The organism is Siphonobacter sp. BAB-5405 (assembly GCF_002872335.1).
Taxonomy (GTDB): domain Bacteria; phylum Bacteroidota; class Bacteroidia; order Cytophagales; family Spirosomataceae; genus Siphonobacter.
The window spans coordinates 57,672-114,719 of the sequence record NZ_NJAG01000013.1 but is presented as its reverse complement, the minus strand read 5'-3'; the positions used below and the strand labels follow the sequence as shown (position 1 = coordinate 114,719).

The window sequence follows — 57,048 nt, the reverse complement described above, 5'->3', positions numbered from 1 at the left end:
TAAAATCGTTGATTGGGGAACGTGCGTAATGGTGGGTGGCGTATTGTCGGTACCAATGCGGAAGGTCCAGAGAGCCCGGCCGGGAGCTTCGGCGGGGCTAGTGAAAACGCGGTTGGAATTATCCTCGGCCGTAATCCAGTAACGGATGATTCGGGGGGTATTCGCCGCCGCCAGCGTATACGTATATTCCGAACCCGACTGGGTCATGTTGACAGTTGTCGCATTCGCCCGGGTCGTATCGTTGATCGTGTAGGAAAGCCGTACGTTCCCTTTCAACGTAGTATCACTAACGACCGTTGCCCGGAAGGTAATGGGTCGTCCGAGTAAATCTTCCGAATCCCGTAGGCGTTCGTGCAGGATAGAGGTAGATTTCCAACCCATATCCGTAAAGATGTTCATGACGATGGGACCCGGATTCTGGTTGACTTCTCCCCGGGCCAGCGAGGGCGTCATCAGAGCATTGGCCGTACCCGTACGGTAGGTCGTTTCATCGAGGTGTGAAATACTTGATCCGACGCTGTAAGTGGTGGGAGCGTATAGTTTCGGTTTCGTACCGCCATTGCGTTGCGTGGCAAGGGGTCCGTTGAAGAACAGGTTGTTACTGGTCAGTTGTCGGTACAACTCGTTGGAAGGATTGCTAAATAGCGTTTGATCGATGAGCTGCTGATTAGTAGCATTCACTACAAAATGGTCGAACGCTTCGGGATAGCCGTAATTCGAATCATTGCCCCAGACGCCGATTGGGTTTTCAGCGTAGAAAGAACTCGTAAAGCCTAAACCGTGGCCCAGCTCATGCGTGACGACGGTGACCAGATCCTGACGACCCCGTGAACCGTTGGCCGCTCCATCCGTACCCAGATACCAGTTTACCTGACTGTTGCTATTAAACTGACAGTAAATATCGGGTTGATCGCCGTTGAGATTCTGACGGGCTAGTTTCTCGGCTAATGCAATGGGATACGCGGTGTTTGCTTTCAGGGCTCCCTGCACGCCAGCTACGTACGCGTACGGGCGGGCCCCACCTAGCACGATGGATCCGTTGGCAGTACCGCCCAGGTTAGTCCAGATGGCTCGAACGCGAATGGGAACGGGGGATACAATCAGGGAAGACCAGATATCGACGGCGTATTGAAAAGCCGTGCGGGCACTATCCGAAAAACCTTCGTATTCGACAATGATCTGGGCTGTCGTCGCGGTGGTACGTCCGCCGCGTCGCCGCAGAAATTCCGGTGGAGGACCAATACGACTATCGGTCTGACCGGTTGAATAACAAACGGTTCCTTTCGCGGGTAAGAAGATCAGGTCAGAGGAAGCAGTCGTACGAATTTTCTTGGCTTGTGGCAACGTTCTCTGACCCCAGGTCAGTCCACTAACCAAGCAAAAACATAAGAGTAAAATTTTTTTCATAGCACGAGTAAGGTAATCTTTCTAACGATACAAATTCTATCTGTGAATTGTTTTTACAATCCTTGCGTAAGAACCCAGAAAGGATTCTCTTTCAATTACGCGATTTTATAGTCAAACGCGGCACAAGCTCGTGTTATTTTTGGACAAAATTTAAGGAGCCTGGAAAACTGGAAAAAGAGGTAGCTTTTGACCATGACGATTGACGAACTATTAAAGCAGGTATGGGGGTACGATGCTTTTCGACCCATGCAACGGGAAATTATTGAATCAGTACTGGCCGGGCATGATGTACTGGCCCTGCTGCCCACGGGAGGAGGAAAATCCGTCTGCTTTCAGGTGCCGGCCCTGGCTCAGCCGGGCTTGTGCCTCGTCATTTCGCCTTTGATTGCCCTGATGAAGGATCAGGTGGAAAACCTGCGAAAACGCGGTATTCACGCCGAAGCCGTGTACTCGGGCATGAGCTACCGACAGATTGATCATACGCTGGATGCCTGTATTTACGGTGATGTGAAATTTCTGTACGTATCACCCGAGCGTTTGCGAACCGAGCTGTTTCGGGTACGGGCCAAGCAAATGAAAATCAACCTGATTGCAGTGGATGAAGCCCACTGCGTATCGGCCTGGGGTTACGATTTCCGACCACCGTACCTGCAAATCGCTGAGTTCCGGGAGCTTTTCCCCAAGCTGCCCTTGCTGGCTCTGACGGCCACGGCTACACGAGAAGTCAAAGCCGACATCGTGCAAAAACTGGCCATGCGGAACGAGCGGATTTTCAGCAAAGCTTTGCCCGGCCTAATCTTTCCTATTCGATTATTACGACGGAAGATAAGGAAGTACGCTTACAGAAAATCCTTACCAATGTCCCCGGTACCTCCGTGGTGTACGCCCGGAGCCGCCGCCGTACGCAGGCCATTGCCAACGAACTCAGCCGCCGGGGTATTCCGGCGACGTTTTATCACGCGGGCTTAAGTGCCTCGGACCGAGCCATGCGGCAGGAAGCCTGGCTTAAGGGGCGTATACGGGTGATGGTGGCGACGAATGCCTTTGGGATGGGGATCGATAAACCCGACGTGCGGACGGTCATTCACCTGGATTTGCCGGATACCCTCGAAGCCTATTTTCAGGAGGCCGGACGCGGCGGTCGGGATGGGGAAAAAGCCTACGCCGTAGCTCTGGTAGCTCCGGGGGATGGAAAAGAGTTGGTTAAACAGGTAGAGCAGCAGTATCCCGAACTGGATTTTGTCCGCCGGGTTTACCAATGTCTGGCGAATTATTTCCGGCTGGCCATTGGAGCGGGTGAGGGGAGTAGTTACGATTTTGATCTGAATGACTTTCAATCGACGTTCGGACTGGCTACGACCGATACCTACTACGCCCTGAAAATTCTGGAAAGTGAGGGATTCATTCAGATGAGTGAATCGTATCACAATCCGTCCAAACTGCATTTTACGGTCAATAGCCGCGAATTATACGAATTTCAGGTACGCAACGAACGCTTTGATGGCTTCACGAAACTGCTGTTACGGATGTACGGCGGAGCCTTATTTACGGAATACCTGATTATTTCGGAATCCGCCATCGCTAAAGCTTTTCTGGTACCAGAAGCCGAAGTACGGACGCTGTTGTATCGGCTCGAAGAACTGAATGTGATTGAATACGATCCGCAAAAAACCAAACCGCAGCTAACCTTCATTACGGCCCGGTACGATGCCGCTGGCCTGCCGCTTTCGGTACGGGCCATTGCGGCCCGCCGCGACCGCGACTTGAGCAAAGTACAGGCCATGATTGCATACGTGGGCAACACGACCCGTTGCCGAACGCAGCTATTACTCGAATATTTTGACGAGTCTACCGATTACGAGTGCGGGATTTGTGATACCTGCGTGGCTCGAAAAAAAGCCCGTCAAACGGCGGGCTCGATGACGCAGGAAAAGCAACGAATCGTAGATGCATTAGCGAGTGGACCCATTACCATTCAGCAATTAGTGGCTCGTTTAGCTCCGAAGAATGAAAACGCTTTTCTGTTACTTGTTCGGGAATTAGTGAGTGAAGAAGTAATGGCGTATGATGCGTTGGGGAATTTGTATTTGCGATAAGGTTTAAATGAAAGAGCCGACTCATCCATAAGTCGGCTCTTTTTATATCTATTTCTTACCAAAAATATACACAAGCCCTGCATTGAATTGCAAATAACGCTCAGTCCTAGCCAAGCCAATGTCTATGTATTTTTTCTTTTGAAGTAGAACATTATATTCGCTTTCAACAAATAACGAAATGTCCTGTTGAATGGGAATTTGTAATCCAAGCTTCGGCGATAAGCCAAAGAATGAATCAGTATCCTTTGCGTAACGAGTGTCTATTTTTCGGAAATGAGCACCGACTTTAAGGCCCACGTAAGGTTTAACTCCCTTTTCTGTTAAAAAATACTCCGCTGTAGCTGTAACTGGGGTGAGAACATATCTGATGTATTCTTCTGGTACCGAAGGGTCAGGTTGACCAGGAATTAATATCTCCTTTCGGGCAAATCGCGTAGCGGTTACACCTACAGCAAATTTAGAATTGACAAAATAGCGAGCCTGTAATCCGAATCCCCACATGGGTTCAAAGGCTGGATCTTTAGGCGTTTTTATCTCATAAGAGCCGTATATGCCGGCCTGAATTTGCCCCTGTACCGGCGAGAAAACGAATGAAAATAAGAGTATACAAAAGCCAGTAATAAAGAATTTCATAGTAGCGTTGGATAAAGTTGAATCGCGACAAAATAAAAACAGCCTTCCCTAAAAACAATCTTTAAATTCTAATTTTTCCTGAAAGCAATAAGTAGGAGCTAGAGTAATGTCCATTTTCTAATCATGTCTATAAAGAGGAATATTATATTTTATCTGAAGAAGATAGATTTAACATAAATTCATACAATGGAATGCAACCTTGCCTTTACTTTTCTCATCTTTCCAACAAATGCCATTAAGCAACGATATTTTCCGTTTAACACATTTTAACTAATCTATTCGTTGTTAAACTAAAAATCTCGTTCATCTTTAGCCCTCTGATTGAACTCCTCCCTATCTAAACCTTCTTTATGCGTTACCTTCTACTGAGTACCTTTCTGCTCTTACTGGCTTTTTGTGCCCATGCCCAAACGCGTGTGGTGGTGAAGGGCCGTATGGTCGATACGACAAATGCAGCCTTACCCTTCACGACTGTCATGTTATTAACGCCCAAGGATTCGGCTCTGGTGAGCTACGCCCGGGCGGACGAAAAAGGAGCGTTTGAATTCAAGAATGTGAAGCGGGGAACGTACTTGCTCAAGACTTCCTACACCGGTTATTTACCTTTTCAGAAAGAGTTTACACCCGGCGAGGCAGCGGTTACGGATTTGGGTGAGCTAACCATGAAGCCCATTTCCAAAGAGCTCTTTGAAGTAGTCGTGAAAACGGCAAAAGCTCCTTTGAACATTCGCGGTGATACCATTGAATACAACGCCAGCTCCTTTAAAGTACCACCGGGATCAACGGTAGAAGATCTGCTGCGGCGATTGCCCGGTTTTCAGATTGAACAGGATGGGAGTATCCGGGCTCAGGGGCAGGAAGTGAAACGCGTAACCGTTGATGGGAAGAACTTCTTTGGCGGCGATCCTAAAACTGCTACCAAGAACCTGGGAGCCGAAACCATTGATAAAATCCAGGTATATAACAGTAAGTCCGAGCAGTCGAAAGCAACGGGTATTGACGACGGCAAGAAAGAAAAAACCGTCAACCTGGCCTTGAAAGAAGAGTATAAAAGAGGAGGGTTTGGAAAGATCAAAGCAGGAGTGGGTACGGACGAACGCATAGATGTTCGGGGGAACTACAACAAATTCGACGATAAGCAGCAGTTTGCTGTCGTTGGGTTCGGCAACAATATCAATCAATCGGGTATGAGCTGGGATGACCGTCAGGATTTCTACGGTAGTTCAGCCTACCGTTGGGATGAAACGGATTTTGGCTTCGGCGGAGGATTGACCGGCAGTGACGGCGGCGGCGATGGGGTCATCATTCAGGGCGGCAACGTCATCATTATGAATGGTGGGGGCGGCGACCGGGGTTTCAACAATTCGTACGCCGGGGGTCTGAACTACAACTACGAAACCAAGAAGAAAAAATTCAGCTCCAACTACTACTATAACCAGCGTCGGAACTGGATCGATCAGGTTTCCAAACGGCAGAGCATTCTGGCAGATAATGAATTCGAGACCAATACGACGTCTAATGAATACACGAAAAATGATAACCACCGCGTACAATTACGGTACGAGGATAATCTCGATTCACTCAATACACTGATTCTGATTGCGAACGGTACGATCAATAACCAGACGTATACCCAGGGTAAACAGGAAGAAAACCTGCGGTCAGGAGGACGTTTGACGAGCCAGACCACGCAGGATAACCGGAACACCAGCCAGACGATCAATTTCTCTGGTTCGGCCCTGTACCGGCATAAATTCAAGCAAAAAGGCAGAAGCTTTGCCGCCAGTGCTACTTTCAATCTGAACAATGGCGATGCAGACGGACTGCAAAAATCGGACAATGAATTCTTTGTGCCGGCTGAAACAGGTGCTTTGCCGCCCCGTCAGCTCAACCTGCTAACGGACAACACCAATCGTCAGAATCAGATCAGGACCAGCTTGTTCTACGTACAGCCCGTGACCAAACGAATTGCCTGGGAAAGTTTTTATAACTTCGGAGTACGGCAGGATAAGGTAGACCGCAACGTGTATGACCAGCAGGAAGGTAATCGGCGAAACGATACGCTGAGTCGCTACTACACCAATCAGGTTATGCACAACCGGCTGGGTACGGGTTTTCGCTACAACTACAAAGGCCTCAACATCGGAGCCGGACTGGCGGGTATTCAAATGAACATTTCGGGACGGTTTGCAACGGATCAGAACGCGAGCCAATTCATGAATGTCGATCGATCCTATACGGTGGTTGTACCCGGTGTTAATATGAACATCGATCTGAAAAACAACCGCTACCTGTACATGGATTACTCCGGCAGCGTGCAGCAGCCTTCGGTTCGTGATCTGCAACCTATCATTGATTATTCCAACCCGCTTTACATTACGCAGGGAAATCCGGACCTGAAACCTACGGTCAGTCATAACGCGTACGCCGGTTTTCAGTATTTTAACCCGTCGTCCTTCACGCGGTTTTTTGGAAACATCAACTACTCGTACAACGTCAATCAGGTCGTCTACAGCCAAACCATCGACTCGTTGCTGATTACCCGCACGAAACCCATTAACCTGACGGGTGGACAGAATTATGGAACGTACCTGAACGTCGGTTTCCCACTGAAGAAAAACAAGGCTAACATTGGGTTAAATACCAGTATTAACTTTGGTCGTAGCTATACGCTTATTAATGAAATCCAGAACCGGACCAACAGTAATCGTTATAACTGGGGACTCAACCTGGACCTGACGCCGAGCGAAAACTTTACGTTCTACGGAAATGCCAACTGGTCGTATAACCTGGTGAAATATTCGATTAATACGGGCCAGAATCAGAACATCTGGAATTCCAGCTACAGCGGGCAGATGAACGTGAAAGGTCCTTGGAGCATGTATTTCAACGCGACTTTTAACTACAACATTTACAAAAATGACCGCTTCGGACTGGATCAAAACATCCCAATTTTGAACATGGCCGTGTATAAGTTATTGGGTAAGAGCAAGAAGTCAGAAATTCGCCTGTCGGCCTACGATGTCTTCCGCCGCAACCTCGGAATCAACCAGGGAGCCTCCGGCAACTTCTTTACCCAGACGCAGGTACAAACCATTACCCGGTATTTCATGCTCAGCTATACGTACAACATGCGGGGCATCAAAGCCAATCTGCGTAATAATGGTGGGTTCTAAGTCAAGCACTGTATTCAACGAATCAATGAAAAAGAAAGTCATACAAACCCTGATCCTGCTCGTAACAACGCTTTCGCTGGTACAGGCTCAGGACATTGAAGGGGTCGTGAATTACGAACGGAAAACGTACTGGACCAAGCTCATCGCCAAACTGCCTTTTTTGAGTCAGGAAGAAAAGGATCGGGCAAAGATGATGTGGGGGAACGACGACGAAGAGAAAACGAAACTAAAACTGGTCTTTACACCCGCTCAAAGTGTGTACACCTATGAAAGCGAACAGGGCGAAACCGACGATGGTCGCTGGTCGTGGCGGCAGGACGACTACCTGGTCCAACGGGATTTTGACAAGGAGATTATTACGGAATGGCATGAAATGGGGGGCAAAACCTACCTGATTCAGGATTCACTCAAAATTCCCAAGTGGAAAATACTGAATCAGTTGAAAGACGTTGCGGGCCACGTGTGCATGAAAGCGGAGATGGAAGACCCGGCCAATCAGCAGAAAATTGTAGCCTGGTTTGCCGATGATTTACCCGTGTCGGCGGGTCCCGAACGGTTGTTTGGCTTGCCGGGAATCATTCTGGAACTAGATTATAATGATGGAGTCACCGTAGTAACGGCTACAAAAATTGACCTGAAGAAAGTAGAGCCGAAGCAATTGGTCTTACCGAAAATGAAAGGAAAGAAGATCAATCTGGCCGAACGCGACCGGATCATTAAAGAACACATCAAAGACAGTATCAAGGCTCAACGTAATCCGTATTGGGGCATTAAACCTTGGAATTAGGAGAATTTAGGGTTTTGTGTTTCGTGTTTTGAGTTAATTATCGGGCCACGTAGCATCGACAGCAATCTAATCGGGTAACCATGTGTGTGCTCTAACATCGTTGTACAAAAATGAGGCACCAGTAATCATGGCCGTTGTAACTCTAAACTCTAAACACAAAACCCTAAACGCTTACTCAATTTCCACCACAACCCCCTCGGTCAGCGGGTGGGCTACGCAGGTGAGTACAAAACCGGCGTCGATTTCCTGCGGGGAAAGGCCATCTTCTTCGTCCATGAGTACCTTGCCCGATTTGCAACGACCCATACAGGCCGTACACATCCCAGCCTGGCAGGAGTAAGGTAGATCAATGTCCATTTCCAGTCCTGCTTCCAGAATCGTCTGGTGAGGCTTTACCTCCACTTTGTATTCAGCCCCTTCGTAGATGATGGTCACGCTACGGGTTTTGAGTTTACTATCGTCTTCATCTTCCACGACTTCCCCGTGTGTATCTTTCGAGGGAGCAAAGCTTTCCTTGTGAACCTGATCTTTAGCTACACCGAGAATGGATAAGGCGTTCTGTACCTCTTCCATCATGCCGTCGGGTCCGCAGATGTAGTATTCCGCCGAACGGGCGTTCACACCGAATTCGTCCAATAAACGAATGGCCGCCTGTTGATTAATCCGACCCGTACGTTCATCCCAGCTTTGGGGCTGGCTCAGTACGTGCACCACTTCCAGGCGATCGCCGTACTGGTCCTGCAACTGCGAAAGCTGATCACGGAAGATGATCCCCGTTTCGATACGACTGCCGTAAAAAAGCGTGACTTTAGACTGGGGTTCGCCGGGCAGGGCCGTTTTGATCATCGACATTAGCGGCGTTACGCCACTACCCGCACCGAAAAACACCAGATGACGGCCTTTGTTGGATTTGAAAAAGCTCAGACCGCCCGTTTTCTGGGCTTGCGGCTCGTACACAAAATGGCCCATCGGCTCCATCACTTCGATGACATCACCCACTTTTACCTGATCGTTGAGGTAATTGGAGACCAAACCATTGGGCAGCCGTTTGACCGTAACCGCGATGGAAGCATCTTTGGTGGGCGAGCTGGACATGGAGTACGCCCGACGTAATTTTTTGCCTTCGACGGTGACGATCAATGTCAGAAACTGACCAGCTTTATACGGAATAGTGGCGTGGGGTGGGTGCCAGAAGTGAATCGTAACGGTATCCTCCGTTTCACGAACGACCTCTTTTACCGTTAAATGAAAATATTTGCTCATTGGGAATAATTAACCGTTGGCAGTCAACACAACTAGAGACGTTGACCATGTATGAAAATCAGAGAACGCATCGGAAGAATTCTCTGCTGAAAAACGAAAAGCAAAGGTACAGTCGAGAATGAAAAAACCTGTCCTTGCGAGACAGGTTAACGATAGAAAGTACGTTTCAATTATTTATAACTGGGACAGCCGCAGCCTTTGTCTTTTTTCCGGAACAAACCCCACATGAAACCTTTCTTTTTGCGATACGACCGTCGCTTCCGAGCGTGGGCCTGTTCGGTTTGTACCGTGGTGCCCGACGAAGGGCTTGGAGCTGAAGCGGAGGCGTACTCAGGCAACACCATAGCTCCAATCAGTAACGTGAATATCAGCTTTTTCATTGGATCATGTCGTTTACAGGATAGTAACGCAAAGTACGGACGGTTTAGTTTTCAGTTTTTAGTTTTCTGTTTTCAGAAACTAGTCTCACGTTGAGCTTATTACTGCGTGAGACTTCGTGCCTTGGTACCTTCGTGGCAAAAATTCTGCAAACAGCAAACCGAAAACTTATAGCAGCTTTTTCTTCAGATATTCCGACGAATGCTGAAAGGCATCTTTCGTAGCGGCTTCGTCGTAGATCGGGTTGCTAGGATTGGCAAAGGCGTGGTCGGCATCGTACATCTTCACTTCGATTTTTTTACCAGCCATTTTCATGTTTTTCTCGAACTGCTCCACTACGGTTGGAGGAATGCCTTTGTCTTTCTTACCGAAGAAACCGATCACGTCTGTTTTCAAGGCTTTCAGTTTATCAATATCCTGCTCCGGACGACCGTAATACATCACGCAACCCACCGCCTGTGAACCTTCCAGCAGGGCGGACTTCAGGGAAAGCATGCCACCAAAGCACCAGCCAATCGACGCAAATTCAGCTTTGGGTCCACCGTAGTTAATGCCCGCTTTCATGATTGATTCCAGACGCTCGGGTTTCGCCTGACTCATGTATTTTCCGGCGTCTTCGCGGGTGGTAGCTACATTGCCGTCGTACATGTCCAGAGCCAGTACGTTTACCTTGCCGTCCAGTTCGTTGTAGTACTTTTCAGCTTCCTGCTTTACGTAATCGTTCAGGCCCCACCATTCCTGATAGACCAGCAGATATTTGTTCGAGGGGCTTTTAGCCTTGATGAAAAAGCCGTTTGCCGCTTTTCCGTCGGGAGCATCCATCTTGATCATTTCGCCACCGGCCTTACTAACGAAGGTGAAAGGTAGAGGTTCTACGTGCATAGCCTGAAACTCTTTGGTAGAAGCCATCAATTGCATGGGATCGGGAGCCAGCCCTTTGGCCTGATCCTTCGTTTCGTGACAGGTTGCAGTAGCTTCTTCACAGCAGCTTTGACCATAAGAAAGCATTCCGTTCATAACCAAACCAAGAGCAAGGAGTATTTTTTTCATAACATTCGGGATTTGAATCGGGTGAACACGGTAGTTAAGGTAAAAACAAGCCTGCGAAAAAGATGTTTCAACCGATAAAAAGTTAAAGCCACGCAGAAAATTTTCTACGTGGCTTTTTGAGATCCTGTTAAGGAGGAATGGAAGATTCAAAGAACGAACAACGAGGAACTCCGTTTTCTATCCTTTCTTCAATTCAAAAATCGTAATCTCCGGGGGCATCCCTACGCGTCCGGGGTAGCCAATATAGCCATAGCCCCGATTTACGTATAATTTCTGATCGCCTTGTTCGTAGAGACCCGCCCACTGTTTGTAGCGGTACTGAACCGGGCTCCAGCGGAAGTACTTGGTTTCGACACCAAACTGCATTCCGTGCGTATGGCCGGCAAACTGTACATCAATATCCGGGAACAGCGGACGAACCTGGGCATCCCAGTGACTCGGATCGTGAGAGAGCAGTAATTTCACCGGAGCTTCTTCCGTTCCGGCGGCCGCCTTTTTCAGATTTCCGTATTGAGCAAAGCCGCCTGTACCCCAGTTCTGAATCCCGATGATGGCCAGTTTTTCACCACCCATTTCCAGAAAACGGTGTTCATCCAGCAACAGATCGTACCCCATTTCGCGGTGTACCCGTTCGAGATCCAGCAGGTTCTGGCGTTTTTCCTGGGGACTATTCCAGGCTGCGTAGTCACCGTAATCGTGGTTACCCAGGGTTGAGAAAACGCCGAGGGGAGCTTTTACTTTATCGAATACATCTTTGTAGTCTTTTACCTCGATGGCCCGATCGTTCACTAAATCACCAGTAAAGAAGACCATATCGGGTTTTTCGCGAAGTAGCATTTCAATACCGCCCTTCACCGCCGTTTTATTAAAGAAACTACCTGAGTGGATATCCGAAATCTGGGCGATCCGTAAGCCATCAAATTGCTTGGGTAGGTTTTTCAGTACCAGCGGTACGCGGCGGATGCGGTAATCGTGGGCTCCGGATACAATGCCATACGTAAAAGCGATGGCCGGAACCGCGGAAGCGACCAGAGCGGATTTTGCCAGAAATTCTGAACGGGAAATCGTATCCGGATCACGCAGTTGGGCCGTTGGAGCTGGTACAGCCACATCGGGAGCGTTCGCCACAATGGGGGTATCGACCGTAGACGAGGAGTTAAAATGGGAAATGACCCAACGGAAGGCCCGACTGAGATCGTCAAGCAACAGAAAGGGTACCATGAAGATCTTGCCCAGGTAACCAATCAGAATGTAACTAAACAAAAACCCACGTACAAATTTAAAACGTCCCCAGAAATCGCTACCCAGCGTAGCGGAGAGGGCAAACATAAGTAAGGCAACCACGGGAAAACTCCAGTACAGTAATCGGGCAAAGCGTTGCCAGCCCGGTGAAGCCTGTTGGGTAGCGGCCTTCACCGCCTGGAAACCGTACCAGTCTACCACCAGGAGGACGGCAAGGGTTATGATTAAAGTGAGACTTCTATTCATGAGGGAAGCGTTAAAACCAAGTTCTGAGGATTGAAACAAGCGTACCACCGGAGATAGTTCAAATCGGGTTAGTTTTGGGATGAATGGTGAATCCTGAGACTGAAGGGTTTGAAGCGAGTGTGCTTCAACCTGCTGTAACAAAAAAGGAGCTAAACCTTACGAAAAAGTTTAGCTCCCTGGTAGGAAGCGTACGCTGATAAACCTAGACTCAGGCCGAAGCGATTTCCATCACCATACGGCCTTCGATCGCTCCTTTTTTCATTTGATCGAACACGTCATTAATGGATTCCAAAGGAGTCGTATGCACGGTCGCCCGTACTTTCCCTTCGACGGCAAACTCGATTGCTTCCTGGAGATCTTTACGCGTACCGACGATAGAACCGCGAACGGTGATACGTTTCAAAACGGTTTCGAAAATGGGTAAATCAAAGCTTCCGGGAGGTAAACCGTTCAACGCAATGGTTCCTTTTCTGCGAAGGGCTGCGATGCCTTGCCGGAAGGCAATGGGTGAAACCGCTGTGACCAGTACACCGTGCATACCTCCTGCTTCCTTTTGCAAGTATTCGCCCGGATTCTGCGTTTTTGCATTGACTACCAAGTCGGCTCCCAGTCGTTTCGCTAACTCTAATTTATCGTCCGCTACATCAATAGCCGCAACGTGCATACCCATGGCTTTCGCATATTGTACGGCTACGTGGCCCAGGCCGCCAATTCCCGAGATGGCCACCCACTCACCGGGTTTGGTTTCAGTTTCTTTCAACCCTTTGTACACGGTTACGCCGGCACAAAGAATGGGAGCCATCTCAATAAAGTTGACGTTCGAGGGGAGCTTTCCTACGTATCGGGCATCGGCAATGACGTACTCGGCGTAGCCACCGTCTACACTATAGCCGCCGTTTTGCTGACTCTCGCAAAGCGTTTCCCAGCCAGTAATACAATGCTCACAGCAACCACAGGTACTATAGAGCCAGGGTACGCCAACGGCATCACCTTCTTTAACGTTGGTCACATCCGGCCCTAAGGCTACGACATACCCGACGCCTTCATGTCCAGGAATGAGCGGTAGCTTGGGTTTCACCGGCCAGTCGCCACCTGCGGCGTGCAAATCAGTATGACAAACGCCACTAGCGATTACTTTAACTAAGATTTCGTTACGACCGGGTCGGCGAACCGGCATTTCTTCAATGGATAGGGGTTTTCCGAATTCACGGACAACCGCCGCTTTCATAGTAAGGGGTAACATAGAAAACGTGTTTAGATAGATGAAAGAATACGGGTAAAGGCAATGACTAATCCTGCTTCAAAGGAAAAGGATAACCTTTACTTGGTACGTCTTCAATCCTATCATAAAAACGAACGATTCTATCAAGGTGAAGCAGGATCCTGTACGATCGTGAAAGGCCTACTTATTGGGCTACGATTTTTAAAAGACACTCGGTAGGCCCTATTCTTTTGAACTAAACTCTTCCCGTACTTTGCAGTTTAATCAGATTCACGCGTGGAAAAGTTAATACCGACCCCTGGAAAAGCGACGCTATCCGACGTGCAGGAAACGTTTCAGAAGTACCTGCAACGAATCGAGCAGCTACGGCAGGACCTTCAGAATTACGAAAGCTGGGAGGCAATGGCCCGCGAACGGGTGAAGCAGGAAATTCTACCGCTGGAAGAAGCCGTAGTAGACGCTCACGTCCGCCGGGTACATCTTTTCAATGATGCCTATCATTCCAAGGCCTTCAAAAAAGCGGAGAAAGGGGCTTTACGGGAATTTATCATCCAGGAATCATCGGTACTGATCCGACGGTTTGGACGGGAAGACCTGCGGGCCATCTACAATGAGCATACGGGCCAGGAAACGAAAGCCGAGAAGGACCGACTTGAGGAACTGAAAGAGCTGTTTTCTCAGCAATACGGCATTAGTTTTGAAGGCGTCCGCCTCAAGAACGAGCAGGAATTAAGAGCGTATGTAGCCGAACAGATGGCGAAACAGCAGGCCCGGCAGGAGGAGAAACGACAGAAACGAGCGGAGAAAAAGGAAAAACGAAAGCAAAAAAAGGCCGTACAGCTACCCGAAGTCGTACCGACTGAACTCATCCCGTTGCGTAAATTATACATGAATCTGGTGAAACGCCTGCACCCGGATCGCGAGCGTGACGAAGTACAACGGGAGCATAAAACCCGACTGATGCAAGAGCTTACGGAAGCCTATCAGCAGGGTAACTGGTTTGCTTTGCTGAAACTGCAGAGTGAACAACCCGAGGCTAGTCAGACGGACGATTTTCAGGAAATGGCCGCGTACAATCAGGCTCTGAAAAAGCAGGCTGATCAGTTACAAAGTCAACTGAACGAAGTACGGAAAAGTGATTTTCAGGCCCGCTTTGTAGCAGAACCCCGGCAGATGGATGCCAAGTTTGCTCAGGAAATTAAACGCCTGAAGGCTACGATTCAGCAATTGCAGGAGGAATTAAAACGCAGCCGAAATCCAGAGCATTTGAAAGATCTGATTCGCAATTACGTATAAGAACGAAAGACGAATCAAGTGATTCCGGCCTTTTCGTTCTTATACATTTATCCGTGTACCTCAATCGGCTCGCCGGACTTATTGTAAAAATGGAATTCGGTAACACCTAGTGAGCTGTCCTGTACCAGGTTTACCCAGATTCGGTACTTCAGCCACCACTTCATTCGGCGAGACGGAAAACCGCTCATAAAGTATGAATAAAGGTAGGGGTGGAGCATGATCCGTAATCCTTTTTCATTCTGCTTACTGAGTATGTAATCCAGATTTTGTTCAACAATGTCTGAGACTGCAATACTCGCCGTAATCTTTCCCGTTCCACCGCAGGTGGACAAACTTCCTGAGTCTGAATGTTGAGTTCGGGCCGTACCCGTTGCCGGGTAATCTGCATAAGACCAAATTTAGTGAGGGGCAGAATGGTGAATTTCGAACGATCGAGCTTCATTTCCTCCCGCATCACGTCATAAATCTGCTTCTTATTCTCGGGCTTTTTCATGTCAATAAAATCGATGACAATGATTCCACCCATATCCCGAAGCCGCAACTGACGGGCAATTTCTTTGGCTGCTTCAATGTTTACATTGACCGCCGTATCTTCCTGGCTTTCTTCCTGATTGGATTTATTACCAGAGTTTACGTCAATGACGTGTAAGGCTTCCGTATGTTCAATGATCAGATAGCCACCGCCCGGTAAACTTACCGAACGTCCGAAAAGCATTTTGAGCTGCTTTTCAATGCCGAAATGTTCGAATACCTTGTTTTTCCCTTGATGGAATTTAACAATATTCTGCTTCTCGGGAGCAATCTGGGTAACATACGATCGAACCTCTTCGTACATTTCCTTATGGTCGAGCGTAATGCTGTCGAAGTTATCATTCAGCATGTCCCGCATAATGGACGTAGCCCGGCTCATCTCACCGATGATTTTATCACGGGGCTTGGCGTCCCGGAGGGCTTTCATCCCCGCATCCCACTTGGCCAGCAGGCTTCGCAGGTCGAGTTCAATTTCCTCCGATTCTTTTCCTTCAGCGACTGTACGGATGATTACTCCAAAGTTGGGCGGCTTAATGCCCTGTACAAGCCGATGAAGGCGTTGACGTTCCTGCTTGCTGGTGATCTTTTTGGAAATATTAATCGAATGTCCAAAAGGAACCAGTACCAGAAAACGGCCTGCAATGGAAATGTCGCAGGAAAGTCGGGGGCCTTTGGTTGAAATAGGCTCCTTTACGACCTGGACTAAAATAGGGGCATTTTTGGTTAAGACTTTGTCAATCTTTCCATGCTTGTCTATTTCAGGCTCCATCTCGAACCCATTCAGCATGCCATCACTCACCCGTTTGGCAATTACATCTTTCGTGTACTTGTTGAGTGAATTGATGTTATGCCCCAGGTCCAGGTAATGAAGAAAGGCATCTTTCTCGTACCCAATATCTATGAAAGCGGCATTGAGCCCGGTGACCAGTTTTTTGACCGTTCCCAGGTAGATATCGCCCACAGAGAAGTGCTCTTCTGACTCTTCAAAGTGATATTCAACGATTCTTTTGTCCTGCAAAAGAGCGATTCTATCACCTTTGGGAGTCGAATTGATAACTAATTCATTGCTCACAGGTGATGCTCAGAGGGTTTAGAGTAAACCCATAAGAAACGCTTCCAGCGACACGAAAGCGATGCTGACTTAACTTTTCTTATTCATTTACTCGGTTCGAACAGAATTGGGTGAATACACAAAAAGGCTGTAACCCAATCGGGCCAGCCCAAGGAGTGAAAAATGAAAAGTCAAAAAGTGAAAAGTGAAAAAACTACACTTTTCACCTTTCACTTTCCACTCGATGTTATTTCTTCTTGTGTCTGTTCTTTCTCAGCCGCTTTTTACGTTTGTGAGTAGCGATTTTGTGGCGTTTACGTTTTTTTCCGCAAGGCATAATTGAAAATGAGTTTAAAGTTGTCAGTTCGCAGGAATCATTTGATCACCCGGAAACCAGCAACCGAGTTAAAAAAATTACTTTAACTGCTCCAGGTATTCCCGGACACCCGCCTGAATGGACGGGTCAGTTTCTTTTTTCCGAACCTCTTCCAGCAGAGGTTTGGCTTTTTCTTTTTGGCCCGTTTCAGCGTAGCAGATGCCCAGATAAAACATCGTGCGGGTGCTGTTGGGGTGAGTCCGCAGGATTCGTTCGAAACGTCCAACCGCTTTCTCGTACTGGTTGGAACGCATGGAAAGAATGCCCAGGTTGAACAGGGCAGGTTCAAAGTCCGGATCCTGTTCCAGAAGCTCACGTAGCATGCCAATCCCCTGCATGGGGTTCGCCGTGGATACGTAAGTCATGGCCAGGTTGGCTTTTGCCTGCAGCAGGTTCGGATTCTGGTCCAGGGCTTTCTGGTACCAATCCCGCGTTTGCTGACCTAGCGTTGCCGCTTTATCTGAATCAAGGGCAAACGTAAAGGCTTCGTAATACCGATCGCCCGCTTTCAAGTAGCGTTCGACCGTCGGTTGTAGTCCAGCGATTTCTCCGGCGAAATAAGCTGCACTGTCAAACCGGCTCACTTGAGTAAAGAGTTCCGCCAATTGCTCGCCGGCCCTAATGCGTTCGCTCGTGGAGTGGTTGGTACTTTCGAAAATCTGACGGGCTCCGTCGATGGCTTTACGTTGTTCAGCCGGGACGGGGGGCAGATGGGTTTCAGCGGCCGGAGCTGAGGGTTTGGACGCTTCTGACTGCGTTGGTACTTTCTTCTCCGTGGCTCGTTTATCATCCTTCACGGCTACTTTCGGCAGACTATACAGCCCGCCAATCGAAGCAACAGCAACAACGATAAGGGTAATAAATGATTTCTTCACGGGAGCAATGATTTTAAAAATTTGAGACTAACGATTAGCGAATACGATTCAGCAGATAGAGAAAGTCACAAATTCAACACTTACCAAAGCAAATCAATTCATTGGGTACTTAAAAAATCTGGACAGGAGGGCAGAAAGAAAGTATAGCAGAACTGTTAGCCTTCTTCCTACCCTGCATATCCGGTGCTACACCAGGGGCTTAAACAGCCTGGCTAGCTTTTTCAGAAGTTTTTACTGATTCCGTAAATTCTTTAGCGGGTTTAAAGCTAGGAATGTAGTGCTCAGGAATTTCCATCGTCGTGTTTTTAGAGATGTTCCGTGCTACTTTCTTCGCCCGCTTCTTATTCACGAAGCTGCCGAAACCGCGAACGTATACCGGTTCGCCATCCACGAGAGCTTCTTTCACCACGCCGAAGAATGTCTCCAGGCTCTGAGCTACATCAGCTTTGTCAATGCCGGTCTTTTCGGCGATTTTTGCGATCACGTCTGCTTTGGTCACTTGGGTAAACTTTAAAAGGTTTATAATGATTTTTAATTGAGAAAGTGCCTAAGGCTCAAAATTTTAGAGGCACAAAAGTACGGGTTTGAATTCATTTGCAAAACAATTATTCAGAAATCTGGTCAATATTTTTTTTGTAATCGACTCGTATTTAGCGAATTATACCTCTTTTCGTGACGAAAACTAAGTACGTAGAGGGCTGTGTTTTTCCTCGTTTTTGTCACTTTTACCTCACTTCTGCCAGTCTGTCGGCCCGTATAAAGTGGCTTGATTCTTTTAGTTTCATCTGCTTTACACCCTGAAATGACCAACGATTTTTTTGCTCCCAAACTACTGGCTTGGTACGAACGTTATGGCCGGGATTTACCCTGGCGACATACCACCAATTCCTATCACATCTGGCTTTCGGAAATCATCCTCCAGCAAACGCGGGTTGTGCAGGGAATGCCTTATTACTACCGCTTCATCGAAACGTTTCCAACCATTACCGGCCTGGCGAATGCCGACGAGCGGGAGGTATTACGGCTTTGGCAGGGACTGGGCTATTACTCCAGAGCCCGAAATCTGCATGGCACGGCTAAAATCGTTGTGGAAGACTACGGCGGCGTTTTCCCCACTACGTACCAGGAGCTACTGAAACTCAAAGGAATTGGCCCCTATACGGCAGCAGCCATTGCCTCCTTCGCCTTCCGCGAAAAAGTGGCGGTACTGGATGGGAACGTCTACCGGGTGCTCTCGCGTATATTCGGGATCGAAACGGACATTGCCAGTCACGCTGCCAAAGCCCAGTTTACCCAACTGGCGAATTCCCTGATTTCAGCTGAGCATCCGGACTTGTTTAATCACGCCATCATGGATTTCGGTGCGACCCAGTGCGTACCCGTATCACCCCAGTGTATGTTCTGTACGTTTAATCAGGTATGCGAAGCGAATCTCACAGGACGACAGAGTCAACTTCCCGTCAAAGCGAAGAAGGCGAAAGTACGCGACCGTTTCTTTCACTACATAGTATTGGAAGACGAACAGGGTCGGCTGGCCATGCGTGAGCGTACTGGAAAAGACGTCTGGACGAATATGTTTGATTTTCTGCTGATCGAAGATGAACAACTGCTGGATTGGGAAACGCTTAGTCAACACGCTAGTCTGAAACCCTTACTACCGGAGTTAGTACTGCTGAATGAGTCGCCCGTCTATACGCACATACTCTCGCATCAACGTATCGAAACGCGTTTTTGGCATTTGAAAATAACCCGACCGCTAGCCTTACCTGAACCGCTGCATTGGTACACGCCGGAGGCAATTGATCAATTACCTAAATCGGTATTAGTACTTAAATTTATTGATCAGTGGATGAGTAAAATAACTGATTGATCGGTAGGGCAGTACCCGAAAATTTCGCTTTGATTTACCCGGGAAATTTCGTAATTTCACATTCAATCCTACTGACTATTTTAACATGGCACGGACGTTCAATAAAGTAATTTTAATCGGTAATCTTGGGCGTGATCCCGAGACGCGGACGCTTCCCAGCGGAGCTAAAGTAACGGAATTTAGTGTGGCTACTACTGAATCATACACAACCCGTACGGGCGAAAAAGTAGAACAGACGACCTGGTTCCGGGCAGAAGCCTGGGAACGCCTGAGCGACATCGCTTCCCAATACTTGAAAAAAGGAGATCAGGTGTATTTGGAGGGCCGTTTACGGATGGAAGAGTTCACCGATAAAGAGGGCAACACCCGTTCAGCTTTACGTTTACGGGTAATGGAACTTAACCTGATGGGTAGCGGTGGACGTACTGAAGAGGGTGGTTTTACGCCAGCTTCGACGAGCAGTATGCCAGCTCCTGCGGCGACAGCGACTCCCGCAGCTCCCCGGCCAACTACGCCGGTGGCTCCTGCTTTCAACAGTGGCAGCGACGAAGACGATTTACCTTTCTAGGCATTAAATCTGCTTGCGATAATTAGTACATATCCGTTAATCCTGATTGTTTTGCAAATCGGTCGGGGTTAACGGATTCAATTTTTTGTTACCTTGGCTTACGTTTCACCAAACGCTTCCTGACTTGGAGCCACATTTGCTCACTGAATCCGCCCTGACCCTGGGCGATATTTTAGACCCATTCCCTATTTGGGCACCTCTCGCCAACGCGGTAGGTGCCGGATTCTACATCAGCAACGGCCTTATGCTGTTGTTATTACTAGCCGCCTCGGCTTTAGCTGCCGGTTCAGAAGTAGGCTTTTTTTCTCTCTCACTCGACGCCCGTAACGAGATTCGGGATAGCGACAACGCCGCCGAACGCCGGATTGCCAAATTGCTCGATCATCCGCAGTTGTTACTGGCAACGCTTCTTATCTTCAAGAACTTACTCGACATTACGCTGGTCACCTTGACCTCCATTGCTACCAAGGAAGCCCTGGGCGAAGGAGTTGCGGCCTGGGTCGGCGTAGTGATTCAAACCGTTGGGGTAACCTTTCTGATTGTATTTTTCGGTGAATTGATACCTAAGGTTTGGGCCAATCAGAATCCGATTCGTTTTCTGAAGATTACAGCTCCGGTGATTGAAGCGGCTCAGTTTCTCTTTCGACCGATCTCGGTACCGTTGATGGGTATTTCCAATATTATCGAAAAACGGGTACAACGGAAAGGCTATACCATTACTGCCGAAGAACTCAGCCACGCCCTGGAAATCACAACGGGAAAGGATACGTCTTTGGAGCAAAAAGAGATTCTTCGGGGAATCGTTAACTTCAGTAGTATTTCGGCCCGACAGATTATGCGGTCCCGGATGGATATTACTGCTTTCGATATAGAGCTGGATTTCCACGAATTGATGGATAAAATCAATAAGTCGGGTTACTCGCGTGTACCGGTCTATCGAACGTCGATCGACAAGATTGAAGGCATTCTGTACATTAAGGATTTGTTACCGCACATTGATAAAGACGAACATTACGAATGGCAGGCCAATGTAAGACCCGTCTATTTTATTCCCGAAAGCAAAAAGATTGACGATTTGCTCCATGATTTCCAGGAGAAACGCGTCCATATGGCCATTGTCGTAAATGAATACGGTGAAACCGAAGGACTCATTACGCTGGAAGATATCATTGAAGAAATTGTAGGTGATATTCGGGATGAGTACGATGAAGAAGAAATTCAGTACACGAAAATTGATGAAAATACGTACGTGTTTGAAGGAAAAACCTCGCTCAACGATGTAACCAAAGTGATGAACATGGGGATCGACGTCTTTGGGAACGTACGCGGCGATAGTGAATCGTTAGGCGGATTGTTATTGGAATTATTTGGACGTCTACCCAAAGTAAATGAAGAGGTAATTCATGATGTATTCACGTTTCGGGTACTCGCTGCTGATCAGAAACGAATCAAGAAAGTTCGCGTTTCCATGCAACGAAGCGAAATCAAGAAACAGGATCGTAATTTAGATTAATAGCTTAATTCAGTCAAATTCTATCATAACCTCAATCCATGGATCGTCGATCATTTGTGAAAAATGCCTCCGTTGTTGCGGCTGCCGGTGCAGTACCCCAGGCCGATGAAAAACTAACCTTTGTTCACCACGTATTTTTCTGGTTGAAAAATCCGAAAAATAAAGCTGAGCACGATCAGTTACTGAATGCCCTGAAGAGTCTGGGCAAGCTGTCCGTGATCAAACACGCTCACATCGGTAAGCCCGTTGTTACGGAATTCGATAAGGCGGTGACGGATGGTACCTACAGTTTCTCGGTTATGCTGGTCTTCGCCTCCGCTAAAGATGAGCAGACCTATCTGGTACACCCCGAGCACAAAGCCTTTATCGACAAAAACAAACATCTCTGGAATAAAGTAGTCGTTTACGATTCACAGTTGATCTAATCCAAACCAGAGTAAAAAGAAGGGATGTCCGTTTGAGGCATCCCTTCTTTTTTGTCTCATGAAAGGAATTAACCATTGTCTGCAAATTCTGGATACAGCATCATACCTCCGTCGATATAGATCGCTTCTCCGGTTATATAATCCGATTCGTCTGAGGAAAGCCATACGGCCAGTTTAGCCACGTCTTCCGGCTTACCGATGCGTTTGTACGGAATCAGATCCATGAGAGCGGGCATCTTCTCGGGGTCACTCCACACTTCTTTATTAATCGGCGTTTTAATGGCTCCCGGACTGATGGCATTCACCCGAATTTTCAAAGGAGCCAGTTCCTGAGCGATAGACTTCATGAACATCAGTACACCGCCTTTCGAAGCAGCGTAGTTGACGTGTCCAGCCCAGGGGATCATATCATGAACCGAACTCATGCAAATGATTTTACCAATAGCGTTTGCCTCTTGGGAAGGATTCGCTTCGGCCTGTTTCACAAACTGACGGGCAGCCAGATTTGAGCAGATAAACTGACTGGTCAAATTGGTCGAGATGACGGCTTCCCACTGGTCAAGAGTCATTTCCAGAAAAGGAGCATCAACCTGACGACCCGAGTTGTTCACAAGAATATCCAGCTTTCCGAAGGCTTCCAGCGTTTTATCAAACATTTGTCTGACATCTTCTTCTACGCTTACATCCGCTTTCACGATAATGCCTTTACCACCAAAGGCTTCAATCTGAGCTAAGGCATCCTCGGCACCTTCGGACGTTTTATGGTAATTGATTACAACCGAGGCACCTTCACGGGCCATTTCAATAGCGATTGCTTTTCCGATGCCAGAACTGGAACCGGTGATCATTGCTACGGAATCTTTGAGTCTTTGATAGGAAGCCATAAGTAGTAAGTAGGATAATAGTAAAGCTAATTATAATAGGTTTCTGACAAACGTCGGGCGGGTACCTGACGCCAGGCCCATCGCCGGGCCAGTTCGCTGGCCATCTTGATAGCTTCGGCTGGACTCCGTCTACCGCCACGCATTAAACGTTTGGCAATCAGTAAGGCACGCTCCCGGGTAGTGGGCGAAAGAGTTCCTAACACTTCTTCAGTTTTCATAGCTGTTTTGGGTTTTTGCGGAGGATGAAAGAAAGTTTTGTGCCGGGTACAGAAGGGGTAAACCAATTCAAGGCGTGGGTAGGCATTTCCCCAAAAACGTTGATTAATTCAGTAGGCACCTGAATTTCTTAGATAAGCATAGGAAAAGTACAACGGCATGAAAATTGTTAGTAAATGACTAACATATTTTCATTTATTAATGGTAATCTACTTAGTTCAGTAGTTGTTTACCCGTCAAAGATGAACGACCCATGAAAAAAATTCTTATTTCTCTATTCTTTGTGAGCTGTACGACGCTGGTACACGCTCAAATTAAAGATTGGGCTCTAGGCCTGAAAATTGGTCAGCCTACGGGTCTTAATATCCGGAAGTATGGTGACCGTAATGCCTTCGATGTAAACATAGGAACCTATGGAGGTTTGTTCGGCGGTACGAGCGATTACCGGAAAGGTCGGCTCAAAGGTGTTGGGTTTGCCATTAACGCCAATTACCTCTGGTATGCTCCAGCATTCAAGGAACGAATGTCGCTTTACGGAGGGGTAGGGGCTCAGTTGACTTCACGGAAGTATTACCCCGATATCAATAGCACTGCAAACGATCGCAGTATTGGGATTGGACCTACGGTGGTAGGTGGGGTTGAATTTCTCTCGAAGCGAAGCCCGTATTCTCTTTTCGTAGAAGGAGGACTATATGCGGAGTTACTGCCGGCCTTTTTCTATCTGAGTCCTCAGTTGAACGCAGGTTTGCGTTATAATTTCTAACATCCAACCAACTACTACACTAGCCTTACCCAAACGACTACCCATCATTGCAGCTAGTGTACTAATTAAAAAATGGCTATGAAACGTCACATCATTTTACTAGGAACTTTAGCTACCGGACTGTTTTTAAGTTCATGTGCAGGACTGGACAATTTTTCGAGTAGCCTCAAACGCGGAGAGTCAAACCGCACCGCTTACCGTGAAAATCGGGATAAACAGGAACGACGCGAAGAGAAAGAAAAAGATCGTCGTCAGGAAGAACGTGAGGAAAGAGAAGCTCGTCGGGATGAGTCAGATATGGACCGGTATCGTGACGAAAAACGCGATGAAAGAAGGGACAGCGACAGAAGATACGAGGAGCGGAGAGATGATGAAAAAAAATACGAAGACCGCCGGGATGATGACCGGAAAGATGAAGATAAAAAATCAGAAGATCGTAAAGACGATGACCGTCGAGACGATCGGGAGCGTCGGGATGAGGACCGCAACTTCTTCCGTAGCGAACGCCGTGACCGTGACGATGTAGATCGTTACCGGGACGAGGATCGCCGCTACGAAGATCGTTCTCGCCGGGATCGTTACAGCGATGACCGGGATCGGGACGATCGGGATCGCCGCCGTTACGATGATCGATACAATGACGATCGAAACAGTCGTCGCTACGATGATCGGGACGACCGTTACCGAGATGAGGACTGGGACTGGAGTTCCCGCCGTTCCAACCGCCAGGATTCATCGGAAGAACGCGAAAAACGTGAACTGGCCGAGCGACTCGACGATCAGATTAATGAGTTAAACAATCGGATCGAATCATTAGACGACAAACAGAAGGGCGAAACTCGCCGGGATCGTCGTCGCCGGGAAGCCATGCGGGATGATCTGCAGGAGAGTCGTGCCGAGCTGTTCGAAAAATACTATAGCATCAATCAGTCTTCCGGTCGCGAATGGAGAAAGGCTAAACGCGATGTTTCGAAATACATGGATGATCTGGATGATAAAATCGAAGACGCCCGGAGAAGTTTAAGACGGGAAAAATAGTCTACAACTTTTGCAATAACGAAAGACCCGCTCAGCGGGTCTTTCGTTTATAACAATCTGATCCGCAAGTACTTGAACTTGCAAAAAGAAAAGGCACAACAATTTTAAATTAGTTAGCAACGCTAAATACTTCAATCAAACCAATATTCCTATGGCTCAGCAACCGATTAATACTCCGCAGAACGAAAATCCGAATATGCGTAAACTGTTCATATTCATTGGTGCCATGGTAGCTATCTGTGTTATCTGGGCCATTGTTGGAGGTCTCTTCACCAATAGCCCCACGGGTACAAAAGGCGTTGGAGCAGTAACCGATAAAGATTCAGCTTTTGTACAGGAAAGTGATACGTTACGTACGCAATAGGCTCATACTGGGACTGCTTGACTTTATAACCTTCCTGGCAACGAATACGGTTTTTCAGAACGACTTTATTCATTCCAACATCCACGGCACTATAGACGAAAAAAGAAGARGGAAGAACAGCACGTTCTTCCCTCTTTTTTTTCGTCTATAAAATTGAACTAAACTAAGCTCGCATTAAATAATGATTGGTCGGCTCTGGTTCCAGTTCAGCCAGTCGATTAGTGAAAGATTTTAGTAATTTCCACTGACTGGTGAGCAGTTGTCGTACACTTTCGGGTAGATCCTCGCGTAATGCATTACGATAGAGCATCAGCAGATTGTCATCCACCTTTTTACGCAAATCTTGTTCATAGTTATCATGATCAAGAACGTCGTTCCACTGTGGGGCAGATACCACATCATAGGACATTCTTCCCCCATAATTCCACAATTGATTGACCAATTGTGTTTTGCAAAGGCTACTGCTGGTCATTCCTCGCATGAGAAAGGGCTTTACCAACAGACAGTTTACGCGGGTAACTAAAGTGTGATATACACGAACGCGTCCTTCGTGAGCGTGTATTAAGGCATTAAGCCAATAGTCTAGGCGGTGATTGTCAGCTCTTTCCATGGTCAGGAATGATAAAATAAACTCTGAAAGTGATTAAACATGGGTCTTAAAAAACAAATCGAAGATCAACGCCTGGTGATGTTGGATACCGCGTTATGCCTAGACTATCACTAATACCATTCCAAAACCATGTATTACGCCTGAGAAATGTTTTTTTCCTCTTTGCGTAACGATTGAATGAGCAATAAATCCTGGGCAATAATCGTTTGTTGACCTTCCAGCAAAACCTGAAGACCGGGCAAAGTCTGGATCTTATCGTGAGCTAACGCTTCCGTATACGTAGCAAGGGCTGTTTCATCGCCCGCTTCACAAGAACTTAAAATGGCATCCCGATCTTTTCCGAGTAATTTTTCTTTAATGTCAATCCAGAATTGATGAAAACGAGCAGCGGTTGTACCCGTTTCAGGCGGAGTCTGTTTGTACTTTTTCAAGACTTCTCCTAAATCTTCTGCGAAGTCTTCACTTTCTTTCCCTAATTTCTCAAACAAGACTTTTAGTTGTGGATCTTCAACATCTCTGGCGGCTACCGTATAGCCATTGGTACGATCAATATTGATTTTAACCAGCAGGTCCAGCTGATCAATAAGATTTTCCATTTCAGTTGCCATACTTCTATCGTGTAATTGAATAATGGATAACTACGTATTTGGTTGAAAGACAGATTTTTATAAGGCTGGATGAAGGCGATTCTGTTGGTCTGCCTCCGAAATTGCCGTAGGTACGGGCATGGCCTCTTCGGAAGAATGAATATTCTCTACTTCTCCGATTTCATCGGGCCGGATAGGAGCCTGCTCGGGAATGTCCGGCATTGGAGGCGTTTCGTCGGGTGCTTCCGGTACGACATCCGGCGTTTCTTCAGGAGCATGCGGTAAATCCGGGAACGTGCCGGGAACATTAGGCAGATCCGGCTGAATTTCGGGTGTCGGCGGTGAAACCGGCGGAATTTCAGGTGCTGAGCCTGGAAAAACGTTCTGTACCGAGCGGTCTTCCTGCTGACGGGTTTCCTTCGGATAAGCCGACTCGTCACCCAATCCTAAAGGACCTTCGTTTTCGTCCATGGACTTTTCAAGTTCTAATTCCTGAGCCGTCTCAGAAGGCGTGTCACGATGAATGTCAGATGATTTTTCTCCGGGAGCCGGGCGAGTGGGTTGGATCGTTTCCATAAGATGAGGTATATTAGTCATACAGATACCTGAAGATGGGCAAAAGTGATGCCACTGACTGTATCGCCTGATCCGTCCCATATTGGGGAAAACCTACGCGTTACGAAGCGAATGGAGTCGGTATCAAATTTTAATAATGCTTACCTACTAAACACAGCTATGTTATGGAAAATCAAGAATCACAAAATCCAGAACCTACCGTAGAGAAGTTTTTAGAGCAGGTAGAAAAAAAGAATTCAGAAAATGAAGTAAGCCAGGAGAAAGAAAATCTTGAGCACAAACGTAATCACGATGAAGAGTTCAAAGAACTCTCCCAGCAGGAAGAAGAGAAAGCCCGTGAGGCCGAAAAATTTGTAGGTAGCTGATCTGCTCAATACCTTACGCAGGAAAGCCCCGTTCTGACTAGAGCGGGGCTTTTGTTTGGTCAATACGTAGAGTAGATCCGGCTAAGAGAAGAAAAAGATGCTTAGAAAAAGATAGAGTCACTTTTTGTTTAGATCCGGGAAAGAAGAAAGGTTAAAACAAATATATTTGTATTTAATCTTCTGAAAATAAGTGTTTTATGATGATTGAGTAATCCGTGAATAGCTTTTGTTAGCATGGAATTTCGCCAAAAGGCAGCAGCGTAATGAACAGTTTGCTTGATAAAATCGGTTAATCATTCTATCTAATTTATAGACATTATCTATTTTTGTCGATCGTATCAAAAAACGAAGGATCGGCGGCGGAAGAACCCGGTGAAGAGTATGAACAACGAAGCATTAATACAGGAGTTAAGACCCCAGCTGGAAATTCTGGAACCCGTTGAGGCTATCGCCTTACTTACCGAACGATTTCCTGGAAAAGTAGTATTTTCAACCTCATTAGGGCAGGAAGATCAGGTCATTACGGACATTATCTTCCGAAACCACTTGCCCGTACGGGTCTTTACCCTGGATACCGGTCGTTTATTTCAGGAGACCTATGATCTGATGGATGCGACACGGGCCAAGTACAACCAGTCCCTGGAGACGTATTTCCCGAACACGCAACGCGTAGAAGCACTCCTGCAGGAAAAAGGATTCAACAGTTTTTATTACTCCGTTGAAAATCGCAAAGAGTGCTGCTTCATTCGTAAAATTGAACCCCTGAAACGGGCCCTGACCGGAGCTGAAATCTGGATTACGGGTTTACGGGCGGAGCAATCCGAAAACCGGGCTGATATGCCCGTTCTGGAATGGGATAACGGAAATCAGGTCCTGAAATACAACCCGCTGATACACTGGACCTACGATCAGGTACTGGCTCATCTGGCGGAATACCGCGTTCCTGATAATCCGCTGCACCGCAAAGGATTTATTAGTATCGGCTGTGCCTGCTGTACCCGGGCTATTGAGCCGGGAGAGCACCCCCGGGCTGGTCGCTGGTGGTGGGAAGAGTCGAAAAAAGAGTGTGGACTACACTCAGCGTAGAAGTGCATCGTGTAAAAAATAGATCATTTCCGGGCGGTCTTTCGAAAATCGGCTACGGAAAACCTTTACAAGTCTGACTATGAGTTCATTCGGAGATAAGTCCTTGATTCCTGCTTCTGCTTTGGAAAACCCTGTTTTCCCCCGTGAGCTGGAAGATGAAGCTATTTACATCATGCGGGAAGTAGCCGCTCAGTTTGAGCGGCCCGCTATTCTGTTTTCGGGAGGAAAGGATTCCATTACCTTGGTACGCCTGGCTCAGAAAGCTTTTTATCCGGGGAAAATTCCTTTTCCGCTGCTGCACGTGGACACCGGGCATAACTTCCCGGAAACCATTGAATACCGCGACTGGCTCGTAAAAGAAGTAGGAGCCGAGTTGATTGTTCGGTACGTACAGGACTCAATTAATCAGGGAAAAGTACAGGAAGAATCCGGTAAGTACGCTTCCCGCAACGCTTTGCAAACGGTAACGCTACTCGACGCCATTGAAGAATTCAAGTTCGATGCCTGTATTGGTGGGGCTCGTCGGGATGAGGAAAAAGCTCGGGCGAAAGAACGAATTTTCAGCGTACGTGACGACTTCGGCCAGTGGGATGCCAAGCGGCAACGTCCCGAATTGTTCGATATGCTGAACGGACGCATTTCCGTAGGTGAAAACGTTCGCGTATTCCCCATCTCCAACTGGACCGAACTCGACGTCTGGAATTATATCAAGGAAGAAGGTATTCCCCTGCCTTCCATTTATTTCTCCCACCATCGACCCGTATTCGAACGGGATGGTATGCTTTGGGCCGATTCCGAGTACATCAATAAAGATACCGATGAGATTCCGTATGAAGCAACGGTTCGGTTCCGTACCGTGGGTGATATGACCTGTACGGCGGCCGTGCTGTCGGAAGCAACGGAGCTGGACGACATTATCGGAGAAATCCTGTCGGCTGAAATTTCAGAACGTGGAGCCCGCATGGACGATAAACGCTCGGAGGCAGCGATGGAAAAACGCAAGCAACAGGGCTATTTCTAAGCGTTAACCGGATGGTTACGACAGCGTAGAGGCTGTCAGAGAAAGCTTACAGTATTAAAAAATCTTCAACGGGGCAAGTCGGAGCTAGGGCTTTACGTAATCCCCTTTTGTATACATGGACATTTTACGCATTGCTACCGCTGGCTCGGTTGACGACGGAAAGAGTACATTGATTGGTCGTCTCTTGTACGAAACGCAATCCATTACCCGTGACAAACTTGAAGCTCTTGACGCGGCCAGTAAACGCAAAGGGCTGGATTTCTTGGATTTATCGCTGTTGACGGACGGCCTCATTGCCGAACGGGAGCAGGGCATTACGATCGATGTAGCTCATATTTATTTCAGTACGCCCCGACGTAAATACATCATTGCCGATACCCCAGGTCACTTTGAGTACACGCGGAATATGGTAACGGGAGCCTCCAACGCCAAAGTTTCCCTGATTCTGGTGGACGCCCGGCATGGCGTAGTTGAACAAACCTTCCGGCACTTCTTCATTTCGGCGATGTTACGCATTCCGAAAGTGATTGTTTGTGTGAACAAAATGGACCTGGTTGGCTACAGTCAGGAACGTTTTCAGGAAATCAAACAGGAATTTGAAGCCATTGCGGCCCAGGTGCAGTTTGAGGGACAAAGCGTAGCGTTTATCCCCATCTCGTCTTTGTACGGCGTAAACGTTACACAGAAATCCGAGGAAATCTCTTGGTACACGGGTCAGTCGCTGCTGGAGACGCTGGAAGCCATGGATGACCAGGTAAAAGTAGATTCATCGCAGGCGGCTCGCTTTCCGGTACAGTACGTGGTTCGTCCCAAAACGGAAAAGTACCACGATTATCGCGGCTACGCGGGTCGGGTGGCCAGCGGTACCTTTTCGGTAGGGGACGAAGTCATCGCATTGCCCACGGGCCAACGTTCGAAAATTGCCACGATCGAACGCTTTGATCAGCAACTGGAACAAGCCCACGCTCGCGAGTCGGTAGTATTGACGCTGGAAAACGATATAGACGTTTCACGGGGTAACATGCTGGTGAAAGCAGGCCAGGAGCCTACTCAGCATCGGGAATTTTCGGCTCACGTCTGCTGGCTGGATTATCAGGCTTTGGCCCCCGGTAAAACGTTGTTATTGCAGCACGGTATCAATGATACGAAAGCGAAGGTACTGGCGTTGGAAGAGCTCATTGACGTACAGTCACTGGAAAAAAGTGCATCGCCCGGCCAACTTAAATTAAACGAAATAGGGTCTATTCGACTCAAAGTAGCCAAACCGGTTTTTGCGGATGCTTACGCTGAAAACCCGGCTAACGGAGCATTCATTTTAGTGGACGAATTCTCGCACGCAACCGTTGGAGTGGGCTTTGTAAATGCGTAAGAACTAAAAAGCCATTTTGACCAAATGAACCAGTGCCCGTCCAGTACAATAGATGTGGCTGGTTTTATTTAAGGTGTTTAGTGGATAGTTGGACAAGCCTGGGACTACTGGTTCCGGGCTTTTTTTAGTTTAGAGCAGGGGCGGCGGCGGCTACGGTTTTGAGTTTTCCGTTTTCCGTTTTCCGTTTTCCGTTTTCCGTTTTCCGTTTTCCGTTTTCCGTTTTCCGTTTTGGTAGGATAAAACCAGTAAAGGTAGCGGGACGGGTTGTCCGTAATATGTACTACGGACGCAAAATGGGTAGGCTGTGCCTACCGGGCGGGACGCATCTATATCCCGCATTGCATACGGGGTTGATCACATGGAATCCCTCCAGGGTTAGAACGTTTGCATTAGAGGAGTTGAGCTGATATGGAACTGGAGAGTTGATTCCTATAAAACAGTACACGACGGTACGGAAACTGCTTCCTTCCCTGATTTCGACAAGCCTTTCCGCGATTCCGCCATTCTTTGGCAGGCTACAATTGATGAGCTTTGTATCATCAAATCAGTCGAATAGTAAACACGAAAGATCATGGAAACCAATGTGATAGGCCTTCACCACGTAACGGCAATTGCCGGTGATGCCAAGAAAAATTATGATTTTTATACCAAAGTACTGGGCATGCGGTTTGTGAAAAAAACAGTCAACTTCGACGATCCGCAGACGTATCACTTCTACTACGGAAACTATCAGGCTGAACCGGGTACCATCTGGACCTTCTTCCCCTGGGGGAATGCCGTACCGCAAGGTCGCAGAGGAACGGGTCAGGCCACGGAAGTCGGTTTTTCCGTACCCGAAGGAAGCCTGGACTTTTGGCTCAAACGACTTGAGCAACACGGCGTCATCTACAATAAACCCGCCACGAAATTCGGCGAAGAATACCTGACCGTACTCGATCCCGACGGATTGAAACTGGAGTTGACGGTGACCTCACAGAAAGATAACCGTTCCGGAAATACCACCGCTGAAATTGGCGATGCTCAGGCCATCAAAGGATTCTCAGGTACAACGCTGACGCTGGCGAACATTCAGCCGACGGCAGAAATCCTGACGGAATTACTGGATTATAAATTAGAAATGGAGCACGTGAATCGGTACCGCTTCGTGAATCCCAATAGCGAAACGGCGAACGTCATTGATTTGGTAGAAGTCGACCCGGTGAGCGTCGCGGTCATGTAGCAGGGGGGAGCGTGCACCACGTTGCCTTCCGGGTGAAAGACGATGCAGCCCAACTGGCTCTGCGGGAAAAAATCGAGAGTCGTGGTCTGAATATTACGCCGCAGATTGACCGGCAGTATTTCCACAGCCTGTACTTCCGCGAACCCGGTGGTGTACTCTTCGAAATTGCTACGGATAACCCCGGTTTTACGGTCGATGAGTCGCTGGAAGAATTAGGTCAAAACCTTAAATTACCCGCACAGTACGAACCCCACCGGTCTACGATCGAATCCGTACTGGTGAAGTTATAAGAGGTTTGACTGGATGTAAGGTTTGGATAAGTTTAAAGTTTGAAAAAGTGTAAGGTTTGAGAAGTCAGTATGATGGGATAAAATCCATTGTACTAACTTCTCAAACTTTAAACCTCAAACCCATTTCAAACTTTACTTCTATCACAAACGCAGCTTCCCAATTATCCGAAACCGTTCAAAAACCCGTTCAGAATGGGGGGCGTCGCCCAGTTCTGCCGTCAGATCCTGCCCGGCCCAATGTTCGTAATGTTTGCCGTTTCGCCATAGCCGAGAAGAGGTTACATCGTAAATCGTTCCCTGAAAAGCCACCCAGATTTCTTCCCGGTCCTGACCGTTTCGTAAGGCGAGCTGGGCCTTGGTATAGGTTTGATACGTTTCCATTAAATCCTGCTTGAAAGACCAATAATCGCCAATTTTTTGCGTTTTCAGTATCGGTTGATGGGAAGTCTCGTATTTCCGCTATTTTAGTGCAAAAATGAAATTCAGATGAAAAGATATTTACTTTCGTATACTCTCCTGGCCCTGACCGTCCTGATGGCTGGTAGTTGTAAGAAACCAAACTCAAAACCTGTTTCCGAAATTATCCGTAAAGTATGGACGGTAAATACGGTAAAGGAGAATAATACGCTGGTCTATACGAAGGGGGGGGCAAGCAATATCAAAACAACGTATTCCAAATTCAAACTCGATCTGAGTAATACCGCCCAGCAAACGGTACGGTGGACTGCCATCGACGATGTAACGTTTGTTGGTAACTGGACGATTTCATCCGACAACAAAAAACTGACGCTGACGAATCTTCAGCCCCAGCCCACGGGAAGTAATGGTACGGTTGAATTTAACATCAATGGTTCACCTACGGAAACCCAACTTAACCTGACGCGTACGACGCCCGATCCCAAAACGGGGAATACGAACAACGAGTACCAACTCGTCAATCCCTAGCACTCTCGCCGAAGGCTTTCACCTTTTCGGCTACTCATATCTAATTTCAAGCTATTTTTGTAAAGCCTCCGTACTACGGGAGGCTTTTTCTTTAGCCGGAAACTAAAGCCTTCTCCGGGAGGTTTCACAAGAATGGAAGAACGTACGGAATTGAATATTTTGGGCGAATTTGGACTTATCCATCGCATCGCCTCTCAAAAACAGTTTTCCCACGCCCGAACCGTTAAGGGCATCGGTGATGATGCGGCGGTAAGTAAAGGAAGTGTTGACTATCAGTTGGTTTCAACGGAATTGATGGTCGAAGGGGTTCACTTTGATTTAAGTTATGTACCGCTCAAGCACCTGGGCTACAAGCTCATCGTAGCAGGTATTTCAGATATTCTGGCTATGAACGGCCTGCCTACGCAGGTAACCGTAAGTCTTGCTCTGAGTAATCGTTTTTCCATAGAAGCGGTCGATGAATTATACGCCGGTATTCTGACGGCTTGTGAGGATTATGAAGTGGAATTAGTAGGTGGCGATACGACTAGCTCGCGTTCAGGATTGGTTCTTTCGGTAACGGCCCTGGGTACTGTAGAAAAAGACCAGATAACGTATCGCAGCGGAGCCTCCGTTAACGATATTATTTGTGTCAGTGGTGACCTGGGTGGGGCTTACCTGGGTTTGCAGATTCTGGAACGGGAAAAACAAGTGTTTCTTGATGCACCCGAAAGTCAGCCTATCTTGGCGGGCCATGAGTACGTCCTGCAACGGCAACTCAAACCCGACGCCCGACTCGATATTATCAAACAATTGCGGGAACTGAATATTGTACCTACCTCCATGATTGATGTATCCGATGGATTAGCTTCCGAATTACGTCACCTAGCGGCGGAATCGGGTTTGGGCGTACGCGTTTTCGAAGAACAAATTCCCATTCATCAGAAATCATACCTGGCGGCTACGGAGTTGAATCTGGGACCTTTTACGGCGGCTTTGAACGGTGGGGAGGATTATGAACTGCTCTTTACGATTCGGCAGGAGGATTATCAGAAAATTCTGGATCATACAACGGATATTAGCTTCATCGGCTTTATTTCCGCCGATCCGCAGGAAGCGTTGTTTATTACCAAGCAAAATGAGGCCATCCCGCTGACGGCTCAGGGCTGGGAAAAACAGGGCGAATAACAGGGAATCTGCGATAAAAAAGGATACGGAAGTCTGACTTCCGTATCCTTTTTTTATGTCTCTTGAGAAGTAGACTACACGAAATGAATTCCCCGTTTGGAGGCGTCGTTAACAAACTCCTTCACTTTCTGCTCCTTGTCCTTGGGGCAGATCAAAAGCACATTGTCAAACTCGGCAACGATGTAATCCGAAAGGCCTTCCACGACCACCAGCCGCTCCTTGGGCGTTTTGATGATCGAGCCCGTGGTGTTGTGGGTGACGATGTGGCCATCAATCACGTTGTCGTTCTCATCTTTCTCACTGACCTCGTAGAGGGACTTCCACGTACCCAGATCCGACCAGCCAATGTCGCTGAGAACCACGTGCACGTTCTGAGCTTTTTCCATCACCCCGTTGTCAATCGAGATGCTTCGGCATTGCGGGTACGCCCGGAGTAACTGCGTAGCTTCATCGTCCGAATAGAAATGGGTAGCCATATCCCGGAACGCTTCATCCATTTCAGGTAGGTGCGTTTCAAAGGCCTTACGAATGGATCGGGCATTCCAGACGAAAATGCCGGCATTCCAGACATAATCGCCACTTTCCAGAAACGCCTGAGCCAGTTCCAGGTGCGGCTTTTCAGTAAAGGTCTTCACCCGCTTGACTTCTTTCTCGGCCAGCCCATCGAACTGAATGTAGCCGTAGCCCGTGTCGGGTCGGGTGGGGGTAATGCCCAGGGTAACCAGAATATCGGATTCAGCCGTAGCGGCCAGAGCAACTTTGACGCGGTCGGTGAACTCCTTTTCTTTCAGGATCAGATGATCGGCAGGCGTGACGATGATGTTAGCCTCGGGATCGCGAGCGGCAATCTTGTAGCAGGCATAACCGATGCAGGGGGCCGTGTTGCGACGGGAGGGTTCCAGGAGGATCTGGTGATCGCTGAGCTGAGGCAGTTGCTGCTTGGTCAGGGCGTAGTACTCCTGGGAGGTAACAATGTAAACGTTTTCAGGCGGACAGATGTCGGCGAGTCGGTCGAAGGTCATCTGGAGCATGGTGCGACCGATGCCAAGGACGTCGTGAAACTGTTTGGGATAGGTTTGGCGGGAGAAGGGCCAGAAGCGGGTACCGACGCCCCCCGGCCATGATGACTACATACGTGTGTTGGAAGTTCATTCGATCATTTAATAAAGATAGGGTTATGATAGCTGTCAAAGCGTTTCACTGCGTCAACTATCTGGCGGAATGAGTTTGGAAGTAATGGTTTACTTGCAAAGCTACATTTTCTCGCATATTTCCATAGAACAGATTAATATCGGCTACGTGCCAGTTCTTGATATTCAGTAAAAAGGCTCCCGGTACGTGCGGCTTGGAAATCCAAAGTAAGCCGTTGTGCGTCTGGGCATCGGTTAATTTAGGGATAAATCTGAAATTTCTGCCGACACCTCCCTGGTGTTGCGACCGGGATGCATAGGCTTCCGATGAATTCCAGAGGAGGGGATTGGTACAGATCACTTCTGGACCTTCCTGAAAGAAACCGGGTTCCGGATGAAAATTCTTTTCAAAAGTACACCAGCTGGCAAAGGTGCCCGACTGTCCGGGCTTTTCAATTGGGGATAAAGATTGAAAGGTTTGCCGGGTTATGGGGCGTCCAATCAGGTACGCCGCTACTAACTGGTCTTGTAAAGCCTTTCCATCAAAAAACTCCTGTAATAGTCGAATGGCATGTATACTTCCCTGACTATGACCAGCGATGACGATGGGTCGGCCCTGGTTGTAATGACTAAGATAATACAAAAATGCCGTTCGGACGTCCGTATAGGCCAGGTCAAGAGCCTGGTGTTGAGCAGAAGTGTCCTTTGTCAGAAAAACGGCGTAATGGGCCTGCCGATAGCGTGGTGCATAAATCTTACAGGAACCATTAAAAACCGTAGCCTGATTCGTAATCGCACTACTGTCGATGCGGGCATTTAAGACCGGGTCATTAACGTCCGCGTTCCAAGACTGCGTTCCCTGCGGCTTCCCTACGTACATCGTCGGATAAACAAAAAACACGTCTACGGATGCCGTGGCCTGCTGATTGGTAAACGAAGAATGCGTAGGTACCAAATCTGCGGCATCTTTCCGGTCGGGCAAGGCTGCCCAGTAATCGGGCCTGGTATAATCCGGGGCGGAAGGTTGCTGATCCATGCGGTACACCGACTCAATCAAGTATTGTTTAGGCCGGGCACAACCGCTGAGGACTAGTAAGATCAGCGGAATAGCCCGAAAAAATGAATTCATAAGGTGAGTAACAAGCTAACTAAAGAAAGTGTTTCGGAATGACTTCTTTGAAAAAATATATTTTATTATTTCCATAATTTATTGAATATTTTTAATGCAAAATATTCATCTTGTTAACAAGTTCTTCGTCGTAGATTCGCTTTTTCATTGCTGTAATTTTCACCCCTTATCCTTATGAATCGTACGTTTATTTTATTTTGGATTGTTCTGCTTGGATTAGGAAGCCTGGCTGGTTTTGGTCAGGCTTCGCTGGCTGGCAAAATTACAGATGCCGCCACCCAACAACCACTGGCAGGAGTAAGTATTTCGGTAGTAGGTACAGTGACGGGTACCATTACCGACTCCAAAGGAAACTTTACCCTCAATACGTCAGCTACACCACCGCTTCAACTCCGTATTTCCAGTGTTGGTTACGCAACGCAGGTACTGGATGTTTCCACTAATCAAACGAATCTGAGTATTGCTCTGAACGAGCAGGCTTATTTGGGTGAAGAGGTAGTGGTATCCGCTTCCCGGGTAGAGGAGAATGTACTTCAATCGCCCGTATCCATTGAGAAAATGGATATACGCAGTATTCAGTCTACTCCAGCTGCCAGCTTCTATGATGCCCTACGGAATTTAAAAGGCGTGGATGTCGCTACCCAGTCACTAACCTTTACTTCGGTGAATACCCGGGGCTTTGCCGGCAATGGCAATACGCGGGTCGTACAAATGGTAGATGGGATGGACAATCAGGCTCCGGGCCTCAATTTTGCCGTAGGAAACATTGTCGGTATTTCCGAACTTGATCTGGAAAGTGTGGAATTACTCCCGGGGGCAGCTTCGGCCCTGTATGGTCCTAATGCCACCAACGGTCTGTTGCTGATGAACAGCAAGAGTCCCTTTCTGTATCAGGCTTGAGTGCCTACGTGAAAGGCGGCGTGATGCACGCCAGCAACCGTTCTGAGGCAACTACGCCGTTTTACGATGCTTCCATTCGCTTTGCCAAGGCATTCAACAACAAATTAGCCTTCAAACTCAACGCCAGCTACCTGGCTGCCAAAGACTGGCAGGCTACTGATACGCGTGACCAAAGCTTTGGTCTGGGGGCCGATAATGCTCTGTATCCGGGCTTTGACCGTACCCCTGCGACCAACCCCAATTACAACGGCGTAAACATGTATGGGGACGAGAATTCATCGAACGTAAGTCTGGCCAGTTTCCGGCCGGTATTTGCCCAGTTTATGCAGTTACCTGCCGCTCAGCTAAATGCCATCGACCCGCGGCTGACGCAGATTGTCAACGGGATCAAAGCTATTTCAGCCGGTACGGGTTTGCCCGCAAGCACCATTATCAACGGTATTCTTCTGCCCGACCAGCTGGTTGCCCGTACGGGATACGCCGAACGTGATCTGGTGGATTATCGTACCAAAAGTCTGAAGTTGAGCGGAGCTCTGCACTATCGACTCAGTGATAAAGTAGAGGCCATTGTACAGGCAAACTGGGGATTGGGTACAACGGTTTATACTTCTTCAGACCGTTATTACATCAAAGACTTCACGCTGGGTCAGTATAAACTCGAACTCAAAGGAGATCATTTTTTTGTACGAGCCTATACAACGCAGGAACGATCGGGGGATGCTTACGCCGCGGGTATTCTGGCCAGTTACATCAATGAAGCATGGAAGCCCAGCGTAAACTCGGCCGCATTAGCCAGCTCCTGGTATCCGCAGTATGCGTTTACTTATGGGGGCGGAGCCTTGCAACTATTCAGTCAGGCTTTGCAGGCTGCTCTGGCTGCCGGACAAACGCCCCAGGCCGCCTACGCCGCCGCTCAAAGTGCCGTCAGTGCTAATGCTGGTCTGTTGAATGGAGTGGCCCGTTCGACTGCTGACGCGGGTCGTTTACAACCTGGTACAGCCGAATTTAATGCCGTTGCTGATCGGGTCAAAGGTAATCCCATTCCGCAGGGAGCCCGTTTCCTGGACCGTACTAATCTCTACCACGCCGAAGGGATGTACAACTTTAAAAAACTCCTCGATCCTAAAATCGCAGAAGTATTGGTGGGCGGAAATTATCGCGTGTATGATCTGAACTCGGGCGGTACGCTTTTCCTGCAAAAACCGGGGGGGAGTGAATACAATATCAGGGAGTGGGGCGGCTACGTACAGGCAGTCCGTTCGTTTGCGGATGTTTTCAAACTGACTGGATCTATTCGGTACGATAAAAATGAAAATTTCAAAGGACAATGGAGCCCACGTCTGTCGGGCGTTTTAACGCTGGCAAAAACCCATAATATTCGAGCCAGTTACCAGACGGGTTTCCGTATTCCCACTACTCAAAATCAGTACATTAGTCTGGCTTCACCCGTATCATTACTGCTGGGTGGCTTGCAGGTCGTTCGTGATGCTTATAATCTGAATTCGTACGCGGACCAGTTGTATGCGTATGATGATACGTATCTGTCAAACACCAGCGATCGTTCAAAATGGAATAAAATCCGACTGACGGAATTCAAGCCCGAACGTGTGCTGACGTATGAAGTAGGCTACAAAGGAATGATTGCCGAAAAGTTGCTGATCGATGCGTACTATTACAACAGCGTTTTCCAGAATTACATCGGAGGACTGGTATTTATTAACCCCGATAACCCTAAAACGCTGGGTGCAGGTGGACCGTTAACGGTGTCTTCGCCTTACAACTACGAAAAAAATATTCGTTACCAGGGTTTTGGTCTGGGACTGGATTACCTGCTGCCCAAGGGCTTTATCATCAGCGGAAACGTGTCGAACACAACCCTGAATGCCGGGGGTGTGGGTCTTTTTGATGGAAAGCGGAACCGGAATGTACTCGATGATGGTTTTAAGGTCGGCTTTAATACGCCCAAGTACCGGTACAATGCGTCGGTAGCCAAGCGAATTTCAGCTCGTTCGAATTGGGGTTTTGCGGTTACGTACCGCTATCAGGATGCTTTTAACTGGATTGAACTGTTACTTCCGGCTCGGGCTCGTACGGCTGATAATAACCCTCAGATTCTAATTCCGGCGTATGGTACACTAGATGCTCAGGTAAGCTTGAAAATTACGTCGGTCAAATCAATTCTGAAACTGGGAGCTAGTAATTTATTGAATAAAGCCTATACGACGGCTTGGGGTAACCCGCAGATTGGCGGTATGTATTACGTAAGCCTGAGTTTTGACGAACTCCTGCATTGATACTGAAGACCGTTCAACTTAAACTCGAGTGAAAGATTGAGCCCGGCGTTTTCTTACGGAAACGCCGGGCTTTTTTAATGTTCAGCCAGTTGAATAAGCTCCTGAATATCGCGGATAAATCGGATATTGTTGGGTACCAGAATAGGACCGTGCGAGTGCTGATTACAGAGAATCAGAATCGTGGCCCGGGGAAAAGCTGCCGAAAACTTGTCCAGATACGCCTGAAACTCCTCATAACCTGGCGGAATGGATTTAAAAATAGTAAGCAGATAATCAGGCGTATGTACATTATACACGAAACCCACCTCCTCAAAAGGCAAACTTTGACCCAGGTAAACGACCTTATGGTGCCGCGACCGGATGATGTAATCAGCAAAAAGCAGAATCAGCTCCTGAAGCTCGCCTTCGGGTAAAAAGAGTAAAAATTTTCGGGCTCCTTCGCGTTGTTTATTGAGCTGACCATCAATGGCCACAATGATTTTCTGACGAATCAGATTAACGATAAAATGCTCATGAGCAGGACCAATGCTGCTCGTCATCCAAAGCGTACTGATCCGGCTAAGGAAAGGATAAATGATGTTGATAATCAAGCTCTCGAAGCCAAACCGCAGAATATTGGTATTGATAATTTTTTCGAACTGGTCTTCGTCCAGGTCGAGCATGGAAAGCGTTAGGGCGTGAATCTGATCGGGATAAGCCAGCTGACGTTCGGAAATATCCATCACTTTCTGATGAATAGCTTCCGTGCTCATTTTCGCAATTTCTGAAATTTTATAACCGTGATCCTTGAGCTGGGCGATGTTGAGTACCAGCTTTAAATCCTGTTCTTCATAAGTCCGAATGTTAGTATCGGTTCGTTTGGGTTGAATAATAGCGTAGCGTTGTTCCCAGATTCGTAGCGTATGGGCCTTGATTCCGGATAACTGCTCAAGGTCTTTAATGGAGTAATTGCTCATGGCCATTTACCTCAGAAAGCTGGAACTTTACAAACAGGGCATAAAACGTAAGTACCGACGATGCCTTCGGAGCGATTAATGCGAGTACGGATTGATTGGTGAACGTAAACTAAATGATATATAAAGCCCTCTCTCAGTGGGTACTGAGCTTGCTAGTTAAAAACTTCAGGGTTCTTGGAATTGTTTTAAAATTTAATAACTAATTGATTATGAAATATTTGTAAAAAATTATTAAAAAGACAGAAGCAACCGGTGCGTAGCGAAGAAGAGGACCTGAAGTAAAAAAAGGTAGGCCGCCAGACGATTAATTTTAGGAAAGCGAACAAGCTGAAACAGGAGACAAAACACCCAGGCAACCAGAGCCCAGGCAAGGAAATTCTGAAGCGGAATCTGTTCATTTTTCCAGTGCCAGAAATCAAACCGAACGGCTACGGGTTCCAGGAGCACATCCAGAAAAACCATACAGGCTGCTGCTAGCGTAGCCCGTACGACTAAAGGCAAAGGCCGACCTTGCCATAACATACCCGCCCCGATGGTCAGAACCAGCCAGTTAAGCCCAATGGTTAAGGGTACTTCAAATACTTTTAAGCCCAGCGTAGCTCCGTACCAGTATTCGCCGAAAATCACGCCCGTATGTACGCCTGCTACTTCCACACCGTATCCCATCAGAAAGATAGCCAGACAGAAAAGCCAGAACGAACGGGTCGGTAATTCCTGAAAAAGCAACAGCAATACGCCCGTAGTGATCAAGTGGAAGGGAACCAGTAACCGGAATAAATCTTCGCTAGCAGAAATGTGAAGACCAACCAAACCTGTGATGTACATCAAAGCCAGGATCAGCCGAATGATGGGTTCATAAGGGCGAAGGAGCGAGAGAAGTGTTTTCATACGAGAAGGCGGTAGCAATAAAAAAACCTGACAAGTTAAACTTATCAGGTTTGACAGGAGGGAGAAAGACGGGGTTCGAACCCGCGACCCCCAGAACCACAATCTGGTGCTCTAACCAGCTGAGCTACATCCTCCGTTTCGAGCTACAAATATAGCATATTCAAAAACTAAAAAGCAAGTACTTGCGGTAGAGGGAAGGAAGAAAAAATTTGGAATTCTTCCTTCTTCCTTCCCTGTATCGACTTATTTCGCTGATTGATAGTTAGTTTCAGCAACATCCCAGCTTACTACATTCCAGAAGGCATCGATGTAATCCGGGCGTTTATTTTGGTACTTCAGGTAATAGGCGTGTTCCCAAACGTCCAAACCGATGATGGCTTTGCCTTTTTTCTCGGCTACGTCCATCAGCGGGTTATCCTGATTAGGCGTTGAAGTCACGGCGAGTTCACCGTCTTCACCCACGATTAACCAGGCCCAGCCCGAGCCAAAACGACCCGTAGCAGCTTTTTTAAATTCTTCTTTCAAGGCATCAAAAGAGCCAAATTTGGCATCAATGGCCTTCGCTAAATCACCCTTGGGGCTACCGCCGCCGCTGGGAGAAAGAATGTTCCAGAAAAATGTATGATTCCAGTGACCACCGCCATTGTTTCGTACGGCGGGGGCTAACTGACCTACGTTCTTGAGAAGATCTTCCAGTGTTTTTCCTTCGAGTTCCGTACCGGCAACGGCATTGTTGAGGTTCGTAACGTACGTCTGGTGGTGACGATCATGGTGAATCGTCATGGTTTGAGCATCGAAGTGGGGCTCTAACGCGTCTGCCGCATAGGGAAGAGGAGCAAGTTCAAAAGCCATAGCTGGTTGAAAATTAGGATTAAAAATAGGAATAAATGTCTATTCGGTTTAAAAAGGCATTCCAAGGGTTAAAGAGTTCCAGGCCTACCGGAATTTTACGGGAGCCGCTAGGATTGACGGAGTTTACGGAAAAACTGGACGAGCTGGGCTTCGGTTTCTTCCCGCAAAATACCGCTGGTGACGCGGGTCTTAGGATGTAGTAAAGAACCGGCTTTCGAATAACCCCTTTTCTCATCAGCTGCTCCGTATACCAGTCTTCCCAGTTGGGCCCAGTACAGGGCTCCGGCACACATCACGCAGGGTTCGAGGGTTACGTAGAGTGTACAGTCGCGGAGAAACTTCGATCCCAGATGTTGCGTAGCGGCAGTTAATGCCAGAATTTCCGCGTGAGCCGTCACATCTTTCAGGCGTTCGGTCTGGTTACTGCCTTTCCCAATAATACGACGGTTAGAAACCACCACAGCCCCCACTGGAATTTCACCGGCGTCGGCCGCCTCCTGAGCCAGCTGCATCGCTACCGCCATGAAATATTCATCACTTAAAGCCACAGAAAAGCGTTTTTATTTGCGGGGATAAAAGTACAAATGAGCCCGAATATTATTCCGATCTTCACTTAGGGTATAGTAGCCGGAGCGGTCGGTAGCAAAAGCGATCGCTTCACCCTGCGGTTCGGGAAAATAGGGCATCACGCGGGCCGATCGCTGCATCGTTTGAGCGATGCTTTCCCCTGAATTTCGTTTCCAGTAATACACTGTGAGGTAATCTTTCATGAGAATTTCCTGGCCATCGGGCGAAATATCAGCAGCAGTAATCATCGTTTGAGAAAGACTGGCAACGTTTTCCGCCGTAATCACTTCCGTCGTAGATTGTGGATAAGGCAGACGATACAGGTGCGTACCCGAAGAAACTTTGGAAATGATGTAAATATCCAGCGTTTGAGGATCCACCATCAGGGCTTCCGCGTCCCACTGGCCATCGGGATAGCGATAGGTAATGCGTTCAACGTTGGATACGGAAGCGTTTCCCGACAACGTTGCTGGATTAGGCTCCGGAAAACGGTAAATGGCGTGGGTGGAATACTGGTTGAGGTTATCGCCCGTATCGCCTACATAGAGCGTGGGTACTCCATCCCGAACGGCAGCGGCCATATCTTCCCAGTCAAGGTTGGTGGCGTTTTCTACCGTGACAGTAGCTTTCCATTGGGCATTAGTCGCATCGAGTAGAAAAATGCGGTTGGGGTCACCGGAATCGTTGTGCGTCCAGATAAAATTGGGCTGGTGTCGACTGACCGCCAAGCCAGAAGCTTCGTATATATCCGCATTATTGAGAACCCCTCGACTCACCGCGGAACCAAAAGAAGTGTTCTCAGATGGCCCCGGAAAGAGCTGATCGCAGGCGGTGAAACCGACGAGTAAGCCTAAAAAAATAATCAATCGATAAGAAGTCATAACCTTGGGGTATTTTTCAAAAACTTTAACCATTATTTACAGTTAATTCGTGTACTTAAGTGTCTATTTTTAACCAGAATAATTCCTAGCTGTTTCTAGTCACCGTCTTATTTTTCAGCCTCAACGTTTCCTAAGTAATCATGTTTTCTACCAAAGATTTAGAGCAAATTGAAGCCAAAGGTATTGAAGTCCAAACGGTTGAAAGCCAGATTCAATACTTTGTCAATGGATTCCCCTGGATGAATCTAACCCGTGCCGCTACTCCTAAAGACGGCATCCTGCAATTATCGGACGAGCAAATCCAGGCCGCTCTGGATACCTACGAAACGTACGTACCTACCTTACGGATTGTTAAATTTGTACCCGCTTCGGGAGCTGCCACACGGATGTTCAAATCCTTATTTGGATTCCTGGAGGGCGGAAAATCGGATAAGTCAGTCGATCAGTTTTTCGAGCGGTTACCAGAGTTTGCTTTCTATGACGACTTGAAAGCAGCTCTAGCCAAAGACGGTCTTGACATCGAAACGGCGGATCAGCAAACCATTGCGGCATACTTCCTCACGGGCAAAGGTCTGGATTATGGTTCATTGCCCAAAGGATTGTTGAAATTTCACCGCTACGCCGAAGAAAATCGTACCCCGGTGGAAGAACACCTGGTCGAAGGAGCAAGCTACGCTCGTTCCAAAGGCGAAGTAGCCATTCATTTCACGGTATCGCCCGAGCACAAGGCTAAATTCAAGGAACTGATTTCGGAACAGGCTCCCGAATACGCCGAGCGACACAATCTGAATTTTGTTATTGATTTTTCGGAACAAAAAGCCTCTACCGATACCATTGCGGTTAATCTGGACAATACGCCTTTCGTCGATAAAAACGGCGGCCTGTTGTTCCGTCCAGCGGGTCACGGTGCCTTGCTGGCTAACCTCAATGACGTAGAAGCGGATCTGGTATTCATCAAGAATATTGATAACGTCGTACCGGATCGTCTTAAAAATACGACCACGATCTACAAACGGGCCATCGCTGGAACGTTACTGCAAACGCGGGAACGCATTTTCGGCTACTTAAACCGTCTCGACAGTGGAGATACGAGTCAGGCGTTAATGGCGGAAATCGATGAGTTCTTACGTCGGGTCTTGTGCGTAGAGCCGGTAGAAGGCTTCTACGAGTGGCCCGTTGAAAAAGTAGTGGAATATTTCCGCACCAAGCTGAACCGACCCATCCGGGTTTGCGGCATGGTACAGAACGTAGGCGAGCCGGGTGGTGGACCGTTCTGGGCGAAAAGCTCCGATGGTACCAGTCAGCTACAGGTAGTAGAATCCGCTCAGGTAGACATGGATGATGAGGAACAGAAGAATAAATTCCTGAAAGCGACGCACTTTAACCCGGTAGATCTGGTCTGCTCCTGGACCGATTACACGGGAAAAGCCTTTGATCTGTTGAAGTACCGCGATCCGCAAACGGGCTTTATTACGCAGAAATCCAAGGATGGTAAAGACCTGAAAGCTCAGGAATTACCCGGACTTTGGAACGGTTCCATGTCCGATTGGAATACGCTGTTCGTCGAAGTACCCCTGATCACCTTTAACCCGGTGAAAACGGTGAATGATCTTTTACGCGACGAACACAAAGCGTAAGACGAACGGTATATAGCATAAAAAAAGGCTGACCTCCGAGTCAGCCTTTTTTTGTAGAAATGTTATTCCACCACTGCCGTAAACTCTATTTCAATCAGATATTCCTGGGCTACCAGTTTCCGAATCTCGTAAATGGCCGTTACGGGTTTGATCTCCCGGAAAAACTCACCGTGAGCCCGCCCAATGTCGTCGAACTTGCTGATATCAGTCGTAAACATGCGGGTACGTACGACGTCGCTCAGACTGGCTCCGGCTTCTTCCAGAACCTTCGCAATACGCTCAATGATATTTTTGGTTTGGGCGTACGCATCGTCGGCCCGTACGGTTTCACCATCGACAATGGCTACTGTACCGGCCACTTCAATGAGATTGCCGATTCGCACGGCCCGGCAGTAACCGACCCGATCTTCCCAGGGTGAGCCGGAGAGAATATTCTGACGTGAAGACATGAGGGAATGAACGTTAGTTTTCTTTTTTGAGTAATTCAATCGCTTCGGATACTTCGCCTACTACTTCATCTTTGGTACCATCGTAAATGCCGCGAATACGTCGCTGCGGATCTATGACGATGAAGGCACCGCTGTGGAGTAATCCACCGGGTTCATCGGAATCTTCTTTGGCCGATACAAAATAGGCATTTTGCCCGATGTCAAAAATCTCCTTGCGGTCGCCCGTCACGAAGTACCATTGTTTCTGTCCGTATACTCCCAGATCCGTCGCGTATTCTCTCAAACGTCCAACGCTGTCCCGTTTGGGATCGATGGAGTGGGAGAGAAACATGACCTGAGGATCATCTTTAAACTTTTGATACAGCTTTCGCATTTCCATCGTCATTTTTGGACAAATGGTGGGGCAGGTGGTAAAGAAGAAATCGGCGATGTAAATCTTACCCGCAAAATTCTTCGCGGTAACCGTATCCCCGTACTGACTGGCAAAAGCAAAATCAGGAATCTGGTGGTAGACCGTATCGGTTACTGTTTTACCCTCGACTACGCGGGTTTGCACGCCATTGCGAGGCCCTAAAATGGGTAGACGCGACGATTCTGACTGACAGGCTAGTACTAAAGTGATGGCCAGCATCAGGCAGGCAACGGAATACATTTTCATAAGAAAAACCTGGGAACCGGTTCTAGGTGAAAAGAACCTACTTTTTCAAAAACGCTTTGGCGGCGGCTACGCTGCTGTTGGTTTGTTCTTCAACGGCCGTGACCTTCTTTTTTTCCGCCTCCAGATAAACCCGGCCCTGATCAGCGGATAAATCCAGTAAGGTATCCCCGTTGTAGTGGGCCATCCAGTCGTTCATGCCTTCTTCAGCTTTTGTCAGGGCCAGAATCAGGCTGTCGCCCTGGGCACGCGTGGTGGTATCCTTGGCCACCTGTTGACGAATGGCTTCGCGAAGGTCTTCAATCTGCATGTACGGACCCATGATTTTATCATGCATGCCTTCTACTTCTTTCTGAAACTTGCTTAAATCTTCGCTGGGGGGATTTTGGCAGGCCGCTAAAGATACGCCCAGGGCCAGGAAAAGATATTTTTTCATACACCTGTAGTTGGGGAAAAATAAAACGGAAAGAGCGAGCTTATCCGCTGGATGCTCGCTCTTTCCCTACAAATCAAGTTTATAATTGGTTCGTTCGGTCATGTTTTGCGACAGCAGCTCACGGGCGTTATCCACGATGGCTTTGGATGGTTTGGCCCCGCCGATCATCTGAGCAATTTCCTGTACGCGTTCTTCCGTACTAAGCTGACGAATCCGCGAAACCGTACGATCCGCCGAGTGATCTTTGTACACAAAATAGTGGGCATTGCCCTTCGCCGCAATCTGGTGCAGGTGGGTAATGGCGATGAGCTGGTGACCATGGGCCATATCCAGCATCATATTTCCGACTTTGATGGCAATTTCACCGGAAATACCGGTATCAATTTCGTCAAAAATAATCGTAGGGAGGGAACGTTTGTTGGCCAGAATGTACTTGACGGCCAGCATTAAACGGCTAAATTCACCGCCCGAAGCCACTTCCCGCAATTGCCGGGGCTGCATGCCTTTGTTGGCCGAAAAGAGGAAACTAACGGTATCGATTCCCTGACTGCCGGGCTTGCCCAATTGATGATCCACAACGAGGCGGCCATTGGGAATGCCCAGATCAGCCAGCAAACCTGTCACCAGATCATCAATTTCACTGAGTACGACTTTGCGGGAATCAGAAAGCTCCCGGGCCGTGTATTCCAGTTGCTCCCAGGCCTGGTGGGCAGCGGTTTGAGCCGCCGCCAGATCCTCGTCCAGATTGAGTACTTTGGCTACTTTCTGTTCCAGGCTGGCCTGAATTTGCAGCAAGTCGGCAATCGTGGTAACATTATGCTTTTTCTGGAGATTATAAAGCAGACTCAGCCGTTCCTGTACCACCGCAATCTTCTCGTCGTCCAGCTCTACAGATTCTCCCTCCGATTCCAGCTCGGCTACCACGTCTTTGAGTTCAATTAAACAACTCTGTACCCGGTCGCGAAGCTGGGCGTACTCGGTTCCGTAGGTACTAATCGCTCCCAGGTTACCGACCACACTCTGCATCCAGCCAAGGATGCTTTGTTCGGGATTATTGAGATAACCGACGGCGGCTACCAGTCGTTGTTTGATTTCTTCGGCGTTTTCCAGCGTCGTCAGTTCGCGTTCCAGCTCGGTTTGTTCGTTGGCCTGAAAGCGACCTTTGCTGAGTTCATCGAGCAGAAAGGAATTGTAGTCAAACTCTTTACGGATTTCCTTAGCCTCCGCCTGCAGGCGGTCATAGGCTTCCTGCTTTTTACGGAATTCCCGAAAATGTTCTTTATACCGATCCAGAATGGCCGTATTCTGGGCGTACGTGTCGACAATCTGAAGCTGGTATTCCTGCGAACCCAGCAGGACGGAATCATGCTGGGAATGCACGTCCATCAGCTCGGAACCAACCCGGCGTAAGGTCTCCAGATTGACGGGCGTATCATTGACAAACGCCCGCGATTTTCCCGAAGGACTAATCTCCCGGCGAATGATACATGTGGTATCGTAATCGATTTCCTCTTCTTCGAAAAGGGTTTGAATAAAGTAGCCCGAAATATCGAATTGCCCCTCAATAATGCACTTTTTGGAAGGGTCCCAGAGTACTTTGGTATCAGCACGGTTGCCACGTAATAAACCAATGGCTCCCAGCAAAATGGATTTACCCGCTCCTGTTTCACCCGTAATGATGTTGAGTCCGCCATTGGGCGAAAGCTCGAGCGATTCAATCAGAGCATAATTCTGTATGAGCAGATTTGAAAGCATGAGTCAAAAGAGGATCACCTTCGAACTTCAAAGGTACAAAAGGATGGTGGGCTGTTAAATACTAAAAGGCGGTAGTCTTATCGTACACAATTTCCTCAATGTCCCGCACGGGGTAGCGGCGTTCGCGTAACAGACCATCTTCCAGAATCAGTTCCTGGTTTTCCTGGCCCAACAGTCGCCCCGCATACGTAATGCCATTGCGTAAGACTACGTTCAGGTGTTTGCCCGTAAGTCCGGGTAGGGTGGGATCGGTGGCTGGTAGTCTGACTAGTCGTTTACCCATGGTAAGTCATTACGTAATGGTTTTTAATTTCTGCGGTACATACCAGCCCGTGTCGTTCATAGAAGCGGCGGGCGGATTCATTAACCTGCAGGACGGTTAGCTGCAAAGGTAAAGCTCGTTGCCGGGCTTCAGCCTTTAATTGTTCCAATAAAACCGAACCAATTCCCTGATTCTGAAAGGTAGGCAATAAATACAGTTCCGACAGAAAAATTTCATCCGTCCGACGCTCTACCCGGAGCGTACCCACGGGCGTTTCGTCCTGACAAATGATCTGCGTAAGCGACTGCTGGTAGGTCTGTTCAAAAAACTCCCATTGAATCCGCTCGTACCAGGCTCCCCAGGTTTCTACCACATACAATCCCAGGGCTTTCTTCTTGACGAAATAAGCCCAATCTCTGTCTTGCGTAGTAGCCTGGCGAAGCGTAATCATAGAGGAGAAGAACGAAGAATCCTTACTTGGTAAGTCTTCGATACGAATCCGTTTTGGTGGGATCGAGTTGGGATAAGACCTGAAACGCCTGCGTTTTTTCGGCCGCCGTACCCTGCGAAAACAACTGAACGATTTCTTCGGACTTGGCGTCAAAAAAACTGTTAATTAAAATAGAAGTAGGTTTCAGCTGGATGACTTGCCGGATGTCGTTCAGGACGCCGAGAATATTCTTCCGGGCCTGATCGGGCTGATCACTGAACGCATCCATGGAAAGTCGGTGGTACGTATACAACCCTTCCCGGAAAGGAATCATTTGCTGATTTTGAAGATTTTCGACCAACCAGTACCGGCTCCGTTGATCGCCCCGCTGATCCCAGCCGGAAAACCCACCATTGGAAGCCAGATTGGCTACGTTATAGGCCCGCTGAATCCAGGCTTCACCGCCGCGTTTGCCGAATGAATCGTAGTCCAGAGCCAGAGCAATGTAGCTGTAATAGGCCAGCATGGATGTAAGATTATCCGAGAAAACGTTATCGTTAAAATTCAGCGGGTTTTCGGGTAGGTATTTAAAGGAAAACGCCCGATCTACGTACCGAAGCAGTACACTTTCGTAGTTGGTGCCAAAAATGGGGCGGTTTACCTGAATAATGGCTTGTCCTTCGTAATCACCCTGAGCAGTAGCCTTCTGAAGATTGATGGAAATATCCAGGTGAATTTTTTCCTCCTGACGAAACTGATCATTCGTCCAGCGGCGGCCGTTCACAAAGTCCGTCATGGCTCGCTGTAATTCGCCGTAAATCTGCTGAGCGTTGTTGGCTTGCTGGTTTACCCGTACCTGGTCCGTCCGTAGCGTAATGTTACAGGCCAGTTCCTGGGCGGAGGCCGTACCCCAAATGGCTAGCGTACATAGAATGGAAAGCAAATATTTCATAAAGAACACGGGGATGGATGCTTACAAATACGCGGCAATGGCCTTTAAAATATCACTGGCCACTTCCGTCTTACTTTTCAATGGATAGTCCGTCAGTTGCTGGTTACGATCAATGACTGTGATTTGATTCGTATCATAACCAAAGCCGGCACCCGAATGATTTAACGAATTTAGGACGATTAAGTCAAAATTCTTACGGATCAATTTTTCCCGGGCATTCGCCACTTCATTCGTCGTTTCGAGAGCAAAGCCGACGAGCAACTGATCCGAACGTTTTTGTTGACCCAGGGTAGCTGCAATATCAACGGTTTTACGCAGTTCAATGGTAAAGCTCGCTTCCGTTTTTTTGATCTTTTGCTCCGCTACCACGGTAGGGGTATAATCAGCTACGGCTGCTGCCAGTATGGTCACTTCCTGTTCGGCAAACACTTCCCGACAGGCTTCGTACATTTCCTGAGCCGAGCGTATCTGACGCAAGGTGACTGACGGATGCGGCGAAGCCAGAGCCGTGGGGCCGCTGACCAGTGTTACCTGGGCTCCCTGAGCGGCCAGCTGCCCGGCCAGTGCGTAACCCATTTTCCCGGATGAATGATTGGAAATAAAGCGTACGGGATCAATGGCTTCCTGCGTTGGGCCTGCCGTAATCAGCACTTTCTTATTTTTCCAGGGCGTTTGAACAAAATAGTTTTCCAGTACAGCTACCAGTTCTTCGGGCTCGGCCATGCGTCCCTCGCCGATCAAACCACTGGCGAGTTCGCCATAGCCTGCCTGAATAATGGTATTGCCAAACTGCTGAAGTCGGTTCAGGTTTTCCCGCGTAGCTGGATGATGGTACATATCCAGATCCATCGCCGGAGCCCAGTACACCGGACAGCGAGCTGACAGGTACACGGCCATCAACAAGTCATCGCAGTGACCCTGAGCTGCTTTGGCCAGCGTATGGGCCGTTGCCGGAGCGATGATCATCAGATCAGCCCAAAGGCCCAGTTCCACATGGTTATTCCAGACACCCGTCGTATCGTTCGCTACCAACTTGGTGTACACCGGTCGTTTGGAAAGCGTACTCAGCGTGAGCGGCGTAATAAAGTCCTGAGCCGCCTGGGTCATCACTACCTGTACTTCCGCTCCCGCTTTAATCAGTAAGCGTACGAAAGAGGCCGTTTTGTAGGCGGCAATGCTACCCGTAACACCCAGTAAAATTCGTTTTCCCGTCAGCATAAGCTAAAAGTCTACTAATAAAAAACCTCCGCACTCGAACAAGTACGGAGGTTTTCCCAAAGCCAAAAGGATTAGTCTTCGCTTGGTAATTCACTCCGGTAACGCCAGTTTACGCGTTCTTCAATGTACTCTTCAATAGCCAGAGAAGCCGGTTTGGGCTGACGCTCGTAATGTTTGGAAATTTCGATCTGTTCGCGGTTCTCGAAAATTTCTTCGAGGTTATCTACCGTAGAAGCAAATTCGGAAAGCTTCTGATTAAGTTCTTCCTTTTGCTTCACTGACAATTGTTTTGCACGAGACGCCATAATGGCTACTGCCTCGTAAATATTGCCGTTGGTTTTAGCGGCCAGTTTGTCCGTGTCGCGAGTAACGATAGAAGGATTCGCGGGCATATCTTTACTAATTTTATGGTTACGTAATGGAATTAATTCGAAGAGCCACCCAAACGTCCCGCATTAGCCGGTTGCGTTGTTTTCTCTTTATCTTTTTGAGCGGCTTTTGCTAAACGTTCCTGTTCAGCAAGATCGGCCGATTTTTTAACGGAATCTTCGTAGAAACGTTCCGCTCTCTTGAGGAACTTGCTTTTGGGGAACGTATCCACAAATTCCTGGTAATACTTCACAACGTCGTCGTAACGTTCCTTTTGCTTGGTATATAAGCTGTTCTGGGCAAAATCATACTGGGATTGTACCTGCAGATAGGACAGTTCTTCATTATAATCTGAATCGGGGAATTCCTTTCTAAAGTTATTCACCGCATACACCGCTGCCCGATAATTCTGAAGGTTCGTTGGACTGGTTTTGTAATACAACTTGGCCCGTTCATAGGCTTTCTTTTCCAGCTTCTTCCGCGATTCTTTAATGATTTTGGAAGCTTCTTCCACAAATTTACTTTGCGGATAGGTGTTGATGAAGCTCTGCATTGCATCCATGGACGTCAGCGTACTGGCCTGATCCAGGTAATACGGCATTGAGGCCCGGTAGGAGGCATACGAGCTCATATAGAGAGCCTCTTCGGCGTGCTCGCTTCGACCAAAGGTTTCATAGAAACGCTTGAATTGAAACGAAGCTACTTCGTACTGCTGAAGATGATAGTTACAGTAGGCTTCGTAGAACGTAGCCATCTCCTGTTGGTCCGAGCCTTTAAGAATGGGCTTGAGTTCTTCAAACAGCAGTACGGCTTTATCATAATCGCCTTTTTTGTAATACGTCAGGGCGGCCTGGTATTTCTGTTCGTCAGTACCCTTTTTACGAAGTTTCTCGAAATTCCCGCAGGAACTAAAAACGAACGTAATGCCCAGAAAAAGAACTAAATACCGAATAGTCTGCATAAGTCCGCAAAGATACGTCTTTCCTGTTAGAGTTAACAAGGCTTCCGTAGGTTTTTAAGAGAGTGGAGAGACTTGGTAACGAAAAAAGGAGACGTTTCGTCACTCCGGCAGACTACTAAATATTATTTTTTTAGAAAATGCTTCCTTAATCGGCTGTAAACGAAGGCCTGGTGGCCCATTGAGCCGAAAAATTAACCATTAGATCACACCCTTTTTCTAATAGCCTTTCTGCGGATCAATGATATTTTCGAGGGGCTCATGGGCTAGAAACTTATGTAGATTGTTCAGGAAAACATCAATCAGATCCCTGAATTCTTCGGCGTATCCGCCACCCGAATGCTGGGAAAGAATCACATTGGGGCAATCCCAAAGCGGATGATCATTGGGTAAGGGTTCCTGCTCCGTTACATCCAGTACGGCTCCCGCAATATCACCGTTGAGCAGTGCCTGTACCAAAGCGGGTTCGTCCACTGTCGAGCCGCGTCCTACGTTAGCGAATACCGCCGATGGATGCATACGGGCAATCATTTCTGCCGAAACAAAACGGGCCGTTTGCTCCGTACCCGGTAGCGTATTGATGACGACTTCAAATTCGCCAATGCCTTCGATAATCTCTTCGGGAGTACGAAAACGGGCTTCCGGATTGCTACGGCCGAAGAACGCAATTTCGCAGTCAAAGCCACTGAGAATTTTACGGCAGGCCTGGGCAATACTACCCGTCCCCAGGATCAGTACTTTTTTCCGCCGAAGCAGGCTCATCTCCATGCGTAGCGATTGACCTACCCATTCATTACGACTGCGAAGAATACCCAGCCAGTCCATTTTCCGGTACAAAGCCAGTACACCACCCACGGCAGTTTCCGCACAGGGTTGGGCGTAAAATCCCTTCATATTCGTGAGTTGAGCTTCGCTTTTCAGGTTCTGATACTTATCAAATCCTACGGAATGAAGCTGTATCCAGCGAAGGTTCTCGGCCGCTTCGAGGAGTTCAGCCGGCGGATTTCCAAAGACAATATCGGCCTTTTTGATGTTTTCCGCCCGTGTTGCCTCAGTAATATCAATCTCAAAAACCGCGTCAATGGATTCAGGCAGTTTTGATAGAAAATACTCCTTTTCTTCGACCCGTACGGGAAGTTGAACGTATAGATTCATGATCGTGTAGCAAATGAAACGTAGATTCCGTTAAAAAACTCACTCCAAGAAACGAAACGACGCGGAGGGTACCTAAAGCGTCATACTTCAGCACCCTCCGCGTCGTAGGAATGAGGCAATCTTATTTACGAACCGAGAAACGGTATTCCGTCGTCGAGGTATACGTCTGACCTGGTTTCAGTACCGTCGAGGGGAAAGTAGCCTGATTAGGCGAATCTGGATAATGTTCTGTCTCCAGGCAAAGGCCAGACCGCTTTTTGTAGTTGACGTTGTTTTTGCCCGTCAGTTTTCCATCCAGGAAATTACCCGAATAGAATTGAACGGCGGGCTCAGTCGTGAGCAGTTCAATGGTGCGGCCCGTAGTCGGCTCGTAGACCATTCCCTGCGATTTCAGGCCCGTACCGGCTTCGTCGAACACCCAGCAATGATCATAGCCACCGCCGTTTTTGATTTGTTCGTCTTTGGTATCGTTAATCCGTTGACCTACGACAGTGGCCGTAGTAAAGTCAAAAGGCGTACCTTTTACGTCCTGGAGTTTACCCGTTGGAATCAGGTCGGCACCTACGGGGACAATCCGGCTGGCTTTGAGTTGTACTTCGTGTCCCAGAATGTCACTCGTACCACCCGTCAGGTTAAAATACGTGTGGTTGGTCAGGTTAACCACGGTTGGCTTGTCCGTCGTTGCCTCATAGTCAAGGCGAAGGGCATTGTTATCGCTAAGCGTATAGGTTACGGTTGCCTTAAGCGTACCGGGATAACCCTGATCCCCGTCGGGACTAACCAGCGTCAACTTTAAGCCTACCGTTGAATCTGTTTTTACTTCTTCAGCCGTCCAGACTTTCTTGTCAAAGCCTTCCGTACCGCCGTGCAGCGAGTTTGGTCCGTTGTTGATGGGCAGTTTGTAGGTTTTTCCTTCCAGATTAAACTGGCCTTTGGCAATACGGTTGCCGTACCGTCCAATCAACGCTCCGAAGTACGGAACGTTCGGTTGCCGATAACCCGCCAGCGAGTCAAAGCCCAGTACGACGTCACCGAGCTTGCCTTCTTTATCGGGCACGTGGATTTCGGTAATGATGCCGCCGTAGTTGGTGATCTTCACCACCATTCCCTGATCGTTGGTCAGGGTGTAGAGATCGACAGGCTGATTGTTAAGCGTGCCAAAGGCAACTTTCGTAATCGAAGCAGACATAGTGGAAGCAGTAGTAGAATCTTGGGTAGTGGTAGCCGTTTTTTCGGAAGACTGGCAGGCTGCTAAGGCCAGTCCCAGGAGCAGGGTTACACTTCCGAGGCGAAGGAATGAATGAAGCATGGTTACGAGGTTTAGGAAAAGATGGTCAGACGAAATCGCTTTCCAATCGATAGAAAGCAAAACTATCGGCTTTCTGTTAGATACAAATGCATTTATGAAAAAGTAGTTTCTGCAAGAGACTGCTCTCGGTTGATTTCTACCCGTACGGCCGTCTGCGTTTTTTCGGTAATTTTGAACCGTTCATCTACGCGGTAGCCCACAATCCAGGCAATCTGGCCCTGGGATTCGAGTACGTAAACGCGATCTTTCTCCATACGGGGTATTTTCTGATTGACCAGAAAATCACTGACTTTCTGCCGTTTGCCAGCTAAACCCAGGGGGCAGAACCAATCCCCCGGTTGCCAAATTCGCAGGGTAAGTGGAAAAATCAGTGCCGCTGCATCCAGATAAGCTACCCGTGAGTTCGCTTTCCAGGAAAAATTTTCCAGGCGTTGCAACGTAAGGCTGAAAAACGGTGTATAAATAACAGCCGGAGCATCCGGAATGGTTTGTACGGAGGGAGACGAGGTTTGCCGAAGCTCCAGCAGCCAGCGTTGCCGATCGAGTACCAGCTCATACCGGGCAGAGAAATACCGGGTGCCGGGCTGAGCCCAACGGTTCTGGTAAATAGCCTGACATTGTTGGTAGAAAAAGTCATAGGCCTTGAGCGTTTCAGTCAATACGAACAGGGGCTCGGGAAAGGCATCCAGCGAGGACAATGAAATTTCGTGCGTTTGAGCCACCTGCTGTTGCCAGGATTGCAGTTGCTGGGCGATAAATCGTTCGGCGGCTTCCATGCGGTCGAGGGTCGTGCGAAAGGTACCGAGCATATTGGGATTTAGCTCCTGTAACACTGGAACCACCTGATGGCGGAGCCGATTGCGACGGTAGGCGTCTTTCTGATTGCTCGAATCTTCGACCCAGACTAAGCCCTGTTCAGCCGCATAGGCAGCCAGTTGTTCCCGGCTGAAGCCCAGTAAGGGACGAATCAGGGTAGGCGTTTGTGCGGGAATACCGCGAAACCCCGCAAGTCCCGTACCCCGAACCAGATTCAAAAGGACGGTTTCCAGGGAATCATTAAGGTGATGAGCCGTCAGAATGTAGGTGTAGCCTGATCCGTTCGCAGACGTTCAAACCATTCATAGCGTAAGGTACGGGCGGCCAGTTGGGTGGATAAACCTTTCTGACGGGCGATGGTTAGCGTATCAAAGCGTTGGAGATAAAAAGGGACACTCTGCTGCTCGGCAAGCGTTTGCACGAAAAGCTCATCCCGAACCGATTCGTCTCCGCGTAATTGAAAATTAACGTGAGCAATGCCGTACGCAAAGCCGGCTTGTCGGATTAAATGAGTAAGTACGACCGAATCCAGTCCTCCGCTAACG

Annotated in this window: 57 protein-coding genes, 1 tRNA gene and 3 pseudogenes (2 of these 61 running past the window's edge); 23 read left to right on the top strand and 38 right to left on the bottom strand. The window is 48.1% G+C overall.

The features are described 5' to 3' along the window. On the bottom strand, nt 1-1,407 hold the 5' portion of the coding sequence (locus tag BWI97_RS12680) for a T9SS type A sorting domain-containing protein (RefSeq protein ID WP_102201245.1). The gene continues 1,206 nt to the left of window position 1, outside the view; the window shows 1,407 of its 2,613 coding nt (coding positions 1-1,407); the start codon lies at nt 1,405-1,407; the stop codon falls past the left edge of the window. A 192-nt stretch (nt 1,408-1,599) separates the two neighbouring features. On the opposite strand from BWI97_RS12680, the gene BWI97_RS29220 reads away from it, so the two are divergent. Continuing rightward, nucleotides 1,600-2,376: a DEAD/DEAH box helicase gene (locus tag BWI97_RS29220; protein ID WP_369679131.1), complete on the top strand. Its 777-nt coding sequence runs from the start codon at nt 1,600-1,602 to the stop codon at nt 2,374-2,376. Continuing rightward, nucleotides 2,283-3,503, top strand: coding sequence for a helicase-related protein (locus BWI97_RS12675; RefSeq protein ID WP_369826567.1), 1,221 nt, complete (start codon nt 2,283-2,285; stop codon nt 3,501-3,503). The genes BWI97_RS29220 and BWI97_RS12675 overlap by 94 nt, the downstream gene beginning before the upstream one ends. A gap of 48 nt (nt 3,504-3,551) precedes the next feature. On the opposite strand, the gene BWI97_RS12670 is transcribed toward BWI97_RS12675, so the two are convergent. Continuing rightward, nucleotides 3,552-4,136 (bottom strand): outer membrane beta-barrel protein, encoded by a 585-nt coding sequence (locus BWI97_RS12670; protein WP_102201244.1) that lies wholly within the window; start codon nt 4,134-4,136, stop codon nt 3,552-3,554. 350 nt (nt 4,137-4,486) lie between these two features. On the opposite strand from BWI97_RS12670, the gene BWI97_RS12665 reads away from it, so the two are divergent. After that, nucleotides 4,487-7,312 carry an outer membrane beta-barrel protein gene (locus BWI97_RS12665; protein ID WP_102201243.1) on the top strand — a complete coding sequence of 942 codons (2,826 nt, stop codon included), beginning with the start codon at nt 4,487-4,489 and terminating at the stop codon, nt 7,310-7,312. A 25-nt stretch (nt 7,313-7,337) separates the two neighbouring features. Further along, nucleotides 7,338-8,099: a GLPGLI family protein gene (locus BWI97_RS12660; protein ID WP_094810633.1), complete on the top strand. Its 762-nt coding sequence runs from the start codon at nt 7,338-7,340 to the stop codon at nt 8,097-8,099. 171 nt (nt 8,100-8,270) lie between these two features. Here the strand turns inward: BWI97_RS12660 and BWI97_RS12655 are convergent, their stop codons facing one another. The 5 genes from BWI97_RS12655 to adhP all read right to left on the bottom strand — a co-directional run bounded on the left by BWI97_RS12655 (nt 8,271) and on the right by adhP (nt 13,521). Continuing rightward, complete coding sequence (locus BWI97_RS12655; RefSeq protein ID WP_094810631.1) at nt 8,271-9,362, bottom strand: ferredoxin--NADP reductase; 1,092 nt, start codon at nt 9,360-9,362, stop codon at nt 8,271-8,273. 170 nt (nt 9,363-9,532) lie between these two features. Continuing rightward, nucleotides 9,533-9,742, bottom strand: coding sequence for a hypothetical protein (locus tag BWI97_RS12650; protein ID WP_094810629.1), 210 nt, complete (start codon nt 9,740-9,742; stop codon nt 9,533-9,535). 166 nt (nt 9,743-9,908) lie between these two features. Continuing rightward, nucleotides 9,909-10,790, bottom strand: coding sequence for a dienelactone hydrolase family protein (locus BWI97_RS12645; protein ID WP_102201242.1), 882 nt, complete (start codon nt 10,788-10,790; stop codon nt 9,909-9,911). Between the two features lie 177 nt (nt 10,791-10,967). Then, entirely contained in the window at nt 10,968-12,278 is a 1,311-nt protein-coding gene (locus BWI97_RS12640) for a metallophosphoesterase (protein ID WP_102201323.1), read from the bottom strand. Between the two features lie 208 nt (nt 12,279-12,486). Then, nucleotides 12,487-13,521 (bottom strand): alcohol dehydrogenase AdhP, encoded by a 1,035-nt coding sequence (adhP, locus tag BWI97_RS12635; protein WP_094810625.1) that lies wholly within the window; start codon nt 13,519-13,521, stop codon nt 12,487-12,489. 255 nt (nt 13,522-13,776) lie between these two features. Here adhP and BWI97_RS12630 point away from each other — a divergent pair, with 255 nt between their 5' ends. Next, complete coding sequence (locus BWI97_RS12630) at nt 13,777-14,796, top strand: J domain-containing protein (RefSeq protein WP_146010928.1); 1,020 nt, start codon at nt 13,777-13,779, stop codon at nt 14,794-14,796. A 47-nt stretch (nt 14,797-14,843) separates the two neighbouring features. On the opposite strand, the pseudogene BWI97_RS12625 reads toward BWI97_RS12630, so the two are convergent. The 3 genes and pseudogenes from BWI97_RS12625 to BWI97_RS12615 all read right to left on the bottom strand — a co-directional run bounded on the left by BWI97_RS12625 (nt 14,844) and on the right by BWI97_RS12615 (nt 18,152). Continuing rightward, nucleotides 14,844-16,399, bottom strand: a pseudogene (locus tag BWI97_RS12625) (ribonuclease E/G). Nucleotides 16,400-16,792: 393 nt separating this feature from the next. Then, nucleotides 16,793-17,629 carry a lipopolysaccharide assembly protein LapB gene (locus BWI97_RS12620; protein ID WP_102201240.1) on the bottom strand — a complete coding sequence of 279 codons (837 nt, stop codon included), beginning with the start codon at nt 17,627-17,629 and terminating at the stop codon, nt 16,793-16,795. A gap of 199 nt (nt 17,630-17,828) precedes the next feature. After that, a complete protein-coding gene (locus BWI97_RS12615; RefSeq protein ID WP_255157790.1) occupies nt 17,829-18,152 on the bottom strand; it encodes an HU family DNA-binding protein in 324 nt (107 codons plus the stop codon). A gap of 279 nt (nt 18,153-18,431) precedes the next feature. Between BWI97_RS12615 and mutY the strand changes: the two genes are divergently transcribed. From mutY to BWI97_RS12595, 4 genes are all read left to right on the top strand, one after another. Further along, complete coding sequence (gene mutY, locus BWI97_RS12610) at nt 18,432-19,499, top strand: A/G-specific adenine glycosylase (RefSeq protein ID WP_102201239.1); 1,068 nt, start codon at nt 18,432-18,434, stop codon at nt 19,497-19,499. Nucleotides 19,500-19,584: 85 nt separating this feature from the next. Then, nucleotides 19,585-20,067, top strand: a complete 483-nt coding sequence (locus BWI97_RS12605) for a single-stranded DNA-binding protein (RefSeq protein ID WP_102201238.1) — start codon at nt 19,585-19,587, stop codon at nt 20,065-20,067. A 124-nt stretch (nt 20,068-20,191) separates the two neighbouring features. Beyond that, nucleotides 20,192-21,580 (top strand): gliding motility-associated protein GldE, encoded by a 1,389-nt coding sequence (gene gldE / locus BWI97_RS12600; protein WP_233207828.1) that lies wholly within the window; start codon nt 20,192-20,194, stop codon nt 21,578-21,580. A 38-nt stretch (nt 21,581-21,618) separates the two neighbouring features. Then, nucleotides 21,619-22,005: a Dabb family protein gene (locus BWI97_RS12595; RefSeq protein WP_094810615.1), complete on the top strand. Its 387-nt coding sequence runs from the start codon at nt 21,619-21,621 to the stop codon at nt 22,003-22,005. 68 nt (nt 22,006-22,073) lie between these two features. Here BWI97_RS12595 and BWI97_RS12590 read toward each other — a convergent pair whose 3' ends face one another. Together BWI97_RS12590 and BWI97_RS12585 are read right to left on the bottom strand one after the other, a co-directional pair. Next, nucleotides 22,074-22,889, bottom strand: a complete 816-nt coding sequence (locus tag BWI97_RS12590; RefSeq protein WP_102201237.1) for a glucose 1-dehydrogenase — start codon at nt 22,887-22,889, stop codon at nt 22,074-22,076. Between the two features lie 26 nt (nt 22,890-22,915). Next, nucleotides 22,916-23,107 (bottom strand): hypothetical protein, encoded by a 192-nt coding sequence (locus tag BWI97_RS12585; protein WP_094810611.1) that lies wholly within the window; start codon nt 23,105-23,107, stop codon nt 22,916-22,918. Between the two features lie 251 nt (nt 23,108-23,358). Here BWI97_RS12585 and BWI97_RS12580 point away from each other — a divergent pair, with 251 nt between their 5' ends. From BWI97_RS12580 to BWI97_RS12570, 3 genes are all read left to right on the top strand, one after another. Then, a complete protein-coding gene (locus tag BWI97_RS12580) occupies nt 23,359-23,868 on the top strand; it encodes a hypothetical protein (RefSeq protein ID WP_094810609.1) in 510 nt (169 codons plus the stop codon). 78 nt (nt 23,869-23,946) lie between these two features. After that, nucleotides 23,947-24,906 (top strand): hypothetical protein, encoded by a 960-nt coding sequence (locus BWI97_RS12575; protein WP_146010927.1) that lies wholly within the window; start codon nt 23,947-23,949, stop codon nt 24,904-24,906. A 151-nt stretch (nt 24,907-25,057) separates the two neighbouring features. Further along, nucleotides 25,058-25,270, top strand: a complete 213-nt coding sequence (locus BWI97_RS12570) for a hypothetical protein (protein ID WP_094810605.1) — start codon at nt 25,058-25,060, stop codon at nt 25,268-25,270. A 163-nt stretch (nt 25,271-25,433) separates the two neighbouring features. On the opposite strand, the gene BWI97_RS12565 is transcribed toward BWI97_RS12570, so the two are convergent. The 3 genes from BWI97_RS12565 to BWI97_RS12555 form a co-directional block, all read right to left on the bottom strand. Beyond that, nucleotides 25,434-25,751, bottom strand: coding sequence for a hypothetical protein (locus BWI97_RS12565; RefSeq protein WP_141217411.1), 318 nt, complete (start codon nt 25,749-25,751; stop codon nt 25,434-25,436). A 263-nt stretch (nt 25,752-26,014) separates the two neighbouring features. Further along, nucleotides 26,015-26,476, bottom strand: coding sequence for a PA2169 family four-helix-bundle protein (locus tag BWI97_RS12560; RefSeq protein ID WP_158242747.1), 462 nt, complete (start codon nt 26,474-26,476; stop codon nt 26,015-26,017). 69 nt (nt 26,477-26,545) lie between these two features. Further along, nucleotides 26,546-27,043 (bottom strand): hypothetical protein, encoded by a 498-nt coding sequence (locus BWI97_RS12555; RefSeq protein WP_094810599.1) that lies wholly within the window; start codon nt 27,041-27,043, stop codon nt 26,546-26,548. Between the two features lie 164 nt (nt 27,044-27,207). Between BWI97_RS12555 and BWI97_RS12550 the strand changes: the two genes are divergently transcribed. The 6 genes from BWI97_RS12550 to BWI97_RS29215 all read left to right on the top strand — a co-directional run bounded on the left by BWI97_RS12550 (nt 27,208) and on the right by BWI97_RS29215 (nt 32,393). After that, complete coding sequence (locus BWI97_RS12550; protein WP_094810597.1) at nt 27,208-27,408, top strand: hypothetical protein; 201 nt, start codon at nt 27,208-27,210, stop codon at nt 27,406-27,408. A gap of 381 nt (nt 27,409-27,789) precedes the next feature. Further along, entirely contained in the window at nt 27,790-28,494 is a 705-nt protein-coding gene (locus BWI97_RS12545; RefSeq protein ID WP_094810595.1) for a phosphoadenylyl-sulfate reductase, read from the top strand. Nucleotides 28,495-28,666: 172 nt separating this feature from the next. Beyond that, nucleotides 28,667-29,515 (top strand): sulfate adenylyltransferase subunit CysD, encoded by an 849-nt coding sequence (gene cysD / locus BWI97_RS12540; RefSeq protein ID WP_233207841.1) that lies wholly within the window; start codon nt 28,667-28,669, stop codon nt 29,513-29,515. A 115-nt stretch (nt 29,516-29,630) separates the two neighbouring features. Then, entirely contained in the window at nt 29,631-30,884 is a 1,254-nt protein-coding gene (locus BWI97_RS12535) for a sulfate adenylyltransferase subunit 1 (protein ID WP_102201233.1), read from the top strand. 571 nt (nt 30,885-31,455) lie between these two features. Next, nucleotides 31,456-32,103, top strand: a complete 648-nt coding sequence (locus tag BWI97_RS12525) for a ring-cleaving dioxygenase (protein WP_369826566.1) — start codon at nt 31,456-31,458, stop codon at nt 32,101-32,103. Nucleotides 32,104-32,114: 11 nt separating this feature from the next. After that, nucleotides 32,115-32,393 (top strand): VOC family protein, encoded by a 279-nt coding sequence (locus tag BWI97_RS29215; protein WP_369826565.1) that lies wholly within the window; start codon nt 32,115-32,117, stop codon nt 32,391-32,393. Nucleotides 32,394-32,534: 141 nt separating this feature from the next. Here BWI97_RS29215 and BWI97_RS12520 read toward each other — a convergent pair whose 3' ends face one another. After that, nucleotides 32,535-32,774, bottom strand: a complete 240-nt coding sequence (locus tag BWI97_RS12520; RefSeq protein ID WP_102201231.1) for a cytochrome b5 domain-containing protein — start codon at nt 32,772-32,774, stop codon at nt 32,535-32,537. 105 nt (nt 32,775-32,879) lie between these two features. Here BWI97_RS12520 and BWI97_RS12515 point away from each other — a divergent pair, with 105 nt between their 5' ends. Further along, nucleotides 32,880-33,338 (top strand): hypothetical protein, encoded by a 459-nt coding sequence (locus BWI97_RS12515; RefSeq protein WP_094816912.1) that lies wholly within the window; start codon nt 32,880-32,882, stop codon nt 33,336-33,338. A gap of 132 nt (nt 33,339-33,470) precedes the next feature. After that, nucleotides 33,471-34,505, top strand: a complete 1,035-nt coding sequence (gene thiL / locus BWI97_RS12510; RefSeq protein WP_102201230.1) for a thiamine-phosphate kinase — start codon at nt 33,471-33,473, stop codon at nt 34,503-34,505. A gap of 74 nt (nt 34,506-34,579) precedes the next feature. Here thiL and BWI97_RS12505 read toward each other — a convergent pair. Together BWI97_RS12505 and BWI97_RS12500 are read right to left on the bottom strand one after the other, a co-directional pair. Then, a pseudogene (locus BWI97_RS12505) lies at nt 34,580-35,657 on the bottom strand (mannose-1-phosphate guanylyltransferase). Nucleotides 35,658-35,714: 57 nt separating this feature from the next. Further along, nucleotides 35,715-36,764, bottom strand: coding sequence for a DUF3089 domain-containing protein (locus tag BWI97_RS12500; protein WP_102201229.1), 1,050 nt, complete (start codon nt 36,762-36,764; stop codon nt 35,715-35,717). Between the two features lie 174 nt (nt 36,765-36,938). On the opposite strand from BWI97_RS12500, the gene BWI97_RS29210 reads away from it, so the two are divergent. Together BWI97_RS29210 and BWI97_RS12495 are read left to right on the top strand one after the other, a co-directional pair. Then, nucleotides 36,939-37,664, top strand: coding sequence for a carboxypeptidase-like regulatory domain-containing protein (locus tag BWI97_RS29210; RefSeq protein ID WP_369826564.1), 726 nt, complete (start codon nt 36,939-36,941; stop codon nt 37,662-37,664). Continuing rightward, entirely contained in the window at nt 37,661-39,958 is a 2,298-nt protein-coding gene (locus BWI97_RS12495) for a TonB-dependent receptor domain-containing protein (RefSeq protein WP_369826563.1), read from the top strand. The genes BWI97_RS29210 and BWI97_RS12495 overlap by 4 nt, the downstream gene beginning before the upstream one ends. Nucleotides 39,959-40,032: 74 nt before the next feature. Here BWI97_RS12495 and BWI97_RS12490 read toward each other — a convergent pair whose 3' ends face one another. The 6 genes from BWI97_RS12490 to BWI97_RS12465 form a co-directional block, all read right to left on the bottom strand. After that, complete coding sequence (locus BWI97_RS12490) at nt 40,033-40,914, bottom strand: MerR family transcriptional regulator (RefSeq protein ID WP_094815067.1); 882 nt, start codon at nt 40,912-40,914, stop codon at nt 40,033-40,035. A 231-nt stretch (nt 40,915-41,145) separates the two neighbouring features. Further along, nucleotides 41,146-41,802, bottom strand: a complete 657-nt coding sequence (locus BWI97_RS12485) for a carotenoid biosynthesis protein (RefSeq protein WP_102201228.1) — start codon at nt 41,800-41,802, stop codon at nt 41,146-41,148. Nucleotides 41,803-41,861: 59 nt separating this feature from the next. Continuing rightward, nucleotides 41,862-41,937: transfer RNA gene (locus BWI97_RS12480), tRNA-His, on the bottom strand. 108 nt (nt 41,938-42,045) lie between these two features. Beyond that, on the bottom strand, nt 42,046-42,654 hold the full coding sequence (locus BWI97_RS12475; RefSeq protein ID WP_094815034.1) for a superoxide dismutase: 609 nt from the start codon (nt 42,652-42,654) through the stop codon (nt 42,046-42,048). 107 nt (nt 42,655-42,761) lie between these two features. Continuing rightward, entirely contained in the window at nt 42,762-43,178 is a 417-nt protein-coding gene (locus BWI97_RS12470) for a nucleoside deaminase (protein ID WP_094815065.1), read from the bottom strand. Between the two features lie 36 nt (nt 43,179-43,214). Continuing rightward, on the bottom strand, nt 43,215-44,102 hold the full coding sequence (locus BWI97_RS12465; protein ID WP_141217557.1) for a PE-PGRS family protein: 888 nt from the start codon (nt 44,100-44,102) through the stop codon (nt 43,215-43,217). A gap of 140 nt (nt 44,103-44,242) precedes the next feature. Between BWI97_RS12465 and BWI97_RS12460 the strand changes: the two genes are divergently transcribed. Further along, nucleotides 44,243-45,739 (top strand): DUF4301 family protein, encoded by a 1,497-nt coding sequence (locus BWI97_RS12460; RefSeq protein ID WP_094815030.1) that lies wholly within the window; start codon nt 44,243-44,245, stop codon nt 45,737-45,739. Nucleotides 45,740-45,801: 62 nt separating this feature from the next. On the opposite strand, the gene BWI97_RS12455 is transcribed toward BWI97_RS12460, so the two are convergent. The 14 genes and pseudogenes from BWI97_RS12455 to tilS (BWI97_RS12390) all read right to left on the bottom strand — a co-directional run. Beyond that, nucleotides 45,802-46,188, bottom strand: a complete 387-nt coding sequence (locus tag BWI97_RS12455; RefSeq protein WP_094815028.1) for a RidA family protein — start codon at nt 46,186-46,188, stop codon at nt 45,802-45,804. Nucleotides 46,189-46,201: 13 nt separating this feature from the next. Next, complete coding sequence (locus BWI97_RS12450) at nt 46,202-46,846, bottom strand: SCO family protein (RefSeq protein ID WP_369826562.1); 645 nt, start codon at nt 46,844-46,846, stop codon at nt 46,202-46,204. A 37-nt stretch (nt 46,847-46,883) separates the two neighbouring features. Then, nucleotides 46,884-47,279, bottom strand: a complete 396-nt coding sequence (locus BWI97_RS12445) for a hypothetical protein (protein WP_094815026.1) — start codon at nt 47,277-47,279, stop codon at nt 46,884-46,886. A gap of 66 nt (nt 47,280-47,345) precedes the next feature. Beyond that, a complete protein-coding gene (gene recN, locus BWI97_RS12440; protein WP_102201227.1) occupies nt 47,346-49,034 on the bottom strand; it encodes a DNA repair protein RecN in 1,689 nt (562 codons plus the stop codon). A 61-nt stretch (nt 49,035-49,095) separates the two neighbouring features. Beyond that, complete coding sequence (locus BWI97_RS12435; protein WP_094815022.1) at nt 49,096-49,317, bottom strand: hypothetical protein; 222 nt, start codon at nt 49,315-49,317, stop codon at nt 49,096-49,098. Then, on the bottom strand, nt 49,310-49,747 hold the full coding sequence (locus BWI97_RS12430; protein WP_102201226.1) for an N-acetyltransferase: 438 nt from the start codon (nt 49,745-49,747) through the stop codon (nt 49,310-49,312). The genes BWI97_RS12435 and BWI97_RS12430 overlap by 8 nt, the downstream gene beginning before the upstream one ends. 22 nt (nt 49,748-49,769) lie before the next feature. Then, entirely contained in the window at nt 49,770-50,678 is a 909-nt protein-coding gene (locus tag BWI97_RS12425) for a DUF4835 family protein (protein WP_094815018.1), read from the bottom strand. Nucleotides 50,679-50,699: 21 nt separating this feature from the next. Continuing rightward, nucleotides 50,700-51,896: a bifunctional phosphopantothenoylcysteine decarboxylase/phosphopantothenate--cysteine ligase CoaBC gene (gene coaBC, locus BWI97_RS12420; protein ID WP_102201225.1), complete on the bottom strand. Its 1,197-nt coding sequence runs from the start codon at nt 51,894-51,896 to the stop codon at nt 50,700-50,702. 71 nt (nt 51,897-51,967) lie between these two features. Beyond that, nucleotides 51,968-52,288, bottom strand: coding sequence for a DNA-directed RNA polymerase subunit omega (locus BWI97_RS12415; protein WP_094815014.1), 321 nt, complete (start codon nt 52,286-52,288; stop codon nt 51,968-51,970). 32 nt (nt 52,289-52,320) lie between these two features. After that, nucleotides 52,321-53,226, bottom strand: coding sequence for an outer membrane protein assembly factor BamD (locus BWI97_RS12410; protein ID WP_094815012.1), 906 nt, complete (start codon nt 53,224-53,226; stop codon nt 52,321-52,323). Nucleotides 53,227-53,442: 216 nt separating this feature from the next. Beyond that, nucleotides 53,443-54,378 carry a D-2-hydroxyacid dehydrogenase gene (locus BWI97_RS12405; protein ID WP_102201224.1) on the bottom strand — a complete coding sequence of 312 codons (936 nt, stop codon included), beginning with the start codon at nt 54,376-54,378 and terminating at the stop codon, nt 53,443-53,445. 121 nt (nt 54,379-54,499) lie between these two features. Beyond that, a complete protein-coding gene (locus BWI97_RS12400) occupies nt 54,500-55,687 on the bottom strand; it encodes an aldose epimerase family protein (RefSeq protein ID WP_094815008.1) in 1,188 nt (395 codons plus the stop codon). Nucleotides 55,688-55,779: 92 nt separating this feature from the next. Then, nucleotides 55,780-56,463, bottom strand: coding sequence for a tRNA lysidine(34) synthetase TilS (tilS, locus tag BWI97_RS12395; protein ID WP_233207840.1), 684 nt, complete (start codon nt 56,461-56,463; stop codon nt 55,780-55,782). A 117-nt stretch (nt 56,464-56,580) separates the two neighbouring features. After that, nucleotides 56,581-57,048 (bottom strand): annotated as a pseudogene (gene tilS / locus BWI97_RS12390) (tRNA lysidine(34) synthetase TilS); its annotated part runs 71 nt beyond the window's last position; the annotation flags it as partial.

Bases quoted from the DNA above. Each gene is read 5' to 3' on its own strand.
- BWI97_RS29220 (WP_369679131.1), top strand. From the start codon at position 1,600: ATGACGATTGACGAACTATTAAAGCAGGTATGGGGGTACGATGCTTTT.
- BWI97_RS12670 (WP_102201244.1), bottom strand. From the start codon at position 4,136: ATGAAATTCTTTATTACTGGCTTTTGTATACTCTTATTTTCATTCGTT.
- BWI97_RS12665 (WP_102201243.1), top strand. From the start codon at position 4,487: ATGCGTTACCTTCTACTGAGTACCTTTCTGCTCTTACTGGCTTTTTGT.
- BWI97_RS12660 (WP_094810633.1), top strand. From the start codon at position 7,338: ATGAAAAAGAAAGTCATACAAACCCTGATCCTGCTCGTAACAACGCTT.
- BWI97_RS12655 (WP_094810631.1), bottom strand. From the start codon at position 9,362: ATGAGCAAATATTTTCATTTAACGGTAAAAGAGGTCGTTCGTGAAACG.
- BWI97_RS12650 (WP_094810629.1), bottom strand. From the start codon at position 9,742: ATGAAAAAGCTGATATTCACGTTACTGATTGGAGCTATGGTGTTGCCT.
- BWI97_RS12645 (WP_102201242.1), bottom strand. From the start codon at position 10,790: ATGAAAAAAATACTCCTTGCTCTTGGTTTGGTTATGAACGGAATGCTT.
- BWI97_RS12640 (WP_102201323.1), bottom strand. From the start codon at position 12,278: ATGAATAGAAGTCTCACTTTAATCATAACCCTTGCCGTCCTCCTGGTG.
- adhP (WP_094810625.1), bottom strand. From the start codon at position 13,521: ATGTTACCCCTTACTATGAAAGCGGCGGTTGTCCGTGAATTCGGAAAA.
- mutY (WP_102201239.1), top strand. From the start codon at position 18,432: ATGACCAACGATTTTTTTGCTCCCAAACTACTGGCTTGGTACGAACGT.
- BWI97_RS12605 (WP_102201238.1), top strand. From the start codon at position 19,585: ATGGCACGGACGTTCAATAAAGTAATTTTAATCGGTAATCTTGGGCGT.
- BWI97_RS12595 (WP_094810615.1), top strand. From the start codon at position 21,619: ATGGATCGTCGATCATTTGTGAAAAATGCCTCCGTTGTTGCGGCTGCC.
- BWI97_RS12590 (WP_102201237.1), bottom strand. From the start codon at position 22,889: ATGGCTTCCTATCAAAGACTCAAAGATTCCGTAGCAATGATCACCGGT.
- BWI97_RS12585 (WP_094810611.1), bottom strand. From the start codon at position 23,107: ATGAAAACTGAAGAAGTGTTAGGAACTCTTTCGCCCACTACCCGGGAG.
- BWI97_RS12580 (WP_094810609.1), top strand. From the start codon at position 23,359: ATGAAAAAAATTCTTATTTCTCTATTCTTTGTGAGCTGTACGACGCTG.
- BWI97_RS12575 (WP_146010927.1), top strand. From the start codon at position 23,947: ATGAAACGTCACATCATTTTACTAGGAACTTTAGCTACCGGACTGTTT.
- BWI97_RS12570 (WP_094810605.1), top strand. From the start codon at position 25,058: ATGGCTCAGCAACCGATTAATACTCCGCAGAACGAAAATCCGAATATG.
- BWI97_RS12565 (WP_141217411.1), bottom strand. From the start codon at position 25,751: ATGCGAGGAATGACCAGCAGTAGCCTTTGCAAAACACAATTGGTCAAT.
- BWI97_RS12560 (WP_158242747.1), bottom strand. From the start codon at position 26,476: ATGGAAAATCTTATTGATCAGCTGGACCTGCTGGTTAAAATCAATATT.
- BWI97_RS12555 (WP_094810599.1), bottom strand. From the start codon at position 27,043: ATGGAAACGATCCAACCCACTCGCCCGGCTCCCGGAGAAAAATCATCT.
- BWI97_RS12550 (WP_094810597.1), top strand. From the start codon at position 27,208: ATGGAAAATCAAGAATCACAAAATCCAGAACCTACCGTAGAGAAGTTT.
- BWI97_RS12545 (WP_094810595.1), top strand. From the start codon at position 27,790: ATGAACAACGAAGCATTAATACAGGAGTTAAGACCCCAGCTGGAAATT.
- cysD (WP_233207841.1), top strand. From the start codon at position 28,667: ATGCGGGAAGTAGCCGCTCAGTTTGAGCGGCCCGCTATTCTGTTTTCG.
- BWI97_RS12535 (WP_102201233.1), top strand. From the start codon at position 29,631: ATGGACATTTTACGCATTGCTACCGCTGGCTCGGTTGACGACGGAAAG.
- BWI97_RS12525 (WP_369826566.1), top strand. From the start codon at position 31,456: ATGGAAACCAATGTGATAGGCCTTCACCACGTAACGGCAATTGCCGGT.
- BWI97_RS12520 (WP_102201231.1), bottom strand. From the start codon at position 32,774: ATGGAAACGTATCAAACCTATACCAAGGCCCAGCTCGCCTTACGAAAC.
- BWI97_RS12515 (WP_094816912.1), top strand. From the start codon at position 32,880: ATGAAAAGATATTTACTTTCGTATACTCTCCTGGCCCTGACCGTCCTG.
- thiL (WP_102201230.1), top strand. From the start codon at position 33,471: ATGGAAGAACGTACGGAATTGAATATTTTGGGCGAATTTGGACTTATC.
- BWI97_RS12500 (WP_102201229.1), bottom strand. From the start codon at position 36,764: ATGAATTCATTTTTTCGGGCTATTCCGCTGATCTTACTAGTCCTCAGC.
- BWI97_RS29210 (WP_369826564.1), top strand. From the start codon at position 36,939: ATGAATCGTACGTTTATTTTATTTTGGATTGTTCTGCTTGGATTAGGA.
- BWI97_RS12490 (WP_094815067.1), bottom strand. From the start codon at position 40,914: ATGAGCAATTACTCCATTAAAGACCTTGAGCAGTTATCCGGAATCAAG.
- BWI97_RS12485 (WP_102201228.1), bottom strand. From the start codon at position 41,802: ATGAAAACACTTCTCTCGCTCCTTCGCCCTTATGAACCCATCATTCGG.
- BWI97_RS12475 (WP_094815034.1), bottom strand. From the start codon at position 42,654: ATGGCTTTTGAACTTGCTCCTCTTCCCTATGCGGCAGACGCGTTAGAG.
- BWI97_RS12470 (WP_094815065.1), bottom strand. From the start codon at position 43,178: ATGGCGGTAGCGATGCAGCTGGCTCAGGAGGCGGCCGACGCCGGTGAA.
- BWI97_RS12465 (WP_141217557.1), bottom strand. From the start codon at position 44,102: ATGACTTCTTATCGATTGATTATTTTTTTAGGCTTACTCGTCGGTTTC.
- BWI97_RS12460 (WP_094815030.1), top strand. From the start codon at position 44,243: ATGTTTTCTACCAAAGATTTAGAGCAAATTGAAGCCAAAGGTATTGAA.
- BWI97_RS12455 (WP_094815028.1), bottom strand. From the start codon at position 46,188: ATGTCTTCACGTCAGAATATTCTCTCCGGCTCACCCTGGGAAGATCGG.
- BWI97_RS12450 (WP_369826562.1), bottom strand. From the start codon at position 46,846: ATGAAAATGTATTCCGTTGCCTGCCTGATGCTGGCCATCACTTTAGTA.
- BWI97_RS12445 (WP_094815026.1), bottom strand. From the start codon at position 47,279: ATGAAAAAATATCTTTTCCTGGCCCTGGGCGTATCTTTAGCGGCCTGC.
- recN (WP_102201227.1), bottom strand. From the start codon at position 49,034: ATGCTTTCAAATCTGCTCATACAGAATTATGCTCTGATTGAATCGCTC.
- BWI97_RS12435 (WP_094815022.1), bottom strand. From the start codon at position 49,317: ATGGGTAAACGACTAGTCAGACTACCAGCCACCGATCCCACCCTACCC.
- BWI97_RS12430 (WP_102201226.1), bottom strand. From the start codon at position 49,747: ATGATTACGCTTCGCCAGGCTACTACGCAAGACAGAGATTGGGCTTAT.
- BWI97_RS12425 (WP_094815018.1), bottom strand. From the start codon at position 50,678: ATGAAATATTTGCTTTCCATTCTATGTACGCTAGCCATTTGGGGTACG.
- coaBC (WP_102201225.1), bottom strand. From the start codon at position 51,896: ATGCTGACGGGAAAACGAATTTTACTGGGTGTTACGGGTAGCATTGCC.
- BWI97_RS12415 (WP_094815014.1), bottom strand. From the start codon at position 52,288: ATGCCCGCGAATCCTTCTATCGTTACTCGCGACACGGACAAACTGGCC.
- BWI97_RS12410 (WP_094815012.1), bottom strand. From the start codon at position 53,226: ATGCAGACTATTCGGTATTTAGTTCTTTTTCTGGGCATTACGTTCGTT.
- BWI97_RS12405 (WP_102201224.1), bottom strand. From the start codon at position 54,378: ATGAATCTATACGTTCAACTTCCCGTACGGGTCGAAGAAAAGGAGTAT.
- BWI97_RS12400 (WP_094815008.1), bottom strand. From the start codon at position 55,687: ATGCTTCATTCATTCCTTCGCCTCGGAAGTGTAACCCTGCTCCTGGGA.
- tilS (WP_233207840.1), bottom strand. From the start codon at position 56,463: ATGGAAGCCGCCGAACGATTTATCGCCCAGCAACTGCAATCCTGGCAA.